The sequence below is a fragment of the Armatimonadota bacterium genome (assembly GCA_016223145.1).
Lineage (GTDB): Bacteria > Armatimonadota > Fimbriimonadia > Fimbriimonadales > Fimbriimonadaceae > Nitrosymbiomonas.
In genome coordinates, this window is record JACRPN010000009.1 from 57,392 (window position 1) to 115,062 (window position 57,671).

General features: G+C 61.7%; 48 protein-coding genes, 1 tRNA gene and 1 riboswitch (2 of these 50 running past the window's edge). Of the genes, 18 read left to right on the forward strand and 31 right to left on the reverse strand.

What is annotated here, in order from left to right; all coding sequences use genetic code 11:
* Both polA and HZC36_07390 read right to left on the reverse strand, forming a co-directional pair.
* Positions 1-1,978, reverse strand: partial view of a DNA polymerase I gene (polA, locus tag HZC36_07385; protein MBI5706797.1) — the 5' portion only. Its footprint begins 242 nt before the window's first position; 1,978 of the gene's 2,220 nt are visible here — the first part of the coding sequence; the start codon lies at positions 1,976-1,978; its stop codon lies off the left edge, out of view.
* A gap of 335 nt (positions 1,979-2,313) precedes the next feature.
* The gene (locus HZC36_07390; GenBank protein MBI5706798.1) at positions 2,314-4,026 is read right to left on the reverse strand and encodes an FAD-dependent oxidoreductase; all 1,713 of its coding nucleotides are present in this window, start codon (positions 4,024-4,026) and stop codon (positions 2,314-2,316) included.
* A gap of 253 nt (positions 4,027-4,279) precedes the next feature.
* Here HZC36_07390 and HZC36_07395 point away from each other — a divergent pair, with 253 nt between their 5' ends.
* Complete coding sequence (locus HZC36_07395) at positions 4,280-4,615, forward strand: TfoX/Sxy family protein (protein MBI5706799.1); 336 nt, start codon at positions 4,280-4,282, stop codon at positions 4,613-4,615.
* Positions 4,616-4,621: 6 nt separating this feature from the next.
* Here HZC36_07395 and HZC36_07400 read toward each other — a convergent pair whose 3' ends face one another.
* From HZC36_07400 to HZC36_07410, 3 genes are all read right to left on the reverse strand, one after another.
* Positions 4,622-5,317 carry a 7-carboxy-7-deazaguanine synthase QueE gene (locus HZC36_07400; protein MBI5706800.1) on the reverse strand — a complete coding sequence of 232 codons (696 nt, stop codon included), beginning with the start codon at positions 5,315-5,317 and terminating at the stop codon, positions 4,622-4,624.
* 1 nt (position 5,318) lies between these two features.
* Positions 5,319-6,014 carry a 7-cyano-7-deazaguanine synthase QueC gene (queC, locus tag HZC36_07405; protein ID MBI5706801.1) on the reverse strand — a complete coding sequence of 232 codons (696 nt, stop codon included), beginning with the start codon at positions 6,012-6,014 and terminating at the stop codon, positions 5,319-5,321.
* Between the two features lie 356 nt (positions 6,015-6,370).
* Positions 6,371-7,345, reverse strand: coding sequence for a DUF3187 family protein (locus HZC36_07410; protein MBI5706802.1), 975 nt, complete (start codon positions 7,343-7,345; stop codon positions 6,371-6,373).
* A gap of 50 nt (positions 7,346-7,395) precedes the next feature.
* Here HZC36_07410 and HZC36_07415 point away from each other — a divergent pair, with 50 nt between their 5' ends.
* The 4 genes from HZC36_07415 (at position 7,396) to HZC36_07430 (ending at position 13,973) form a co-directional block, all read left to right on the forward strand.
* Complete coding sequence (locus tag HZC36_07415; protein MBI5706803.1) at positions 7,396-7,665, forward strand: AbrB/MazE/SpoVT family DNA-binding domain-containing protein; 270 nt, start codon at positions 7,396-7,398, stop codon at positions 7,663-7,665.
* Positions 7,662-8,972 (forward strand): TolC family protein, encoded by a 1,311-nt coding sequence (locus tag HZC36_07420; protein MBI5706804.1) that lies wholly within the window; start codon positions 7,662-7,664, stop codon positions 8,970-8,972. The genes HZC36_07415 and HZC36_07420 overlap by 4 nt, the downstream gene beginning before the upstream one ends.
* Complete coding sequence (locus tag HZC36_07425) at positions 8,969-10,447, forward strand: efflux RND transporter periplasmic adaptor subunit (GenBank protein MBI5706805.1); 1,479 nt, start codon at positions 8,969-8,971, stop codon at positions 10,445-10,447. The genes HZC36_07420 and HZC36_07425 overlap by 4 nt, the downstream gene beginning before the upstream one ends.
* Before the next feature lie 85 nt (positions 10,448-10,532).
* Positions 10,533-13,973: an efflux RND transporter permease subunit gene (locus tag HZC36_07430; GenBank protein ID MBI5706806.1), complete on the forward strand. Its 3,441-nt coding sequence runs from the start codon at positions 10,533-10,535 to the stop codon at positions 13,971-13,973.
* Between the two features lie 173 nt (positions 13,974-14,146).
* Here the strand turns inward: HZC36_07430 and HZC36_07435 are convergent, their stop codons facing one another.
* The 8 genes from HZC36_07435 to HZC36_07470 form a co-directional block, all read right to left on the reverse strand.
* Positions 14,147-15,046, reverse strand: coding sequence for a carbohydrate ABC transporter permease (locus HZC36_07435; protein MBI5706807.1), 900 nt, complete (start codon positions 15,044-15,046; stop codon positions 14,147-14,149).
* The gene (locus HZC36_07440) at positions 15,036-16,394 is read right to left on the reverse strand and encodes an ABC transporter substrate-binding protein (GenBank protein ID MBI5706808.1); all 1,359 of its coding nucleotides are present in this window, start codon (positions 16,392-16,394) and stop codon (positions 15,036-15,038) included. The genes HZC36_07435 and HZC36_07440 overlap by 11 nt, the downstream gene beginning before the upstream one ends.
* Positions 16,395-16,501: 107 nt before the next feature.
* Complete coding sequence (locus tag HZC36_07445; GenBank protein ID MBI5706809.1) at positions 16,502-17,395, reverse strand: sugar ABC transporter permease; 894 nt, start codon at positions 17,393-17,395, stop codon at positions 16,502-16,504.
* A 114-nt stretch (positions 17,396-17,509) separates the two neighbouring features.
* Positions 17,510-17,911, reverse strand: a complete 402-nt coding sequence (locus HZC36_07450) for a hypothetical protein (GenBank protein ID MBI5706810.1) — start codon at positions 17,909-17,911, stop codon at positions 17,510-17,512.
* A 118-nt stretch (positions 17,912-18,029) separates the two neighbouring features.
* Positions 18,030-19,766, reverse strand: a complete 1,737-nt coding sequence (locus HZC36_07455) for an alpha-L-fucosidase (protein ID MBI5706811.1) — start codon at positions 19,764-19,766, stop codon at positions 18,030-18,032.
* 176 nt (positions 19,767-19,942) lie between these two features.
* The gene (locus HZC36_07460; protein MBI5706812.1) at positions 19,943-21,010 is read right to left on the reverse strand and encodes an NADH-dependent flavin oxidoreductase; all 1,068 of its coding nucleotides are present in this window, start codon (positions 21,008-21,010) and stop codon (positions 19,943-19,945) included.
* A gap of 280 nt (positions 21,011-21,290) precedes the next feature.
* Positions 21,291-21,376 (reverse strand) — tRNA-Leu (locus HZC36_07465).
* A 23-nt stretch (positions 21,377-21,399) separates the two neighbouring features.
* Complete coding sequence (locus HZC36_07470) at positions 21,400-23,514, reverse strand: bifunctional rhamnulose-1-phosphate aldolase/short-chain dehydrogenase (protein MBI5706813.1); 2,115 nt, start codon at positions 23,512-23,514, stop codon at positions 21,400-21,402.
* Between the two features lie 270 nt (positions 23,515-23,784).
* A riboswitch (cobalamin riboswitch) is annotated at positions 23,785-24,012 on the forward strand.
* A 228-nt stretch (positions 24,013-24,240) separates the two neighbouring features.
* Here HZC36_07470 and HZC36_07475 point away from each other — a divergent pair.
* Positions 24,241-25,035, forward strand: coding sequence for a prepilin-type N-terminal cleavage/methylation domain-containing protein (locus tag HZC36_07475; GenBank protein MBI5706814.1), 795 nt, complete (start codon positions 24,241-24,243; stop codon positions 25,033-25,035).
* A 444-nt stretch (positions 25,036-25,479) separates the two neighbouring features.
* A complete protein-coding gene (locus tag HZC36_07480; GenBank protein ID MBI5706815.1) occupies positions 25,480-26,064 on the forward strand; it encodes a hypothetical protein in 585 nt (194 codons plus the stop codon).
* Positions 26,065-26,128: 64 nt separating this feature from the next.
* On the opposite strand, the gene HZC36_07485 is transcribed toward HZC36_07480, so the two are convergent.
* Both HZC36_07485 and HZC36_07490 read right to left on the reverse strand, forming a co-directional pair.
* A complete protein-coding gene (locus tag HZC36_07485) occupies positions 26,129-27,211 on the reverse strand; it encodes a hypothetical protein (protein ID MBI5706816.1) in 1,083 nt (360 codons plus the stop codon).
* Between the two features lie 155 nt (positions 27,212-27,366).
* Positions 27,367-28,629: an OFA family MFS transporter gene (locus tag HZC36_07490; GenBank protein MBI5706817.1), complete on the reverse strand. Its 1,263-nt coding sequence runs from the start codon at positions 28,627-28,629 to the stop codon at positions 27,367-27,369.
* A gap of 353 nt (positions 28,630-28,982) precedes the next feature.
* On the opposite strand from HZC36_07490, the gene HZC36_07495 reads away from it, so the two are divergent.
* Entirely contained in the window at positions 28,983-31,433 is a 2,451-nt protein-coding gene (locus HZC36_07495) for a glycoside hydrolase family 2 (GenBank protein ID MBI5706818.1), read from the forward strand.
* A 7-nt stretch (positions 31,434-31,440) separates the two neighbouring features.
* Here HZC36_07495 and HZC36_07500 read toward each other — a convergent pair whose 3' ends face one another.
* The 5 genes from HZC36_07500 to HZC36_07520 are packed head-to-tail and all read right to left on the reverse strand — an operon-like array spanning position 31,441 to position 35,030.
* Positions 31,441-32,289, reverse strand: coding sequence for a bifunctional 5,10-methylenetetrahydrofolate dehydrogenase/5,10-methenyltetrahydrofolate cyclohydrolase (locus HZC36_07500; GenBank protein ID MBI5706819.1), 849 nt, complete (start codon positions 32,287-32,289; stop codon positions 31,441-31,443).
* A 15-nt stretch (positions 32,290-32,304) separates the two neighbouring features.
* A complete protein-coding gene (nusB, locus tag HZC36_07505; protein MBI5706820.1) occupies positions 32,305-32,856 on the reverse strand; it encodes a transcription antitermination factor NusB in 552 nt (183 codons plus the stop codon).
* Positions 32,846-34,207, reverse strand: coding sequence for an acetyl-CoA carboxylase biotin carboxylase subunit (locus HZC36_07510; GenBank protein ID MBI5706821.1), 1,362 nt, complete (start codon positions 34,205-34,207; stop codon positions 32,846-32,848). Before HZC36_07510 ends, nusB begins: the two co-directional genes overlap by 11 nt.
* 41 nt (positions 34,208-34,248) lie before the next feature.
* A complete protein-coding gene (locus HZC36_07515) occupies positions 34,249-34,617 on the reverse strand; it encodes a prepilin-type N-terminal cleavage/methylation domain-containing protein (GenBank protein MBI5706822.1) in 369 nt (122 codons plus the stop codon).
* Positions 34,614-35,030 carry a hypothetical protein gene (locus HZC36_07520; protein ID MBI5706823.1) on the reverse strand — a complete coding sequence of 139 codons (417 nt, stop codon included), beginning with the start codon at positions 35,028-35,030 and terminating at the stop codon, positions 34,614-34,616. The genes HZC36_07515 and HZC36_07520 overlap by 4 nt, the downstream gene beginning before the upstream one ends.
* A gap of 146 nt (positions 35,031-35,176) precedes the next feature.
* Here HZC36_07520 and HZC36_07525 point away from each other — a divergent pair, with 146 nt between their 5' ends.
* The 3 genes from HZC36_07525 (at position 35,177) to HZC36_07535 (ending at position 37,384) form a co-directional block, all read left to right on the forward strand.
* A complete protein-coding gene (locus HZC36_07525; GenBank protein ID MBI5706824.1) occupies positions 35,177-35,737 on the forward strand; it encodes a hypothetical protein in 561 nt (186 codons plus the stop codon).
* A 61-nt stretch (positions 35,738-35,798) separates the two neighbouring features.
* Entirely contained in the window at positions 35,799-36,680 is an 882-nt protein-coding gene (locus tag HZC36_07530; protein ID MBI5706825.1) for an HDOD domain-containing protein, read from the forward strand.
* 62 nt (positions 36,681-36,742) lie between these two features.
* Positions 36,743-37,384, forward strand: a complete 642-nt coding sequence (locus tag HZC36_07535; GenBank protein MBI5706826.1) for a hypothetical protein — start codon at positions 36,743-36,745, stop codon at positions 37,382-37,384.
* A 9-nt stretch (positions 37,385-37,393) separates the two neighbouring features.
* Here HZC36_07535 and HZC36_07540 read toward each other — a convergent pair whose 3' ends face one another.
* Positions 37,394-38,029, reverse strand: coding sequence for an O-methyltransferase (locus HZC36_07540; protein ID MBI5706827.1), 636 nt, complete (start codon positions 38,027-38,029; stop codon positions 37,394-37,396).
* Positions 38,030-38,142: 113 nt separating this feature from the next.
* On the opposite strand from HZC36_07540, the gene HZC36_07545 reads away from it, so the two are divergent.
* The 3 genes from HZC36_07545 (at position 38,143) to HZC36_07555 (ending at position 40,303) form a co-directional block, all read left to right on the forward strand.
* The gene (locus HZC36_07545) at positions 38,143-38,913 is read left to right on the forward strand and encodes a hypothetical protein (protein MBI5706828.1); all 771 of its coding nucleotides are present in this window, start codon (positions 38,143-38,145) and stop codon (positions 38,911-38,913) included.
* Positions 38,914-39,096: 183 nt separating this feature from the next.
* A complete protein-coding gene (locus HZC36_07550) occupies positions 39,097-39,441 on the forward strand; it encodes a heavy metal-binding domain-containing protein (GenBank protein MBI5706829.1) in 345 nt (114 codons plus the stop codon).
* A gap of 106 nt (positions 39,442-39,547) precedes the next feature.
* The gene (locus tag HZC36_07555) at positions 39,548-40,303 is read left to right on the forward strand and encodes a hypothetical protein (GenBank protein ID MBI5706830.1); all 756 of its coding nucleotides are present in this window, start codon (positions 39,548-39,550) and stop codon (positions 40,301-40,303) included.
* Positions 40,304-40,632: 329 nt separating this feature from the next.
* On the opposite strand, the gene HZC36_07560 is transcribed toward HZC36_07555, so the two are convergent.
* The 4 genes from HZC36_07560 to HZC36_07575 form a co-directional block, all read right to left on the reverse strand.
* Entirely contained in the window at positions 40,633-41,493 is an 861-nt protein-coding gene (locus HZC36_07560) for a tetratricopeptide repeat protein (GenBank protein MBI5706831.1), read from the reverse strand.
* Between the two features lie 42 nt (positions 41,494-41,535).
* Positions 41,536-42,978: an FAD-binding oxidoreductase gene (locus HZC36_07565; protein MBI5706832.1), complete on the reverse strand. Its 1,443-nt coding sequence runs from the start codon at positions 42,976-42,978 to the stop codon at positions 41,536-41,538.
* Positions 42,975-43,700: an SDR family NAD(P)-dependent oxidoreductase gene (locus tag HZC36_07570; protein ID MBI5706833.1), complete on the reverse strand. Its 726-nt coding sequence runs from the start codon at positions 43,698-43,700 to the stop codon at positions 42,975-42,977. Before HZC36_07570 ends, HZC36_07565 begins: the two co-directional genes overlap by 4 nt.
* Before the next feature lie 193 nt (positions 43,701-43,893).
* A complete protein-coding gene (locus HZC36_07575; protein ID MBI5706834.1) occupies positions 43,894-44,787 on the reverse strand; it encodes a decaprenyl-phosphate phosphoribosyltransferase in 894 nt (297 codons plus the stop codon).
* 402 nt (positions 44,788-45,189) lie between these two features.
* Between HZC36_07575 and HZC36_07580 the strand changes: the two genes are divergently transcribed.
* Positions 45,190-45,822 carry an exopolysaccharide biosynthesis polyprenyl glycosylphosphotransferase gene (locus tag HZC36_07580; GenBank protein MBI5706835.1) on the forward strand — a complete coding sequence of 211 codons (633 nt, stop codon included), beginning with the start codon at positions 45,190-45,192 and terminating at the stop codon, positions 45,820-45,822.
* Positions 45,823-45,899: 77 nt separating this feature from the next.
* The gene (locus HZC36_07585) at positions 45,900-46,667 is read left to right on the forward strand and encodes a WecB/TagA/CpsF family glycosyltransferase (GenBank protein MBI5706836.1); all 768 of its coding nucleotides are present in this window, start codon (positions 45,900-45,902) and stop codon (positions 46,665-46,667) included.
* A gap of 61 nt (positions 46,668-46,728) precedes the next feature.
* Here the strand turns inward: HZC36_07585 and HZC36_07590 are convergent, their stop codons facing one another.
* The 5 genes from HZC36_07590 to HZC36_07610 all read right to left on the reverse strand — a co-directional run bounded on the left by HZC36_07590 (position 46,729) and on the right by HZC36_07610 (position 54,608).
* Positions 46,729-47,712: an NAD(P)-dependent oxidoreductase gene (locus tag HZC36_07590; protein ID MBI5706837.1), complete on the reverse strand. Its 984-nt coding sequence runs from the start codon at positions 47,710-47,712 to the stop codon at positions 46,729-46,731.
* Positions 47,697-49,052 (reverse strand): nucleotide sugar dehydrogenase, encoded by a 1,356-nt coding sequence (locus tag HZC36_07595; GenBank protein ID MBI5706838.1) that lies wholly within the window; start codon positions 49,050-49,052, stop codon positions 47,697-47,699. Before HZC36_07595 ends, HZC36_07590 begins: the two co-directional genes overlap by 16 nt.
* Positions 49,053-49,201: 149 nt before the next feature.
* Entirely contained in the window at positions 49,202-50,119 is a 918-nt protein-coding gene (locus HZC36_07600; protein MBI5706839.1) for an NAD-dependent epimerase/dehydratase family protein, read from the reverse strand.
* Positions 50,120-50,177: 58 nt separating this feature from the next.
* A complete protein-coding gene (locus tag HZC36_07605; protein MBI5706840.1) occupies positions 50,178-52,286 on the reverse strand; it encodes a right-handed parallel beta-helix repeat-containing protein in 2,109 nt (702 codons plus the stop codon).
* 198 nt (positions 52,287-52,484) lie between these two features.
* On the reverse strand, positions 52,485-54,608 hold the full coding sequence (locus HZC36_07610) for a right-handed parallel beta-helix repeat-containing protein (GenBank protein ID MBI5706841.1): 2,124 nt from the start codon (positions 54,606-54,608) through the stop codon (positions 52,485-52,487).
* 205 nt (positions 54,609-54,813) lie between these two features.
* Between HZC36_07610 and HZC36_07615 the strand changes: the two genes are divergently transcribed.
* Complete coding sequence (locus HZC36_07615) at positions 54,814-56,103, forward strand: UDP-glucose/GDP-mannose dehydrogenase family protein (protein MBI5706842.1); 1,290 nt, start codon at positions 54,814-54,816, stop codon at positions 56,101-56,103.
* A 192-nt stretch (positions 56,104-56,295) separates the two neighbouring features.
* Positions 56,296-57,648, forward strand: a complete 1,353-nt coding sequence (locus tag HZC36_07620; protein ID MBI5706843.1) for a nucleotide sugar dehydrogenase — start codon at positions 56,296-56,298, stop codon at positions 57,646-57,648.
* Between the two features lie 11 nt (positions 57,649-57,659).
* Here HZC36_07620 and HZC36_07625 read toward each other — a convergent pair whose 3' ends face one another.
* A protein-coding gene (locus tag HZC36_07625; protein MBI5706844.1) for a glycosyltransferase crosses the window boundary here: on the reverse strand, positions 57,660-57,671 show its 3' portion. 1,113 nt of this gene lie beyond the right edge of the window; the window shows 12 of its 1,125 coding nt (coding positions 1,114-1,125); its start codon lies off the right edge, out of view; its stop codon occupies positions 57,660-57,662.

The following is a 57,671-nucleotide window of genomic DNA, read 5'->3' on the forward strand; positions in this document are numbered from 1 at the left end:
TTCCTTGCATGGGGGCGTTCATCGCCTGACGCTCGGCGCCAAGCCGTTCGTTGCGGTTCGCCGCATGAATCTCCGGGAAGTAGCGCCTGCGCCCACAGAGCGTGGTCGTGAACCCTTTCGAGCGCGCCTCGGCGACGATCCCATCCATAAACGCCTTCACACTCGGGAACCTGGAGTAGTAGTTCTCGATCAGCGTTCGCGCCTCGGTGACGGAGAAGTCGCCGCCCAATTGGTTCGCCAGGCCAAAGTCGGTGACGCCATAGAGCACCGCATAGTTGAGCAGCTTCGCGTAGCCCCTTTGGGTCTTGGAGACTTCTTCTCGTCCGGCATCGAACATCACCGAAGCGGTGACGGTGTGCACGTCCTCGCCGGTTTCAAACGCCCGCAGGAGATTCGGATCCTTGCAGTAATGGGCCAGAATTCTTAGCTCGATCTGGGAGTAGTCGAGGGAAACCAACGAAGTGCCTGCTGCCGCCACGAACGCCTTCCTGATCTCGCGCCCGAGGTCCGTCCGGATGGGGATGTTCTGGAGGTTGGGGTCGTTGGAGCTCAGTCGACCAGTGGCGGCAACGGCCTGCGCGTAGGTGGTGTGGATTCTCCCGTCCTGAGCGATCATTCTCGGTAGCGAATCGGCATACGTCGACCTCAGCTTGGAGAGCTCCCTCCAGTTCAGAATCTCCTTGGCGATCGGGTGGTCGATGAACTGGAGGATTTCCGCCCCCGTTGCATATCCCGTTTTCGTCTTCTTTTGTCCAGGAATCTTGAGCTTTTCAAAGAGAACTTCGCCCAACTGTTTTGGGGAGCCGATGTTAAACTCCTCCCCCGCCAGTTCATAGACCCGTGCCGCCGATGCCGCGATCTGGACCTGAAGGCTTCCGGAGAAGTTCTCCAGGAACGGCCTGCTCACCTGGATGCCGAAACTCTCCATTTCAGCAAGAATAGGGGTCAAAGGTTGCTCAATATCGAACAGGACCTTCTCCTGGCTTTCCTTTCGGAGCTGCGACTCCATCGTCGCCCGAAGCCGGTAGAGTGCCACGGCCATCTCCTCAGGTTTGGTTGGTGGGGTCAGGTCGAGGTAGCCCTGCACCAGGTCGCGCAACGCATACGACGACCGCCCGGACTGAAGCACGTACCCCGCAAGCATCGTGTCAAATCCGACCGGTTGGAGGCCAGTCCGAGCCTTCTTGATGAGCGGTTTGGCGTCGTGAACAACCGCTTGGCCGGGCACAGCGCCGAGGAACTCCAGCGCCAAGGGCTCAGGGACACGCGCGACCTCCGCGTCCAACCCGATGAACGCTTCTGCAGCGCCTTCCTCGAACATGCTGGCCTGGGCTGAGGTTGACCCCAAGAACAACGAGTACGGCCGGCCCCCGATCCAGGTCTCCAGGTCTTCCAGGCTCTTTGCGGATCGGTGCGTCGCTTCGATCGCCTCGGAGACGACTTCCACGGGGATGGGTTCGATAGACCCGCCTTCGATGTACGGCGCCAGGACCTGCGGCAAGCGCTTCACGTGGCTGCGCAGCTCGTAATACTCGAGGAACGCCCGCGCCTTCTGAACCTGTTCTTCGGTCACGGCGAACGGCTCGAATCCATAGGCGACCTCCGCCGTGCGGCAGATGGTGGCAAGCCACTTCGACTTCTTGAGCTGCTCGATCACGCCCGGCGCTTCAAGCTTCTTGAGATATTTCGGCTCGGCCTCTTGCAGGCGCTCGATCAGGCTCTCGACCGACCCAAACTGCTGAATCAGGGCCGTCGCACCCTTCTCGCCAATCCCGGGTACGCCGGGGATGTTGTCGCTGGTGTCGCCGACAATGGCCTTCCAATCGGGAAGCTGCTCGGGGGTCACGCCATAGCGGTCCCGCACGGCCGTTGGGTCGTAAGTCACCGTGTCGGTCACCCCAACCCGCGTGGTGAGCACGTGAACACGTTCGTCGACGAGCTGGAGCTGGTCCAGGCCCGATGATGTCGTCGGCCTCATAGCCGGTCACCTCCAGGCAAGGCAGTCCAAGTGCCGCGATGAGATCCCGCGACTCATGAAGCTGCACGACGAGTTCTTCTGGAGTCTCGCGGCGCGTGCCCTTGTACTCCGAATACTCCGCGTGGCGAAAGGTCTTGCCGTGGGCGTCTAGAGCGACGACCAAGGCGTCAGGCTTCAGGTTCTCGAGCACGTAGAAGAGCATGCTGGTGAACCCAAAGAGGGCGTTGGTGGGGCGTCCGTCGCTGGTGGAAAGGAACCGCGTGCCATAGAACGCCCGAAACAACAGGCTATAGCCATCCAGCAGGATCAATCGCCTTTCCGCCATGGGCGATACGTTACCTCCCAGCGGGACCGGGCGCGGGCAAAGAGGCCACGACGGCGGCACCCACGTTCATCTGGTTGGCTTGAATCCGCTGCCCGCCTGAGAAAGCCGGGGTCACGGCGCACTGGTTGACGAGATACAGGTTCTCGACTTTTGTCTGGGCGGCATCGGCCCGGCAATTCCACTTGTGGAGCCCACGCGATTCCTGGATGTACCGCTTCACGATCCGCCAGTTCTCAGGATCCCGCGCTGTAAGGTCGCGCAGATCCATCGGATAGTAGGTGTGGAATGGGCCCACTTCGTCGGTGTTGAACTCCGCGGCCGTGTAGGGCCGCAGGGTTTCGAAGAACGCCGAGGAGCGCCGCAGATAGAACTGCTCGGGCATCCGAACCACAAGGCTCCCGTTGCCGGTCATCTGCCGGAAATACTCCTCGATGGCGGGGATTTCGATCTTTCGAATCGGCCAAAGCTCGGGATCGTCTGCCAGGCTGTGCGAGTGCTGAAGCCGGGTTCGCTTCAACCTGTAGCCAAAATCGTTGAAGCAGGCGATGCCGGGCTGGATGCCGATGTTGAAACCGCTGGCCATGCGCCTGCTGTTCAGCCACTCCAGACCCTTGTCCTCCGGATGAACCAGTCCCCGGCAGAGCATCTTAAAATGGTACGCCTGCGAGAGGGCCACGTAGCCGATCTTGCAGTAGGCAGCCGACCGAAAGCTGTCGGTGGCGATCTGCTTTTCAAGGAGCGCCATCACGTGCGCCGCACGCTCATCTGCCAGCACCTGATCAACTCTCACTCCTTCCGAGGCCATGATCTCATCTGGGGTCAGGCCCACGTGGCTCTGGAGCATTTTCCAGTCCTCCGAGGTCAATCCCTTCACGTCGAACACCATGCCGCAAGCCAAAAACGGGGTTTCGACGGTGTAGCGCAGGCCGCACTTTTCAGCGATCCGGGACTCCACGTCGGTATCGATAAACGTGGAAGCCTCGATCTGGTCGCCCTCGCTGGTCAGAATGCTCTCGATCCGCTTCCCGCTCAATCGAACGTGAAGGCTGTCGAAGGAACCGGTCCGGATGAGGTCGATGCGCCCCGCGTATCGGCTCTCCAGGAACTGCCTCAGGCGCTCATCCGCGTTCACGGGGACCGACGTCCAGCCGATCATCGCAAGCGCCTCACGGAACAGGGCCTGCTGCTGCGGCGTGTGGGTCGTGGTGCCCATGTTGTCGAAGAACCGGAGGTTCGCGCCGGAAGCCGCCGAGACGCCGCCAAGGGGTCCCGCGAAAACCAGGGCCACATGGAAACCGCGATCAGCCGCGGCCATTGCCGTCGTGATGGAGGCCAGTTCGCCGCCGACCACGGCCACGTCATAGGACCGGAACACCCGAGCCATCACGTTCTCCGACCAGTGAAGCGGCACCAGAATGGCCTTGCCCCAGGATTCGACATAGCGGAAGAGCGTCGCTTGCGGGAACCGGGCCTTCACCCGATGGATGAATTCCACGGTCGAAATGAGCCTTTCTTGGCCCCTGTAGCCCCGTTCGCCAAGGTAGCGCCCGATGCGCTGGGCCTCATAGGTGAGGTCGCGTGCGCACACCTCGCTGCCGTTCTGGAAAATCTCGGGGTCGAGCGCCACATCGCTGATGCGGACCGCAACGTTGGGCTCGTATTCCTTCGCGCTGACCTGCGTCTCGATGGTCAGCAGGGCGCCGCCGCAGACAAGCGCAAGCACGAACGCCCCTACAGTAAGGCGCCAATAGGCTCTAGTTCTCGGATACGATGGTCTCACACTCGCTGGTCCAAACAAACCGCAAGGAACTAGTGTTCTTGCACCCGCTATTTGTACCTGTCTTGAAGCCGACCTTGGGGGGCCGTGGCCACACAAACCGGGAGGAAATGCTGGTAAAATTCCATTTCGTCCCGCAGCAACGGAGCGAGAGACTCCGAGGCGGCGAAGGCTGCATGCGGGGCTCGAGGGAGGGGTGATGGTTTACAGGCCCGTTCGCTACGAGCAGATCATGAAGGTCGCCGAGGCCTTTGATGTAAGGGCTCGCCGGATGTTTAACGGTATGGGAATCTATACCGGCGAGAAGATGTTTGCCTTCCTCTATGAGTCGGAAATCGGCCTCAAGCTCTCTCCAGAAGACCAGCAAACGGCGCTTGCCCTGGCCGGCGCAGGCCCCCTCCAGCCTGACCCTGCGATGGAACCGATGCGCGAGTACGTGAAGATGCCGATCGAAGTCCTCGACAACTTCGAGCAGTTCACCTATTGGGTCGAGCGGAGCACCACTTACGTTCGCAAGAAGAACGGCATGGCGTAAGCGGACTCAGGTCCCCCGGCGGTTCCCGTAGAGCTCCACGTGGAGCCTGGGCCCAAACCGAAATCCCTTCTCGACGCACACGGCAGCCACTGCCGCGCCCGCAGTTCGCAATTGGCCGGCCGTCGTCGCCTCCGGCATGAGCAGAATCCTTTCCTTGGCTACTGGGGGAAGCCCAGATAGGACTTGGCCGATCTCAGCCAAGTCTGCCTGAAGGCGTTCGGCTGACACAACGAACTTCAGTTGGCATTCGAATGCGTCCAGAAGTTGTCGCAATGGCTCCCTGTCGGACCGGGTCCGTTCGTGCCGTTCCGTCCATCCCATTCCGGCCTCAGGGCCCGGGGTCGAGTTGGAGAGTTTCGGGCTGATCGACATCAGGTCGCAGTGCAGGTTGCGATAAACGGTGCCGGCGGTCTCGATCGTAACCGTGAAACCACTGGTCCATAACTGCCGGCAGAGTTCCTCGATCGGCTCAAAGAGCATCGGCTCGCCACCGGTCAGCACCACATGCCCGAGCTCGGCCTCTTCCACGCGTCTGGTGATCTCTTCGACCGCCAAAACCTCTCCCTCAGGATTCCAACTGGCGTATTTGGTGTCGCACCAGGAGCACCTTAGGTTGCATCCAGAAACGCGCACGAAAGTTGAGGGCGTTCCCGCCCAGATGCCCTCTCCCTGGATGCTGCGAAAGATCTCGGCGATGCGCAGGCTACCCATGCGCAACCCTTGCCAGAGCCGGGTCGGACAGGCCAACCTCGGCAAAGGCCCTGGAGCGGATGAGACACGCGTCGCAGCGCCCACAAGCCCGCCCGTCGGGGGTGGGGTCATAGCAGGTGAAGGTCAGCGAGTAGTCCACTCCAAGCTCCAGCCCCAAACGGATAATGTCGGGCTTGGCGAGGGAGATCAGCGGCGCGCGGATGTGAAACTCTGCGCCTTCGACGCCAACCTTGGTCGCCACGTTGGCAAGCTGCTCAAAGGCCTGGATGAACTCGGGCCGGCAGTCTGGATAGCCGGAGTAGTCCACAGCGTTGACCCCCAGAAAGATGTCGCTTGCCCCGAGGCTTTCAGCGTAGGCCAAGGCCAGCGCCAGAAGCACGGTGTTGCGCGCCGGCACGTAGGTCGAAGGAATGCCTTGCTCGATCTCCTGGGACGCGCGCCCTTTCGGCACCGGGATGCGCTTGTCCGTCAGGGAAGAGCCCCCGAAAGCGTCGAGCGGCACGGAGATGACCTTGTGGTCCCTGGCGCCGAGCATGCGCACGACGTTCTTCGCGGCCCGGAGCTCCGTGTCGTGCCTCTGCCCATAGGAAACCGTGAGCGCGTGGCATTCGAATCCTTCGCGGAGGGCCACCGCTAGCGTGGTCGAGGAGTCCAGCCCGCCAGACAGCAGAACGACGGCGTGCTTCATAGCATGAAGGTACCCCGCTAGGGAAAGGAGCTTGGGATGAGGGGGATGAGACGGAGAAGGGGAGGAATGGTGAGTCTGTGAGTGGGTGAGCGGGTGAGAAAGTGCGCACGGAGGGCGGGGTTTACCCCGCCTTTTCAGGGTGAGCGGGCCTCAGCCCGCGCCCTGCACGCGCACACCACGCGGCTCAAGCCTGCGCAAGATGGTCCAGTGGGTTATGCCTTCGATGTTTGCCATGCGCAGGCTAAAGCCGCGGCTACTGGGCCAACTTGTCTTGCCAATGGCCATCTGCCTGCGGCCACGGATGCTAGCCTGTCCTGTCGGCGACCATTGCCCTTCCAGCCATCCCCATCACCGACTCATCTCAGAACCGTCCACCGGACCCCAATCGTGAAATCAGGACCGATGCTCGCACCCTCGGGCCAGCGGCTGTTGAAGAGGTCCTTGTCCTCGGTGAAAAACGCCTCGAACGTCTCCGTCTTTGACACGGCCCTCCGCAGGCCGAACGTCACAAGCCTGTGCGTGGCATCCGAACCGCCGACCCCCAGCTTGAGCGCGGAGGCTTCACCCTGCCACTGCACGATCCAGGTGTCCCTCGAATTGGCTTGGTAGGCGAGCCAGAGAGCCTCTTGATGGACGAGGCCGCGCGATTCTGGCAAAGCAGCGGCCTTTCCCTGAACGACCAGCCCAAGCTGCGCGCCGACACCCCACCTGGGACCCCACGCGCCGGCCGTCTGGACGCTGGCGCCGAGATCGAACGCGCCGCTGCCAAGGAGCCTGTCCGGGTCGCCGGTCGGCGCTTTCGCGGCGAGGGTGAAGGTCGAAGACGGGCCAAGCCTCTGCGTTATGCCGATGGAGAGGTCGCCGAGCCCCGAGGCCGACCCATACGACTCCCCGTTCGGGAGCTTGATGGAGCACTGGTTCTGAGGCGTCGCGTCCCTGAGAGCGCTGGTCCAATGCAGGACGTTTCTGTGCCACCAATCGATGATGGGGTCCATGAATCCCGGTCCACGCGAAACCAGCGGCAACTCGACAAACAGCTCTCGAATAGGACTTAGGCCCTGCCGGTATCCAACGCTGAGCCGCACCGTCTCGTAGTCCTCCGTGATCGTCCCGTCGTCGGCGTTCTTCTCAGAGCGCAGGTCATTGGCGATCGCGACGCCGAAACTCCAGGCCCGCTGGCCTTGGCCAAGGGTTGCGATCCTGGGCTGGAGGCGAAGGAACGACAGGGAGAGGGCTCGGTGATTTCGCGTTTCGATCGGGTCGAAACGCTGCGCAAACCCTTGAAACTGAAGGCCCGCAAGGCAAAGAGCGAGGGTAAGGGCACGACGCATGACGAGAAAGTACCCAGGACCCGCTGTAGGAGATGCTATACTCATCGGAAATGAATGAAAAGTATGAAAAGCACGGCGGGCTGTGTGGCGGGTTTGAATCCTGCTTTTACGGGACGTCCACTCTTGGTGAGCGCGGACAGGTCGTGATCCCTTCCGAGGCGCGTCACGAGCTGGGCCTTGAGGCCGGGGACAAGCTGCTGATCATGCGCCACCCGGTTCACAAGGGCTTGATGGTCTTCAAGCTGGAGGCCGTGCGTGAGTTCCTCGAGGACTTCGGCCGCGCGTTCACCGAACTCGAAAAACTGGAGGCGAATTCATGATTCCCATTTGGACTGGACTTGCGGCATTGGCAGCGGGGGTGGCGCAGAGCCCTACCCTCACCCTCGACGAAGCGATGAAGATCGCGGAAAAGACGGCGTTTGGGGTGAAGATCGCTGAGACCGACCTGGAGAAGTCCCATCAGCGCGTCCGAGAGGCCGAAGCCCAGCGCGGTTTCAAGCTCACCGCCGGCGCAACCTACACGCGTTTCGATAGGGCACTCACCTCGAATTTTGGGGGCGGCGATTCGGTGGTGGTACGAGCCATCGATTCGAAGAACGCCAACCTGGTTCTCAATGTCCCCCTTCTGTTCAGCAAAACGCTGGGTCTGGGGGTCGAGGGCGCCAAGCTGGCGGTGAGGGCGTCGCAGGCTTCGGTGGATGCTTCGAAGAACGAACTTCGGCTCAACGTGCGCCTTGCCTATTACCGCGCCGTCCAGGCCAAGTGGCAGAAGGGCGTCGCTGAGCAGGCTCTTCTGAACTCCAAGCAAAGGCTCGCCAATGCGGAGATCCGCGAGCGCGCCGGAGAGCTTGCCAAGATCGACGTGCTCCGATTCAAGACGGAAGTGGCCCAGCGCGAGGGCGATCTCATCGCCGCGAACAACGGTCTGGACCTTTCCAAAAACGCCCTGAACAACACCCTTGGCAGACCCGTCGAGACCCCCTTTGAGACCGAGGAGATCCCGGGCGTGAAGCCCGCCGTAGCTTCGGAGCTGGATTTGACGGCGCTTGCCCTCAAGAAGCGCCCCGATCTGGATGCGCTTAGGGTCACGACGGCCATTCAAGCCGTGCTCCGAAAGATCGAGAGCCACGGCACGGACCCTTCGCTCAGCCTTACCGTCACACACACGCGCAACATCGACGCCATCGGCTTTGGAAGCACCGATGCGCAGACCAACGGGGTGCTCGCGCTTTCCGTTCCCATCGTGGACGCTGGCCTGGCCAAAGCCCGAACACGCCAGGCCGCACAAGCGGAAGAAGCCGCTAAGATACGTGTCCAGCAGGCAGAGCTAGGCGTGGCGCTGGGGGTTCGGCAGGCGGTGACGAGCCTTTCGAACGCGCTGGCGCAACTGGAAACGGCAACCAACCAAGAGGCCCTTGCCGCGGAAACTTATCGCCTCGCCACCGTCCGCTATGAAGCTGGCGAAGGCATCCAGCTTGAGATCATCGACGCGCAGACCCAACTGACGGCGGCCCAGACCGGGCTCGTCGCCGCTCGCTACAACGTGCTCATCGCTTACGCCAATCTTCAGGCCGCCATCGGAATCGACGAAGTTCCCGCGGCTCCCCGTTCTGGAGGAACCCATTGAAAACGATCGCATCACTTAGCTTTGCCATCGCGCTCGCCCTGTGCTCTACCGGATGCGTGAATCGCGATGCCCAGCGGCAAGGCAAGCGCACGGAAGACCTGATTAAGGACCCGACGGTTTCGGTTACCGTGGAGCCCGTATCCGTTCAGTCCCTTTCGGAAACGCTGGAGATCACCGGCGAACTCGCGACTTCGAGCGACACCACCGTGGGATCGAAGGTGGCGGGCCGGCTGGTCAGCGTTTCGGTTCAGGACGGTAGCTCTGTGTCTGCCGGCCAGGTCGTGGCAGAGCTCGACGCCTCTCTTCAGAGGGCGCAAGTTCAGCAGGCGCAGCAGCAGGTGAACGGCGCTCGCTCAGCGCTGAACCAAGCGCTCACCAACGCCAGGATCGCGCCCCAGCGGTCGGCGGCGGCTGTGGCGACCGCAGAGGCCCAGCTTCGTTCGGCGAAGTCCCAGTTGGCCAAGGCCCGCAGTGGCGCGCGAACGGAAGAGATCAGCCAAGCTCAGGCGCAGGTCTCCTCGGCAAAGTCCTCGATGGAGACGGCAAAACGTGATCGCGATAGGGCCCGCACTCTCCATGAGCAGGGCGCCGTCAGCCAGCAGCGGGTCGATGCCGCTGAAAACGCCTATCAGGCCGCCCTCTCGAATTACGAGGCTGCCCTGGAAAACCTTCGCATGAAGCAGAACTGGACGCGGCCCGAGGACCTTTCCGCAGCCGAAGAAGCCGTTCGCCAGGCCGAAGAAGGGCTGCGCAGCGCCCAGGCCCAGAAGAGCTTGGACGCCCTGCTCAAAGACCAGGTGGACCAGGCTCGCGCCAACTTGAAGTCTGCGGAAGCATCGCTCTCAATCGCTCAGCAGAACCTTGCAGACACCCAGATTCGTGCGCCGTTTTCGGGCAAGGTCTTCGGCAAACCCGCTCAGCCCGGTTCGGTGCTGAACCCTGGTTCGCCGGTGTTTCGGCTCGTCGGCAAAGAGGGGCTCTTCTTTGAGGGGAGCGTTGCCGAGAAGAACGTCGGCCAGCTCAACCAGGGCGACACCGTCGCCGTCACGCTGGACGCCGTGGGCTCGGCGAGCATCACCGGACATATCGTCAGCGTCAGTGCCACCTCACAGGAGGTCGCACGCGTGTTCCGGGTGCGGGTCAGCATCGACGGAGCGCCCGACGCAGCCAAGCCGGGGATGTTCGCGAGGGGCATCGTAAGCCTCAAGACCATCGAGGGCGCTTCGGTGGTGCCCAGTTCGGCGGTCATCTCTGAGGGCGCCGACAGCTATGTCTTTACGGCTGAGAACAACGTCGCCAAGAAGGTCAAGGTGACGCTCGGGCTCAAGACCGACGGCATGGTCCAGGTTACCGGCGTTCCCTCGGGGACCAAGGTCGTCGTGGAAGGCGCCGTGGGCCTGACGGACGGCAAGAAGCTCAAGGTCCAAGAACCCGCCAAGGAGACGGCTTCGGGAAACGAGGCCTCGCTGCCTTGATTTCGTCTGAGTAACCTCGCTGTCCTTCGAAACGACCCCCAAGCCGTAACCGCAAGACGCTCGACCCAAACAACAGGATCCAACTATGGGACTCACCAAACTTGCTCTCAGCCGCCCGGTCTTTATGCTTATGCTGATGCTGCTGGCCATCTTGATGGGCTTCATCAGCTACTTCAGCATGAGGCAGGAGGAAAACCCAGACGTGAATCTGGGCGTCGTCAACATCACGACGATCTATCCGGGCGCCGGGCCAGACGAGATCAACACGCTCGTCACGCGCAAGGTCGAGGAGGCGGTCAGCAGCGTCGAGGGCCTTCGCGAGGTCACCAGCATCTCGCAAGAGGGCGTGTCGGCGGTCACCTGCCAGTTTGAAATCGGCACGAACATGGACCGAGCGCTGAACGATTCACGCGCAAAGGTGGACGCGATCCTGAACCAGCTTCCGCAAGCGGTCCAGAAGCCCACGATCAGCAAGTTCGACTTCAACGCAGCGCCCGTGCTCACGATGGTGCTGCGGTCCGACCGCTACAACAACCGCGACCTGCGAAACCTGGTCGAAGAGAAGCTAAAGGACCGGTTCGCACGGGTTCCGGGCGTGGCCCAGGTGGACGTGAACGGCGGCGAGGAGCGCGAGATCCAGGTTCAGGTGAAGAAGGACCGGCTGTTGGCGCTGGGCGTCGGCATTTCCGATGTGCTCCGTGCGATCCAGTCGGCGAACTTGAACGTGCCGAGCGGCCACATGCAAGCCGGCGACCAAGAGTTTGCAGTCCGAGTGCTCGGCGATTACAAGTCGGTCGAGGACATCGGCAAGACCACGCTTTCGATCCGCAGCCAGAAGATGCAGGGGGGACGCTCGACCTCGGTGCGGCTCAGCGACGTGGCGGAGATCAAGGACACGAGCGCGGAGCGGCGGGTCTGGAGCCGCTTGGACGGTTCAGATACCGTCGTCATGTCGATCTCAAAGACGCGCGACGGGAACGCCGTCGAGATCACCGATGGCGCGGAACAGGCCATCAAGGGGATCGAGTCGGAATACGGGATCCACTTCGTCAAGACCAACGAGAGTGCCGAGCGCATCAAGGAGTCGCTATTCGACCTGAACATGGCGCTGATCATCGGCATCCTGCTGGTGTCGGCGATCGTTTATGTTTTCCTTCACAACTTCCGCGGGATGCTGATCGTGGCGACGGCGATTCCCATCTGTCTGCTCACCTCGATCATCGCACTCAAGGCGCTGGGGTTCACCATCAACGTCATGTCGATGCTCGCGCTCTCGCTGGCCATCGGCGTGCTTGTGGACGACGCCATCGTCGTGCTCGAGAACATCTATCGCCACCTCAAGATGGGGGAGGACCCCGTCACGGCGGCGATCAATGGCCGAAGCGAGATCGGTTTGGCAGCCATCGCCATCACCATGGCCGACGTCGTGGTGTTCGTTCCGATCGCCACGATGGGCGGCATCATCGGGCAGTTCTTCAAGCCGCTCGGCGTGGCGTTCGTCTGCGCAACGCTGCTCTCGCTGCTCGTTTCCTTCACGATAACCCCGATGCTTGCCGCTCGGTGGTACCGAGAAGGCGAAGACGTCGAGCATCCTCAGGGCTGGTTCCATGCCGGCATCGAACGGATCTTCGTTCGGTTGCAGGACGCCTATCGCCACACGCTTGCTTGGGCTCTGGAACACCGCTGGTTTGTGTTCATCTCGGGCTTCGTCGTCTTGCTTGCGGCGTTCATGTTCATCGGCGGCAGCTTCGCGCCCGACATGGCGACGGCGATCCAGACCGGTATGGGGCCGTTCGTCTTCGCGGTCATCGTCGGCGTGATCGTGATGGCAGCCAACTTCTTCCGTGGCTACCGCAGCTTCAAATACATCCCCCAGGCGGCAGCGTTTGGCGCGGTATTCATCTTGGGATCGGTGATGGGGTTTGAATACGCGCAGTGGAAAGGCGAGGCCGTGTTCAAGTTCGCCTTCATGCCTCCTCAAGATGGCGGCAGCGTCGGCGTCAGCCTCGTGTTGCCTCCCGGATCGACCTTGGCCGAAACCGAGCAGAGCGTCAAGAAGGTCGAGAGCATCGTCAAGACCCATCCCGATGTGAAGTACGTGCTCTCCTATGTGGGCACGCGCGGCGCTGGCAACTTCGCCGGCGGAGACGCCGGAACGAACTACGGCCAGGTGAGCATTTCGCTCAACGACAAGGAATCCAAGCTGGAGAAGCTCCTGTTCTGGGTTCACCCCGAGGGCAAGCAGCGCAGTAAGGACGACACCGCGGTGGCAGCCGAGATTCAAGAGAGGCTGGGGCGAATTGCAGGTGTCCAGATGACCGTTTCGACCGGAGGCGGGCAGGGGTTCGGCGCGCCAATCCAGATGTCGTTCCGCTCAGACAATCGCGAAAGCCTCCTCAAAGCGGTCAAGGCGGTGGAACTGGGATTGCGTGAGGGCAAGATCAAGGGCGTTGTCAGCCCCGAGATCAGCGCGAAGCCCGGCAAGCCCGAAATCCGAGCGATCCCCGATCGTGCGAGACTTGCCGACGTGGGTCTGACCGCTGCGGACGTGGCTACCACGATGCGCGTGCTCTATGAGGGCGACAACACCAACAAGCTGCGGATTCTTGGAACGGAATACGACATTCGGGTGATGATGAGCATGGAGGACCGGAATACTCCGAACATCCTGACTCAGCTTCCCATGAGCTTCGTCGAAGGCCAGCCTGTGTATCTGGGCCAAGTGGCCACCTTGGAAAATGGTGTGGGTCTGGACAAGGTTCGGCGTCGCGATCGGACGGAGGAAGTCACTTTGAGCGCGAACCTGCTGCCGGGCTTTGCCGCAGGAACGGTTCAGCGCGAAATCGACCAGTGGATGGCCAAGGAAAAGCTGGTGCCGTCCGATGTCATGATCAAGCCGCTTGGCCAAGCCGACATTCAGGCTCGAGAGTCGGGCTACCTCCTCGGAGCGCTCGTGATCGCCTTCATCTTGGTCTTCATGTTGCTGGCTTCCTTGTTCAACAACCTGCTGTATCCGTTCATCATCCAGCTTGCCCAGCCTCAGGCGATGGTGGGTGCCTTGCTCGCGCTCGTCTTGACAGACAAGACCTTGAACATCGTGGGCATGGTGGGCATCATCTGTCTGGTCGGCCTGGTGGGCAAGAACGCAATCTTGGTGGTGGACTATACGAACACCCTTCGGGCCAGAGGCCGTTCGAGGAAGGAAGCGCTTTTGGAGGCGGGGCCGATTCGGTTGCGCCCGATCATGATGACGACGTTAGCCCTGCTCTTCGGCATGCTGCCGGTCGCGCTGGCGCTTGGGCGCGGATCGGAGTTCCGCGAGACAATTGGCATCACGATCATCGGCGGCATGATCTTGTCGTCGCTGTTGACGCTGCTGGTTATCCCGTGCTCCTACACGATCTTCGACGACATCTCTGAGGCGTTCAACCGCCGAAAGGGCAAGAAGTCCTCCGGCAAGCCGGATCGGACGATGGGAACGCGAGTGCTTGAGAGCGAGGGTGAGGGTGAGACGGTGAGTCGGTGAATGGGTGAGCGCGACTTCCGATGCCTCCGCCTCTTCTGAGGTGGAGGCCTTTCCATTCCTGAACTTCCAACACCTTCGCTTACAGTATAGAGGTTGCATTCGGCCCCCAGACATTCACCCAATAGCCTCCACCTCAGAAGAGGCGGAGGCATCTTCTGGTGGTCTTAGCCGGGTCACTTCCCGCCCGTCGTTGAGATGCCCTGAATGAAGGTCTTCTGCGCAAAGAAGAAGAGCACGATAATCGGGAGCGTGAAGATAGTGGCGGCTGCCATGAGCTGGGCATAGAACCCGCCGTAGTGCGAGACGAACTGCTGAAGTCCGTAGCCGAGCGTGTACTTTGCGGGGTCGTTGATGTAAAGCAGCGGGCCCAGAAAATCGTTCCACGTGCCGATGAACTGGAACAGCGCGCAGGTTGCCAGCGCCGGTTTGGATAACGGCAGGATCAACCGCCGGAAGATCGCCCACTCACCCGCTCCATCTACCCTTGCCGCCTCCGACATCTCATTCGGGATGGTCTTGTAAAACTGCGTCAGGAGAAACACGAAGTAAGCCGAGGCGGTGAAGGATGGCACGATCAGGGGAAGATAGCTGCCGTACCATCCCAGCGAGCGGAACATGCCGAACACCGGGATCATCGTGACCTGGCCCGGGAGCGCCATCGTGGCGATCATCACGGCGAAAAGTGCCTTCTGCCCGGCAAAGGGAATCTTGGCAAACCCGTAGGCCACCACCGCGCTGCTCGAAACCGCCCCCACAACGGTGCAAAGGCAGAGCAGCAGGGTGTTGCGCAGGTACATGAGAAACGGCATGTTCTGCAGGGCGGCGGGGTAGTTCTCGGTAACGAGCGGGGATGGGAAGAGGCTCTTTAGGCTGAGCTGGTTGTCGCCGAAGATCTGCGCGTTGCCCTTGAAAGAAGTAGCGACCATCCACACGAGGGGCAGCAGCGCGGGGAGCGAAAGGAGGACCAGCGCCAGGTAGATGCCGAGCTTCGAGGAGAGGGTGAGGCGGTGAGTGGGTGATGGGGATGAGTCGGTGAGTCGGTGAGGCGAGGAAGTGCGGCGGTTAGTCTTCATAGCCTAGCGCCCTCCTTTTGGACCGCTCTTCCAGGAACTTGTCTTCTAGCTCCTTCAAAGCTCTCTCGGGCGACTTTGCCCCGAGAACAGCCTGATCTTCGGCCCGCGTGATGAGGTCCATCAGAAACCGCAGGTTGGGGATTTCGGGCGGCGCTTTGCAGTTCGGGCTGGCCAGGATATCGAGAAACGCCTGGAACTGGGAATTCTCTTTGAGCCACTTTTGGAAGGTCGGCGAGTTCGCCACGGCCGGGGAATAGGGCAGCCACCCTCCCATGTTGTAGAACTTGGCCGCCCGGTCGGGGTTGTCGAGGCCCGTCCAGAACTTGAGGAACTCCCAAGCGCCCTCCTTGCTCTTGGCCGAAGCCGGCACGAGCATGTAGTTGCCGCCGACCATCCCGCCCAGCGGTGTGCCGCCCTCCTTGGGCGGAGGCAAGGGAATCACGCGGTATTCGAGGTCCGGTTTGAACTTACGAAGCTCCTCAACGCGCCACTGCCCATCGAACGTGACCGAGAGATCACCGTGCATAAACGCCCAACTGGCTGCGCCTTCGATATCGTTCAGGCCGGCCTGGAACCGGACCACGTTGTCGAATCCGACCTTCCGGCGGTAGTCCACGATCGCCCTGAGCGCCCGCACGTTTTGGGGGGTATTGAGCTCCACTCTTCCGTCCTCGTGGACGTAGAATCCGCCGCCGAAATAATGGCTGATGTAGCTTAGGTCGCTGATGAGAAAGCCGAGCCGTGTCAGATTGCCCTTTTTGTCGTAGCGGTTCAGCTTCAGGCCCATGTCCTCAAGCTCTTCGAGGGTCTCTGGGAACTGATCCGGGTCAAAGCCCGCTTCCCGGAGCTGCTTCAAGTTGACGTAAAGGGCTGCGAGGTCCGCGCCGATGGTGATGCCGTAGCAGTGGCCGCGGTACATCCCGATATCGCGAATCGAAGGGTAGCTCTCTTGGAAAAAGCGCTTGTGCTCTTCGGGGGTCATGAAGTCGTCGAGTCGCGCCAGGAGGTTGTTGGCAGCGAGGTTGGCAACCGAGCCGCTGCCCATCGACACGATGTCGGGTGGGTCTCCGCCGATAGCGCCGAGGAAGAGCTTGGCGTCTGAGCCGGTCCCGGGAATGCTGACCGGCACCACCTCATATTGCGACTGGCTCTCGTTGAAGGCGTCGACGATCTTGTTGACCTGCTTTTCCCAGTCGCCCTGCCAACGGTGCCAGAAGGTGACGAGCTTGCGATCCGGGTACTTGCGCGGCGTGGACGGGCTGACGCAGAAGACCACAGCGGCAAGTGCCGCCAGAAGACCCCAGATCAGGTAGCGACGAATGTCAATCCTCCTCAACGACTCACTCACTTTCACTGTCTCACTGACTCATCCCAATCACCTTCTCAGCAACTCACCGACTCACCAACTCACCAACTCATCCCCAAGAAGGCCAGGCAAGGATGCCTGCGCTCCGTTCATCCCCCATAATGCACCCACCGCTTTTGGGTTCGGAAAACGGCCGCCGTGAGGACCACGATAACGATGAACAGCATCCAGGCCATGGCGCTTGCATAGCCCATGTCCAGGTAGCGCCAGGCCCGGTTATAAAGATAGAGGCTGTAGAAGTAGGTGCTGTCCTCGGGGCCGCCGTTCGGCGTCATCACGTAGGCCTGGGTGAAGGTCTGGAACGCGCCGATGATGCCCATCACCAGGTTGAAGAAGATCACCGGCGTGAGCATGGGAAGGGTGATGTGGCGGAGCTTTCTCAGGCCGCTCGCCCCGTCGAGCGTGGCGGCCTCATAGAGGTGGACCGGGATATCCTTCAGCCCCGCCAGATAGATGATCATGCTGCCGCCAACCCCCCAAAGCGCCAGCATCACCAGACTGTAGAAGGCCCACGGCGCGGTGTTCAGCCAACTCGGACCGTGGATTCCGAAGACCGCCAGAAGCCGGTTGATCAGGCCGATGGTCGGGTTAAGCAGCCAGATGAAAAGCACCGAAGTGGCGACGACCGGCACGATGGAAGGCAGATAGAAGATCGTACGGAAGACGGCGATGCCTTTGACGTTCGCGTTTAGGAGCAGGGCCAATCCCACTCCGAATACGATCCCGAGGGGTACCGAAAGAGCCGCGAACTTAACTGTGACCAAGGCCGATTTCCAGAAGAGCTCGTCCTGGGTCAGCAGCATCCTGTAGTTCGCGAGGCCCACCCACTTAGGCTCGGATACGATGTTGTAGCGCGTGAACGATAGGTAGATGCTCTGCAAGAAGGGCCACGCAGTGAACGCAAGGAACCCTATCAGCCAGGGACTGATGAACAGATAGCCGACCAGGTTGTGCTTTGCCCTTGGGTTCTTTTGCCGAGCCATGGCCTAATGGCTATGTTATCGAATCCTCGCCCCCGACGGTGAGAAGACGAACAGAAAACGGGCTGTCAAGGCGGAGGGAGCCCGCGATGTCAGCCCGTGTTTCTACAAAGCGACTTACCAGTTCTTGGGGCCGGACTTGATCTTGCCGTCTGCCGAGTGGCAGTTCAGGCAGGCGCCCGCGGGCTTCTTACCAAACGCGTCGGCAGCAAGCCCAAACGGCTTGCCGTGGCGCTTGTGGATCGCGTCAGCAAGCTTGGGCGGCTTGGGGCCCTTCTTGTGGCACATGTTGCAGCTTGTGGGGACGATCTTCGTCATCCCCGAGACGTTGGGATGACCCTTCACCTTACCCATGACGGTGTTCAGGCTCTTGTCCTTCACATGGCAGCTCACGCAGCCATTCGGATATTTGTCCTGCTTCGGGGCGCGCTTGGCCTGTGCGCCAATGGAAAACGCAAAAAGGGCCGCGACTGCCATCCCAAGCGGGATCGCACGCGCGATTTTCGGTAGATTCATCATTGCCTCCCGCGGCCAAGATCCGAATGGACATTCGACCTTAGTGCCGCTCTATTTCGAGGATACCAACCTGAAAGTCCGATTCCAAGACCTTGACACTTTTGTCTTGAATACTTGGGGCTTATCTCCCCTGCTTTTCTGGACCGAAGACCTGGAACTCCCAAATCGTGGGCCCATCGGCTGCTTCCAGTATGTTCAGACGGATGAACCGTGCCCGGGTGTTGGGAAACGACGCCTTGAAGTCTTTGCCGATCTCCTTGCCGCTGAAGACTGGAACCCACTCGTCCCCCCGCTTCACCTCGATGGCGAACTTCTTTACCCGGCGAAGCTCGGGGAACGCCTCGTCGATGAACACCTTTGAGATCGCCCGTTCCCGGCCGAGGTCGACCTCCAGCCAGGCTGCCTTGGTGCCCGAATCGGTCGCCCAGCGCGTTCCCGGATCATCGTCCAAGGCGCTTTGGGGTCCATATTGCATTTCGGTCTTGTAGACGTTCGAGGCCGAACACCTTGCGTGGTAGGCGAGCGACCCGGACCACGAACCGGGATCGATTGGCTTGATGCTTGAGGCCGGCCCATCGAGCGTTAGCTTGAAGAGGGCGCTATCGGCTCGCCTGAGGGTTGCCGGGGCGTCGATTGTGAGCCCATCCGTGGTTTGCGTCAGCCTCGCCCCCAGGCCGGTCAGGCACTTCCAGCTCTTGACCTTCAAGGGCAAGGCGCCTAGCTTCAGCGGACCATCGGGCCAGCGAAGCACGTGCAGATAGACCGTGTTGCCCTTGCGCGTCGAAGCTCCCCAGGGGGCGGGCTTGTAGGGGCCGCCGCGCGTGCCGAAAATGGACTCGCCATATTTGGCAAGCCACTTGCCGACCCCCTTCAGCACTTCGACCTGGCGGGGCTCGATGCGCCCGTCCGGCATCGGCCCGACGTTCAGCAGGAGGTTGCCGTCGCCCCCGGCGCACCGGGCCAGGATGCCGACAACGTCCTTGACGGTCTTGATGTGATCGTTTGGCTTCCAGGACCACTGCGTTCCGAGGGTCATGCAGGTCTCCCAGGGCTGCTTGTCGTTGTAGACGCCGATCACTTGCTCGGGGGTCAAGTAGTCCGCATTTTCGCCGGTGTACTTGTCTGCGGTTGGCCCTCCGAAGAAGCACTCGAGCCGGTTGTTGATGATGATGTTCGGCTGAGCGCCTCGGACCAACCTGTAGGTGTTCGCTTGGTCCCAGGGCACCTCCATACCGTCCCAATCGAACCAGAGCAGGTCGAGCCGCCCGTAGTTCGTCGTCAGTTCCCTTAGCTGCCCCTGCATCCGCTTGATGAAGACGTCGTTCGTGGCGGCACGGCAGTCCGGGTCTTTCCAGTCCATCGGCGAGAAATACCATCCAAGGCGCAGGTTGGCCTTGTGGACGGCGTCGGCCAGTTCGCCGCAGACGTCGCGCTTGAACGGGGTGTTGGCGATGGTGTAATCGATGGTCTTGCTGGGCCAGAGGAGGAAGCCGTCGCAGTGCTTGGCCGTGAGCACCACATACTTGGTCCCCGCCGCCTTGGCGATGGAGGCCCACTCCTTCGCGTTGAACTGGACCGGGTTGAAGCGCTTGTAGAGGTTGTCGTATTCCTCGGCAGGGATCGGGCCGCGATTGGGGCTGCGCGGGTTGGTCTGCGCACGCGACCAGGAGATCTCGGTGCCCTTCAGGCTCACGGGTCCCCAGTGGATGAACAGGCCAAAGCGGCCCTCGAGGAACCACTTCATGCGCTCGGCCTTTTTTGCGGCGGTTTCTTTGGGCATGGAGAGAGCTCCGATGTTCGGTTCGAGAGCCGGGAACAGGCTAAGGCTCGATAGAATGACGGTCGCAGCGGACACCATGAGGTTACGATATCTGGCCCGAACCTGCAATTCCCGGTTTGAAAGAACACTTCGGTGTACGGATTTGTTGGGATAGGCGCGCGAGTTTGGAGAAACGGAGAGACGGTGAGTGGGTGAGTGGGTGGGTGGGAGAGATTGTGAGAGGGCGAGGGGCCGTATGGGAACTCGCCAACGAACTAGTCGGATCGCTCAATCTTGAACCAACTTGGCGACGCGTGCATCCTCGACGCCAAACCGGCAGGCAGGGTGAGTTCCGTTGCAGCGTCCGTTTCGGGCGCCTCCCAACGAAGGCTTCGCTCTGCCTTGGCCAGCCTCGGCCACTCGGGATTCAGCAGCGCCATACGCCCCACGGCCACTGAGTGTGCGCCAAGGGAAAGCGCGGCATCCCGGTCGGCCCAAGTCGTGACAGCCCCCGCGACCACCAGCGGCACGCGCCCATCCAGATGCTGCACCAGAAGGCTTGTAATCGACGGCGCCGAGGGATCGTGGATCGGCGGCTGAGCGTAGTGCTTGAGCGAGGCGTGCACGTAGTCGAGGCCGAGCGGAGCCAGACGATCGAGCAGGCCGAACGTGTCGGCAAGCCGAAGGCCGGGCGTCTCAGGCTCTTCGGGCGAGAAGCGATAGCCGACGACGAGGCGGCCGCCAACGGCATCGAGGACGGCACGTGTGACCTCTTCAGAGAACCTCAAGCGGTCTTGGCCGTAGGCGTCCTCTCGGCGGTTCGAGTGCGGGCTCACGAACTGTTGAAGCAGGTAGGTGTTCGCTCCGTGGATCTCCACGCCGTCAAAACCGGCATCTTCCGCGAACTTTGCAGCTTGGGCAAACGCCTGAACGATCTCCTGGATCTCGTGAATCTCGAGGGAGCGAGGGGTTTCCGCCCCTTTGCGCTCGGCGGCGACCGCCGACGCTGAAACCGGTCCGCCGCAAAGCGAGCTTGGTGCCTGCCGGCCGCCGTGATGGATTTGGAGGATGGCTCTCGATCCGCCCCGATGGATCGCCTCGGCGGCCAATCGAATGGAGGGCACGAACTCCGGCCCCGTGATCAGCCACTGTCCTGGAAACGCCCATCCGGATGGGTGTACGCAGCACGCTCCGGTGACGATCCAGTCGAACCCACCCCGGGCGCGAAGTTCGAGATAAGGGACTTCGTCGGGGCTGATGTGCCCGTCCGGCCGGCTCGCAAAGGTGACCATGGGAGCCATCAGGAGTTGAGGCTCTTCCGCGGGAAACATGCCTTGTGGCATATAGGATCATTGTGTCGGATGCCAGAGATGGGACGCAGGATTCCCAATGGTTCCGGAGGCTGCGGACCCGCCCCACGGGATACAACGCATATCCGACTCACCTCTTCCCCCTCGCTCTCTCACGCACTCACGGCCTCGTCCACGCAACGCCAGGCAAGGATGCCTGCTCTCCGTTCACCATCTCACGCCACTCACCGTCTCACCGACTCACCCTCACGCACCCTCATGCAGCACTTTGTGAGATGGGAGAACGCAAATGAAGTGGAGCCAGGAAAGATCCTGGTGCCGGGGGCGGGAATCGAACCCGCATGAGGTTGCCCCCAACGGTTTTTGAGACCGCCGCGTCTACCGTTCCGCCACCCCGGCATGGACCCGAAAGGATACCCCGATTACCTGAGGAAGCCTTCCTTCACGCCGCCGTCCACCGTGATCGTGCAACCGGTTGTCCGGCTCGATCGAGCCTCCGAGAGCAGCCAGCAGGTGGCCTCGGCGCAGTCGTCCGCCGAGACGATCACACCGAGCAATGACCGCTTGCGATAGTGCTCCGGGAGCTCCTCGACCGAGATGCCCAGCGTCTTGGCGGTCTGCTGCTTCCAGGCGTCGTTCCAGATGCCCGAACCGATGAGCACCGCGTCAGGATTCACCGCGTTGCAGCGGATGCCGTGCTTGGCGAGGTCGCCTGCGGTGGTGCGCATGAGGTGCAGTTCGAACGCCTTTGCAGCCGAATACACCGCCGCGTTGCCGCCGACCGCCACGCCGTTCTTGCTGGCGATGACCACCAGGCTCCCGCCCGTGCCCTGCTGGATCATGGTCTGGGTCGCCGCGCGCATCGCCAGGAAGTAGCCCTTCATCAGAAGCTCGGCCTGGAAGTCGTAATCGGCGTCGGTGGTGTCGGCCACCGTTCCGCGCCGCGCGTTGCCGGCGCTGACGGTGCAAAGGTCCACGCCGCCGAATTTGAGGATGGCCTCTTCAAAGGCGGCCGACACGTCAGACAAGTCGGTCACGTCAGCCCGAACGGCTACAACAGAGCCCTTGTTCGCCGCCACGGCTTCGATTTCGGGCACGGCCTCGGCGAGCTTCTCCTCATTGATGTCGAGGATCACCACGCAAGCGCCGCCCTTGGCGAGCTTCTTGGCCGTGGCCAGACCGATGCCCTGGGCGCCGCCCGTGATGACCGCAATCTGGCGGCTGAACTCGCTTTCCGGGGGCTGACGCTTCAGCTTCGCTTCTTCGAGCAGCCAGTATTCGATGTCGAACGCCTCCTGTTCCGGCAGCGCCACGTATTTGCCGACCGTCTCCGCTCCGCGCATGACTTCGATGGCATTGCGATAAAACTGCCCGGTGACCTTGGCCTCCTGGGGGTTCTTCCCGAAAGAGATCATGCCCACACCCGGCACCAGCACGACGCTCGGGTTCGGGTTTCGCATCGCTGGAGAGTTGGGGCGTTTGCAGCGCTCGTAATAGGCGGCGTAGTTCTCGCGAAAGGTGGCGAGCTCCTTGTCCAGATAGTCCGACAGGTCTGACCTGTCCGACTTGTCGGACGAGGGTAGTGAGGACAGGACCAACGGCCGAATCTTGGTGCGCAGGAAGTGGTCCGGGCAGCTCGTACCCAGCGCCGCCAGAGCGTCCATCTTGGACCGCGCCATGAAATCGAGCGCCGCTTCGCTGCGGTCGACGCAGGCGATCAGGCGCTTGCCCTCGAAGGCGACCTTGCCGCGAAGGGTGGGCAAGAGGTTGAGCAAAGTGGTCCTGGCGTCCTCATCGGAGAGCTTCGGCCGGACGACTTGCCCAAAAGCGTGTGTGCTCGTCGTCTTTGAATTGATGTATTCCTGGGCCTTGTTGATCATATCGATCGTCAGCGCATAGCAGGACTTCCAGTCGTCCGCCCAACAGATGAAGCCGTGCGACGCCATGAGCGCGCCCTTGATGCCTGGGTTTTCGGCGATCAGGTCGCGGAGCATGAGGCCGAGGTCGAAGCCTGGCCGCTTCCAGGGCAAGTAGCCCATATCGCTGCCCCAAATCTCGGAGCAAAGCTGCTTGGCATTCTCGGAAGCCGCGATGGCAATCACCGCGTCGGCGTGCATGTGCGAAACGGCCTGGAACGGCACATACGAGTGCAGCGGCGTGTCGATGCTGCACGCGACCGGGTTCAGGTTGAAGTTGCAGTGGTTGTAGAGGGCGACAACCTGATCCTCGTGGAGCCCTTCCTGTTTGACCTTGGCCTCCAAAGCGAGCAACCGGCCCTGGTAGAGGCTGGCGAAATTGCCTCGCTTCGCTGAGCCGAGGTCTCCTCCCGAGCCTTTGACCCAAAGCACTTCGGTGGATTCACCGCTGAGCGGATCGGGCTGGAATATCTTGGAGCTGGTGTTGCCTCCGCCGAAGTTCGTGACCCGCAGGTCGGAGCCAAGGAGGTTGGAGGCGTAGATAAGCTGATCGACCGGATCGGTGGGGGCTTTGGCGTCATCCCAGAGGTTCGGCACGTGGGCGCTGAGTACGGATGCCATGCCTTAGTTGTATCCGTTTTGAGGGTTCCGTCGCTGACTGGATGGCCGGCTGAGTCGATGAACCGGTGAGTCGGTGAAACGGAGAGAAGGAGAATCCGGGAGAGCCCCTCCCTTGGTTTTGCGAAGCGAAACTGAGGGAGGGGTTGGAGAGGGAGACAAAGAGGGCTCTCCTGAAACTCAGGCGTCATTTGGGCTGTTGCCAACGCCCCGGCTCACCGCCTCACCCACTCACCCCCTCCCCGCCGCGCCACAACTAGCGTATGCTGGAGACGCAACTCATGCGCCTCGGCTCCCGCTTGTCGGGGGAACCGTGGGGGAAGTCCGGTGAGATTCCGGCGCTGTGCCGCAGCGGTAATTCGATTGCGGATTGGCGATTGCAGACTGCGGATCGAAGGCTTCTCACTTGAACCCAAGTGAAGCGTCCCAGAATCCGCAATCCGCGATCCGAAATCCGAAATCCGACGAGCCCGAATGCCCACTCGAAGCGCCTGTGTGCGGACCCTTCGAGCCAAAGGGGACGGGCACGCCGCCGGGCGAACCCCAACTCCAGAGCCGGGAGTCCCATATTGAGTGCGCGAAGCCTGCTTCGCGCTATGGATCAGGCGAGCTTGCTCGCCGCGCGGGGTTGGGAGCCAGGAAGAACGGCTCTCGCCGAAAAGCGCGAAGCAAACTTCGCGCACTCAATACGGGACCCGACCTCGGACGGAAAACGGTAAGCAAGCGGCCATGCAGTTCTCGCGGAATCCGAAGGTTTATCCACCTGTTTGGAGGAAAACCTTGAAGAAACGCGCCTTTACACTCATCGAGCTTCTCGTCGTCATCGCGATCATCGCGATCCTCGCCGCCATCCTCTTCCCGGTCTTTGCCCGCGCCAAAGAGGCCGCCAAGAAGATCTCCTGCCTCAGCAACATCATGCAGCTTGGGCTGGCGACGCTCATGTACACCCCCGATTACGACGGCGTGTATCCCATCGCCATGTATGGACTACCCGGCGGGGAGATTCAGACCTGGTTCGGCCGCCAAGCCGCCTCCGGATCATGGAGCAAGGAGAGTGGGCTCCTGCAGCCTTACATCAAGTCCGGCGCGCTGCAGAAGTGCCCCAGTTCGAACCTGCGCCCTCGGTTCGGCGATGGCAACGGCTATGGCTACAACTACGGCTATCTGGGCTCCGACGTGAACATCACGTTCGACTGGTCGAACTGGCCCAACCTCACCAACCCCGCCTCGGAGACCTCGCTCTCGACGCCCGCAACCAAATGCGCCTTTGCCGATTCAGGGTTCTTGAACCCAAGTTGGTACGGCGGCGACGACCAAATGTACGAAACCGGGTTCATCGACCCGCCGATGTTCTGGTACGGCAACCCGAGCGTGGACTTCCGGCATGTGGACCCTCACAAGCGCATCGACGCCTCAACGCAGACGGTCACACACTTTGGCCGGGCGAACTTCCTGTGGGCCGACGGCCACGCCACGGCTCTCGCACCGGGTCAGGTGACGGACGCGATGTTCACGAGGGATTGAAGCGAATGGAGGCTCGCCTCCACAAAACGGTTTCTTGCCAGGTCCGTTTACATTCATAGGAGTGGCGGGATGAAAGCCTATAGAAGTTGCATTTTCTGTGTAGTAATTTCCGTCTGGTCATTTGCGGTGTCCCAAACCCGTGACATCCGGCCCGAGGATCCTGCTGAGAGCCTAAAATCGATTCAGGTTAGTAGCCTCATCGAGAGAGCCCGTGTTAAGGTTCGTGACAATCAAGTTGAGGCCGCTACCGCACTCTATCAGCAGGCTGCTTCGATTCAAGCTACGATGATCGGTTTCAAGTCCGGAGCGTGGTGGGAGCTGGGAAGGCTTTACGCCTCGAAAGGACGGACCGAACTTGCGCTTGAGGCGTACGCCAAGGTCTTTCGGTGGGATGGATCGAAGTGGGACATAGTCCCAGGTGCGGGCGATCACATAATTGTGGCCATGGAATACGCCATCTTACTCGCGAAAGCCGGCCGCGAGGAGGATGCGAAGGCTATGTACTATTATGGCCTGCGTAACTTGAACCCCGGGCAGACTCGATCTGTCGAGCCCTCCCCGTTCCTCATGGTCTTCGATCCCGAGCCTGAAGGCGCAGTGTGGGAATACACCCGAGAGCGGCTAGAGGCTGCGGCGTTGGTCGTGCAGGCGATGTGTGGGGGGACGATGGTCCTTGCTACCCGCAAGCAGATCTTGCCAGAAGAACTTGCGATCAAGGCAAACCGACTTGCTCCCGAGTGGTATTACCCCTTGCTTTTCAAGGCAGCTCGTTCCTGGCTAGCCAATTGGGCGCCAGCATTGCTTGGTGAAGCGGAATCACTTGCAAAGCCGGGCTTGGAGAGCCAACTGGTCGCCCGCTATCGTCAGGAGCTTGCCGAGCACAAGGCCTACATCGAGGCGGAAGAGATGTTCGGGGCCAAAGACACACGGCCCATGCGGGAAGGTAATGATCGCCGAGCGCGGATGCGGTGCCTGAAGCCCAATGAACAAGTGCTCAAGAGGCTATCGGTCCAGTTTCCAGGCAAGTAGGCATTCTTCGAAACTCCCTTTCTGAGACTTTGGCTGCGGGAAATCCCTCGCCAGCACATTCGGCTTAATGCCAATGTCCTGCTCTCCCCAGGAACCTCTCCGCCTCTTCACGCGAGCATGACTCTTCGATCGTGAGCCACACACCCTCGGGTTTCAACTCCTTCATGACGGCTCTGGCGTCGTCCAGGTCCTCGCAGATCACCTGGATGCTCTTGCCGGCGGCTTGAGCCTTCTGATACACCCACAGCCACCGCGAGGCGGGGCCATTGCCCGCGCCCCACACCCACTGCAGCGCATCAACCCGTGGGCACTCCAGCACCAGGTCCAGGTGCTGCAGGGCGGAAGGCCCGTCCAAGTGGAAGATGGACCGGTCGCAGTGGGCGACTTCTTCGAGGACCGAGGGCCAGATCGCCTCCTCGAACATCGGCCGAGAGATCAGCGCCGAAAAATCGCAGTTAGGCACGAGCATGCGCCCCCAATGGGGGCAATGCAACCAGGTGATCGTGGGTTGCCCAGCCTGGATTAGGCGCTGCACCAAGTCTTCGTAGGCTGCCAGAAAGGCTGGGGTCAGCACGTCGCAAGCTGTCCGCACCGCGCCGGGATCGTCCACCATCTCCAGACAGAGCTCCTGCGGATCGCGCAGCGCGGCCAGAAGGTCGCCGTTCGAATGGAAGTCCGTGTAGCCGGTGAGCCACTTGCCTCGGCCCCGCTCCAGCGAGCGATCCGTGAGCTCGCGAATCTTCGTCCAATACGGGTTGTCGAAGTCAGGTGCGATCCCAATCAGGTCTCGGCACGAGGCTGAAATGGGGTGCGACCAAGTGGTGTCCTCGCCAAACTCGAGTTCCGCGCCAAAGAGCGTGGCGAGAACTTCCGGGCCGAGTTCGGGTTGAAACACAGGCAGCGAGTCGCCCACCCACTCGCGCTGCTGAAAGATCGCTTCTGCGACGTCGATGCGGTGCTCGACGTCCCACCAGCGGTCCTTGTGGGTGGCGTGATGCTTCTGTGGAAGGACGTAAGGCTCCTCGCGAACCACCGACAGCGTGACCGGGGGACGGTCGAGCACCTCGCCCCGCCACCATGCCTCGAACCGTTCGACGATTCTTCCTGCATCGGGGCGGTATTCCAGTTCGAGGTTTGGTGTGTTCAAGGCGTCTCAGGCTACCTCGGCGCCCAGGGTTGCGTCGGCCCTGGCGACCCCCTCACCCGATTCACTTCGTTCACCGCCTCTCCCCGTGGGGGCGAGGTGGGTCTGGACCTCGGACGCCAGACCCCAGACCCCAGACCCCAGACCCCAGACCCGTCCTACCCCGCCGGTTCTGACTTGGGGGCCTTTAGCGCCAGCGTCAGGAGGGCGGCCGCGATCAGGAGCGCAATCGAGCAGGTGTAGGCGAAGCTGAAGCTCTTTGTCGCGTCATAGACGGCTCCAGCGACCAGGGACAGCGAGAACCCGCCCACGCCCCAGGCCGTGAAGACCAGGCCGTAATTCACGCCGAAGTGCTTCAGACCATAGAAGTCCTTGGTCAGCGATGGAAACAAGGAGAGATTGGCCCCATAGTTGGCGCCGATCCCAGCCGAGAGCGCCACGAGCGCCGCCGTCGAAGCCAGCGACGAGCCTTTCGAGGCCATCGAGAGCGCGTAGATCAGGCCGGCCTGAACCAGGAAGCAGATCACGAGCTGCGCCTTGCGGCCGAACTTGTCCGAGAAGAGGCCTGCAGCCACCCTTCCGCTGCCATTGCCGATGGCGAGTACCGCCACCAGCAGGAACCCGAGCGCCAGCCCAGCCTGAACCTCGACGACCTTCGCCAATTTGGAGATGATCATCAGGCCCGCTCCCGCGCCGCAGGCATAAAGGAACCAGAGCAGATAGAACTGCCACGTTCTGAGCATTTCCTTCGAGGTGTAGTCCCGAACGACCGCCTTGGCGGCCGCTACCGGTGTGGCCGACGGGGGCACATAGCCAGCCGGAGGCGGCGTCAGGAGCCGGGCCAGCGAGACCACTACGATCAGGAAGGCGATGCCCAGGATGAGAGCGGTGGTCGAAACGCCGTAGCTGCCGATGAGCCAGTTGGCGAGCGGCGCCACATAGACGCTCGCGAATCCGAAACCGGCAACCACGATCCCGGCGATCACCCCGGTACGGGCGGCGGGGAACCACTTGACGGCGGGCGGCGTGGCGGCGGCATAGCCGAAGCCGAACCCCGACCCGGCGAGCACGCCGAACCCGAAGATATAGCCGAGCGTTGTGGTGGTCAGGCTGCAGACGATGAACCCGGCACCGACCAAAATGCCGCCGATGGTTGCGGCGAGCCTGGGGCCGAGCCTATCCTGAAGGCTCCCGGCGGGAACCATGACGAGCGAAAAGACAAGGCACGCAATGGAATAGGGAAGCGATTTGCCGGCTTCGGTCCAGCCCCATTCGGCAGGAATCGCCTTGCTGACGACGCTCCAGGAATAGAGTACGCCAAGCGCGAGGTTGATTCCCATGCCGGCAAGGGCGACGGTCCAGCCTGGGTTGCGGGTGGTAATTTGGGCATGTGTTTCGAGATTCGGTGTGGCAGCTGCCATAGATCGGTCCTCCGAACCGGCCTTAGGCAAGTGCCGCGGCCCCGCAAGTGCGTCCGTCAGTTGTGGCCTTTGGGGTAGGCGCAAGTTCGCGATGGGCGTTTCAGCCCTCGCGCGGAAGATTCGCGGGTCCAACGCTGCTCCGCCAGGATTGAGATGTGCGGTTGGGACTCCCTCGTTGGAGCCTTTGCAGCGTTTCCGGCCGGGAGTTCCCGGCCACACAGCTTTTGAGCTTTCATGGTCACCTCGCACGGGGCGCGGTTCATTTTCAGTTTGGCATCAAGGGAACCTAAAATGCAGGACCGGCAACCTTGCGTGGCGAACCAGGAAACGTGATCTGTCTGCTTGCTACGAGCATGTTCCTTACCCTGCCTGCACCCGATAGCCGCCCAGCCGATCTCGCCGAGCCACAGTGGTCCCAGAAGAAGGCGCCGATTATGACTCGCTGGGCCAAGGAGGTCTCGCCCCAAAACGCCCTGCCCGAGTACCCCCGGCCGCAGATGGTCCGCAAGGACTGGCTGAACCTGAACGGGCTGTGGGATTTGGAGATCCTAAAGGGACAGAGGGACAAGGGGACCAAGGGACAGGGGACGCCCAGCTATTCCGGCAAGATTCTCGTTCCTTACCCCGTTGAGTCGGCCCTCTCGGGGGTCATGCAGCGGGTGGAGCCAAACGACCTCCTGGTGTACCGCAGAACGTTCCGGGTCCCTGAAAAGTGGAAGGGCAAACGGACCTTGCTGCATTTCGGCGCGGTGGATTTTGATGCCACGGTGCTGGTGAACGGCAAGGTGGTGGGCACCCACCGAGGCGGCTACGACGGGTTCACGTTTGATGTGACCGACTTCCTGAAATCCGGAAAGCCCCTCCCTCGTCTTTCGCGCTCCGGCGCGGAAAATGAGGGAGGGGTTGGGGTGGGAGACAATGAGCTTGAAGTCCGAGTCTGGGACCCTTCTGAGACGGGCACGCAGCCTCACGGCAAGCAGTACCTCAGGAACGAGGGGATCTGGTACACCCCGACGTCGGGCATCTGGCAGACGGTCTGGCTGGAGCCGGTTGGGCAGACATTTGTTGCGACCCAGAGGGTCTCCTCCACTAGCAATTCGGTAGAAATCGAACTCACCTACGGCGGCAAGAGAATGCCGCTCCCAGACGTGCAGCTCTTCATTTCGGCTCCCAAGGCCACAGCAGATTGGAGCAAAGCCCCGCCAAACTCCGCGACAAGTTCTTATACCGGTCAATCCGACATCGCTTCTTCGGATTCCGCCCGTCTGTCGTTCAACCAGAGCGACCCGATACTTTGGAGCCCTGAAAGGCCCATCCTCTATCGTTACAGAATAGAGCTTTGGAATCGGTCCGTGCTGGGACCCAAAGACGTGCGTCGCGTATTGTTGGACACGTTTGAGGGCTACTTCGCCTTCCGCTCCGTCACTCTCGGCAAAGACGCAAACGGGCGCACCCGTTTTCTCCTGAACGGCAAGCCTTGCTTCATGGTCGGGCCGCTCGACCAGGGCTTCTGGCCGGACGGGCTCTACACCGCCCCCTCCGACGCAGCGCTGAAGTACGACCTCGAAATCACCAAGAGACTCGGCTTCAATTTCATCCGAAAGCACGTGAAGGTCGAGCCCGACCGATGGTACTACCACTGCGACAAGATGGGCATTCTGGTCTTTCAAGACATGCCTTCCGGCGACAAATACATCGGCGGTAACGACCCCGATATCGCCCGAACCCCGGAGTCGGCGCGGCAGTTCGAGACCGAGCTCAAGGCGATGATCGAGGAACGCGGCAATCACCCCTGCATCGTCGGCTGGGTGCCTTACAACGAGGGCTGGGGCCAGTGGGACACGCCGCGCATCGCGAGCTGGATCAAGAAGCTGGACCCCACGCGGCTCGTGGACTCTGCGAGCGGCTGGACCGATCGAGGTGTCGGCGACATGCACGACATTCACGTCTATCCGGGCCCCGGCGCCCCTCGCCCCGAGCCCAAGCGGGCAGCGTTTCTTGGCGAGTTTGGCGGGCTGGGGCTTCCCGTGCCCGGGCACATGTGGAAGGCCACGGGCTGGGGCTACCGCACCTATACGAACAAGGAAGAACTCACGGCGGGGCTGGAGACTTTGTTTGCGAACCTCCGGCTGATGCAGGACGGTGGGCTTTCCGGCGCGGTTTACACCCAAACCACCGACGTCGAAACCGAGTTGAACGGCCTAATGACCTATGACCGCGAGCTGATCAAGCCGGATGCCGATCGCGTCGCCAAGGCCGTCAAGAAGCTCTTTCTGCCGCCGCCGAAGGTGTCGGTGCTCGTTCCCACGAGCGAGGCGAGAGCTCAGGAGTGGGCTTACACCACCAGTAGGTCCGACCTGTCCGACCCGTCAGACACGTCCGACTTGGCCTGGGCCAAACCCGCTTTCAACGATAGCTCGTGGAAGAAGGGCAAAGGCGGCTTCGGGACCGAGATAACCCCTGGCGCGATCGTCGGGACCGTCTGGAACACCCCAGCCGTCTGGATGAGGCGCACCATCGAAATCAAGGCGCCGGCTCCGCCACCCTCGGGCAAGCCAGCAGGAAAGGAGGCTCGCGTCAGGCCGTTCCGAAACCCGCACCTTCGCATCCACCACGACGAGGACGCCGAGGTGTATCTGGACGGCAAACTGATCGCGAAGCTGTCGGGCTACACCACGGGCTACGTGCTGGCGCCAATTCCTGGGGTTGACCTTACGCCCGGCAAGCATGTGCTGGCGGTCAAGTGCCTTCAGACCGGTGGCGGGCAGTTCATCGACGTCGGCATCGTGGACGTGTTGGACTAAGCTCGCGTCAGCGAAGCTCGGCGGCTGAAACGGCGTTGCTGAGGAGGCTGGCGACCGTCATCGGCCCGACACCGCCGGGCACCGGTGTGATCCACGACGCGCGCCCGGCCGCGCCTTCAAACTCCACGTCGCCCACGTCGTGGCTCCGGCCCTCGACCTTGTTGTAGCCCGCATCGACGACCACTGCGCCGGGTTTCACCCAGTCGCCCTTCACAAATTCAGGGCGGCCGACGGCGGCGACCAGGATGTCGGCGGTCCGGCAGAGGTCTGGAAGGTTCTTGGTCTTGCTGTGGGCCACCGTGACGGTCGCGTTCTTCTGCAAGAGCATCAGAGCGGCGGGTTTGCCCAGGATGACGCTTCGGCCGATGACGACGGCGTTCTTGCCCGCGCACTCGATGCCGTAATGGTCCAGCATCGTCATGATGCCGAGGGGCGTGGCACAGCGAAAACCGGGCAGATCGGCGACCAGCCGGCCAAGAGATGCCGGCGTGATGCCGTCCACGTCCTTCTCCGGGCCAAGGGTTAGGAGCGCTTCCTTTTCGTCCAGGTGGGCGGGAAGCGGGTGCTGGATGAGTACGCCGTGCACCGCCGGGTTCTCATTCAGTTCATGGATCGTCTCGATGAACTGCGCCTGGCTCCAGGTGGCGTCTACGGAGGTGCTGTTCGACACGATCCCCGCCTTGGCGCACCATGCGCGCTTCATCTTGACATAGGCCAAGCTCGCCTCATCCTGCGCGGCCACCAGCACGTCGAGTCGGGGCTGAATGCCGCGCGCCAACAGCTTGTCGACTCGCTTTTTCACGTCTTCGCGGACGAGGGTCGAGAGAGCTTTGCCGTCGAGAATCCGGGCGTTCATGGTCGCGCTTTCCATTCAGGGGGCATCCTTGCGGAGGGGCTTCATCGCGCCGCTGGCCTCCAGGGCTTCCCACTCACCGCTACCCTGTTCTACGAGTTCCTCGGGGACATGCTCGTCGGTTTCAGGCGCGGGTTCTTCGGTCTCTTGTGTGGCAGCGCGCGGGAAGTCGGCCATCACCCGGGCAAGAACTCCATTGACGAACTTGCCGCTTTCGGCGGTGCTGTATTTCTTGGCAAGCTCCACAGCCTCATTCAGCACCACGACCGGTGGCACTTCGGGCACGTGAAGAAGCTCATAGACCCCGACTCGAAGGATCGTTCTGTCCACAGCGGCCAGACGGTCGTAGTCCCAGCCGGTCAGACGCGTTTCGATCACGTCACGGATCGCTGAGGACTCTGTTGCGACGCCGCGCACAAGTCGCTCGGCGTATTCGACGAGTTCGGCGTCCATCTCCGACTCCTCTCGAATCTGCTGGATCGCATCGTCGGCGCGGACCCGCGCGATGCCCATTTGATACAGGGCGCGAAGCGCTGCGACCCGCGCGGGCCTTCGGCTCTTAACCGGCATAGGCCCCTTCATTCAAGAACGAGGGCACAAAGGCGGTGGACAGGTTGCCGGAGACATAGTCCGGGTGCGCGACCAGCCGCTGAAGGAAGCCGATGTTGGTGGCGATGCCGTCCACGTGGAACTCGTAGAGGGCCGATTGCAGCCGGCGCACGGCCTCAGCGCGGTCCTTTCCGCTGACGATCAGCTTGGCGAGCAGGGGGTCGTAGTAGGGGCTCACCGAGAGGCCCGCATAGCAGTGGGTCTCCATGCGGATGCCATGGCCGCCGGGATCGCGCCAGCCGGTGATGAGCCCGGTACTGGGGTGGAAGTCTTTATCGGGGTCCTGGGCCGTGATCCGCGCCTCAATGGCATGGCCCGTGAGTTTGATGTCGTCCTGCTTGAAGGGAAGCCGCTCGCCGGCCGCCACCTTGAGCATCGTCTGAACGATGTCGATGCCGGTCACTTCCTCGGTGACCGGATGCTCCACCTGAAGGCGCGTGTTCATCTCCAGGAAGTAAAAGTTGCCCCCCGCATCCACCAGAAACTCCACCGTGCCGGCGTTCTGATAGCCGACCGACCACGCCACTTTGACCGCTGCTTCACCCATCTTCCGGCGTAGCTGGTCGGGCAGGTCCGCGAAGGGCGCCTCTTCCAGGAGCTTCTGGTGCCGCAGGTTCTGAACAGAGCACTCGCGCTCGCCGAGGTGCACCATGTTCCCATGCGTGTCGCCGATGACCTGGATTTCGACGTGCCTCGGCTCGACCACACACTTTTCGACCAGCATCTCGCCGCTTCCGAAGCTGGCCAAGGCCTCGCCCGAGGCTTGGGGCCAGGCTGCGATGAGTTCGTCTGGGGTGTCCACCCGCCGAATGCCGCGCCCACCCCCTCCGGCGACGGCCTTGAGGAGCACCGGAAAGCCTATCTGCTCGGCGATTTTTAGGGCCTCCGTTTCGTTCGGGACCGCGCCCTCGCTTCCAGGGACCACGGGGCATCCCGATTCGATTGCGGCGTGTTTGGCGCGGGCTTTGTCGCCCATCGCCTCGATGGCTTTGACCGGCGGGCCGATGAACTTGACCCCCAGCGATTCGAGGGCCTCGGCAAAGGAAGACCGCTCGCTGAAATAGCCGTAGCCGGGATGGACCGCCTCCGCCTTGGAGATCTGGGTGGCCATCAGCACGTTGGCCAGGTTCAGATAACTTTCCGAGTTGGTGCCGGCGCCCACGCAGACCGACTCGTCGGCGAGCTTGACGTGGAGGCTCTCGGCGTCCGCCTGAGAGTAAATGGCGACGCTCTGCACACCCATCTCACGGCAGGCGCGGATGACCCTGCAGGCGATCTCTCCTCGATTGGCAATCAGGACTTTCTTGAACATGGGCTATCGGGATTTTGGAAAGCGACGCGCGGGGGTCAGGCTCAGAACTTCTCGTGTCCGGGGTGCTTACAGTGCACCTCGCCGGTCTGGGGATTGTAGTCGTAAGGCTCCTTGCCGAGCGGGCACTTGTAGAAGTCTTCGCCGAGGCGGGTCTCCTGGATCGTCGACGGATACGCCTCGCCGGCGGTCCAAGCGATCTGTAGCGACTGGCGGAGCTGATTGATGTTGCTCCGGCAGACCTCGTCCCGCGCTTTATAGATGGCTTGCCCGACCAAAGTCTGCCCTTTGCCGTCTGGGCGGGCGCTCTTGGTGGAGCTGCCCGTGCCGACGAAGTACACGCCGGCGAGAATGCAGATGATCACCAGCGCGATCATCGTCGCTACAAGCGTCTGTCCTGCGTTTTTCTTCATGCTTCCACCTTCAGGAGGGCGATCGGCTGGCCGAATTGGACCGGGTCTCCGGCTCGAACCAGTATCTCCATGACCTCGCCGCCCTCGGGAGCGACCACGTCGTTGGCGATGCCGAGGGCTTGAACGGTCGCCACGATTTCACCCGCCTGGATCGTGCAGCCCTGGGAGAGGGAGTCGTTGGCGGATTGAAAAAACCCGACACACGGCGCCGAGATGGCCACTTCGCGCGGGCCGGCGTCGACCAAAGCTGATGCCTGGCCCTGAGCGCCGACAGCGGGTCGCGGAGCGGGCGCGCCGGGAACCAGCTTGGCTTTGAACTTGACGCCGTCGGCTTCGAGTTCGACCTCGCTGAAGCCGTGCTTGCGGGCCGTCGTCAGCGCCGCCACGATGGCGTCTCCCGCGTGATCCGTCATGCGCGACAGTGTACCGGGACCGGCACCTTGCCCTATCGCGGCCCGCGCAACCGGCAACGTTACCGGGTCGCCACTCTATTGCCGCGTGGAATGGCTTTCCTGGAGACCCGGCGGCGATTGCCGCGACGGGTTCCCCGGGGGCATTCATGAGGGGATTGAACGGACAAGGCGGACTCTTCGAGTACGCCGCCATTCGCCGGGCGGCAGAGCGGGCGTCTGCTTCGGCATCCGAGATCTACGCCGCCATCTTTGGGGGCGAGTGGGAGCTGAGCTTTAGCTCCGCGAAGGCAGTTGGCTCCGAGGAGCTTCCATGCCTTCTCGGGCGCGTAGCCTCAGAAGGGCCCTGCCTTTGCGCTATCATCGGCGGTGAACTTGAGGGACGGTGCGTGGTGTGGCCGCCTCAAGGCCTCAAAAACGCCCCGGAAATCCCCCTGTTGCGCTACGAACTGGTCGCCGAGGCCTTGTCGAACTGCTTCATCACGGCGCTTGCCGATCTCTCCCAAATCCCGTTCTGGGGATCCCAGATGCGCCTCAAGGAAGGCCCATGCTGCCTGCCCGAGGATTGGGCAGACCCCGCAGCGGCATGGAGCTTTGAGGCCGTCTTGAGCCACGGACCGCACCCCTATCGAATCAGCGTCGCGCTCCTGGCGCCCTCCTCCGACCTCTTCATGCTTCAGCAAGGCCTTTGCTTGGAAGCCGCCGCCTGACCAAAACTTCAGACGCTTTCTGAAGTTCTCTCAAAAACGCACCGAGAATCGGAGTGAGCGCATGAACACGACTGCACCGACCATCGAACGGCTTGTTGCCGACATTTCGGACTTGCCCACCATGCCGGCAGCCGCCCTGGCGGTCATTCGGGAAACGGACTCCGCCGTGGCCAACGCGAGGTCCATTTCGAAGTATTTGGTGCAGGACCAGTCCCTGGCGACGCGTGTCCTGCGGCTCTCTAACAGCGCCTACTATGGCCTCACGCGACAGGTCAGTGATATCAACGAGGCCGTGATCATCCTCGGGAACCGAACGGTCAGGAACCTGGCAGTGATCGCTTCCTCGTTCCCTTGGCTTTCCAGGTCGTTCCCCGGCTACGGCATTGGTCCCGCCGAAATGTGGAAGCACGCCTTTGGCACCGGTGTTGCCGCAAAGGTTGTCGCAAAGCTGAACGGCGAAGTGGACCCCGAGGCAGCGTTCACGGCCGGCCTCATCCACAATCTGGGCCTCGTCGCGCTGAGCGCACGGCTCGAGGGCAGAAGCGGCGTCTTGGTCACCCACGCCAAGCAATCCAAAGCCACCTTTAGTGAGATCGAGAGGGCCACATTCGGTTTTGACCACTGCGAAGTCGGTAGCTATCTTGCCGAACAATGGAACCTTCCCGCGGGCTTGACGGCTTGCATCCGCTTTCATCACGCTCCGAACGAGGCGACGGCCCACCAAAACTTGGTGGATTGTGTTCACGTTGGCGAGCAGTTGGTCTTCGCGATGGATCTTGGGATCCCAGAGCTTGGGATGCTGCATCCCTCGAGCCCAGACAGCCTTCGACGGTTGGGCATTCAGCCGGATGCCTACGAGCAGTTGGTCGAGGAGTGCGCCTCGGCCTTTGCCGATGCCGAGCATGCGTATGGCATCAGCGCAGGCCAGCAGCGCGCCGCTTAGCGACGCTTCACAATAGTCGCATCGACGCGCGCAGCATTCTGCCTCCAACCTCGAAATCCATCTTGGGGCCTTTCGGCTCGCGGGTCGTCGTCGTGGCCGGAACACCCAACGTATCGCATCATGAGTGCGAGGCGCTGCGCGCACGCTTGCTCCAAGCAGCGAGGGTGGTGGGTGAAGAAAGGCAACGCGCTGATGGCGGAAAGCTCTGGGATCGATTCGTGCGGCTCCCTGAGGAATCGCACGTGAGCCGCCTGGCGGGTTGGGCCCTGTCTCGGATGGCCCTGCTGCAGCTTCTTGAGGGCTGCATACCAGCCTCAACGAAGGAGCAGAGCATCCAAGCGAGCTTGGCACATACCCAGGGCGCAGGTGCGGCCGCAATTCTCCAGGCAGGTCTCCCGTTGCGGTTCGACGGCATTGGGATCGATATCGAACCCTCGTTGCGAGCAACATCAACGAAGCTGGACGCCCGGGTACGCCATCAAGAGGACCCGCCGAGCCTGGAGACATTGGACCTTTGGACGCTCAAAGAGGCATGCCACAAGGCCGACGGGCTTGAGGGCGACACGGCGTTCGCGGAGTATCGCGTCGGGCCGTTTGAGTCGAGGTCCCACATCGGGATCGACTCTCCAACCCGCCGATACGCGTCAAGGCTTTGGGAAATCGAGGGCTTTCGAGTCGCGGTCGCCTTGCGCAGGCACGGGTGAAGCCTTGAACTAGAGCTTCATCGCCACGATCAGCCCGTCCCGGATTGGAACGATCGACACGTCCCACGCCGGATCGTGGACCAGGAGCCGGGTCGCGGTGCGAATGCCCTCCGTCGCCTCGGACTTATCCGAAGGGTCGAAGATGCGCCCGGACCACAGCATGTTGTCCATGAGCAGTACGCCGCCTGGCCTCAGTTTCTCGGCGATCACGGGCAGGGAAGCCGGGTATCCGGCCTTGTCGATGTCGTTGAAGATGACGTCGAACGGACCCTCCGCCTTCTTGAGCGCTGCGACGGCCTCGCCCACGGTGTAGCGCACCATCTCGCTGTAGCCCAGGTTCGCCAGATGCTCGCGGGCCATCGCCGAGAGGTCCTTGTCCCAGACCACGTGGTCGACCGTTCCGCCGCCGTTCTCCTCGACCGCCTTGCAGAACCAGGCCGTGGAGTAGCCATAGCCCGAACCCAGCTCAAAGACCCTCTTGGCGCCCACCATACGCGCAACCTGGTAGCAGAAGTGGCCTGCGGCTGGGCCGATGATCGGAAAGCCGTGCTCCTGGGCATAGGCCTCCATGCGCTGCATCTCGGCGGGGCGGCCGGGAGTCATGGCGTCAAGATAGGGCTTGAGTTCCGGGCAATAGAGGTCCATCCGCCGGAATCTACCCTGAACCCACCGTGAACAATCGGCGCAATGAACCGTTTGAGCCACGTAAGTGTTCTAGTGTCTGATTGGACCTCACGGAGCGAATAGCAATGAAAATCATGCGAATTTTAGCGGCCGGCGTGTTGGCGTTGGCAATCTCGTCGATCTATGCCCAAGGCGGCGGCGCAGCCGGCGCCAGGGGCCAAGGCGGACCCGGAGGAGCGGGCGGTGCGCGAATGGGCGGACCCGGCGGCCAAGGCGGCATGCGCATGGGCGGCATGGGTCGCGCTGGCGGCGGACGCCTTCTTCTCAACGCCTCGGTTCAGAAAGAGCTCAAGATGACCAAAGCCCAGATCGACAAGGCTCAGAAGACCTTTGGTGAGGGCGCCGGCGGGGGAGCGGGGCGCGGACCCGGAGGCGGCGGACCTGGTGGCGGTGGAGCTGCCGGTGGTAGGGGCCAAGGCGGACCCGGAGGCGGCGGAATGACTGACGCTCAGCGCGAGCAGCGACGTCTCGACATGGAGAAGCAGATCAAGAGCGTGATCAATGCGACCCAGTTCGCGCGTTATCAGCAGATCACGTTGCAGATCGGGGGTGCAGGGGCGCTCACGCGGCCCGACATCGCCAAGCAGGTCGGCATCACCGACAAGCAGGTCAAGCAGATTCGCGACATCCAGCAGAAGCAGTTTGAGTCCATGCGCGGCCAGATGGGCGGGCCTGGCGGAGGCGGCAGGGGCCCCGGTGGCCCTCCGGCTGGAGGCGGCAACATGATGGCGCAGTTCCAGAAGATGCGCGAGGAAACCAACAAGAAGGTCATGGCGGTCCTCACGCCTCAGCAGAAGAAGAAATGGGAGTCCATGCTCGGATCCCCTTTCAAGCTGCAGATGTAGTTCTCGTCAACTGACCTCCAGAAAGGGCCGTGCGGATTCACCGCGCGGCCTTTTTCCAATTGGGATGGAGTTTTCTTGAGCTTGTTGGCGGCTCGGGTGGCTTGGCCCGCGCCGAAATGATCTCGAACCCCTCCGACAACATATTCGCAGGGAATTCTCCACCGGCGTCGAACAAGCAGAACCATGGCAGACATCCACCAATGGGTCACCACATCCAATGCGTTCGACGGCTATCGGGTTGTGCGGGGCTTTGGGGTCGTCCGAGGCATCACGGTCCGAAGCCGATCGGTCATCGGCAGCTTCGGCGCGGGAATCCAGACGCTCTTTGGAGGCAACATCACGCTCTACACGGAGCTCGCCGAAACGGCCCGCGCCGAGGCCTATGAGCTGATGATCCAGCATGCGGCCGCCATTGGCGCCAACGCGATCATCGCGATGCGGTACGACGCGAATGAGATTACGTCGGGCGTCACCGAGGTTATCGCCTACGGTACTGCCTGCTACATCGAGCCGATCCCTCAGCCCTGACATCCCATCCATCGGTGGGCGCGCCCTGGGACCAATGAACCCTCAAACCCAGGCGTCGTCTTGGCTTGATAGATCTCGCCCTGAGCTGGGCGACAAAGGAGATCGAATGATGAACACACGAACTTGGATGACGATTGGAGCGGTTGCCGTATCGCTCACGACCGCCCTGGCCCAAGGCGCAGGCACGACCAGCACCACTCAAGGCAACGATCAGAAGGGTGGCGCCCAGCAAAGGCAGCAGCGCCAACAGCGCCAAGGCTTTCAGGGACAGCTTCAGATGGCCGGACCAGGCCTTCTGCTCAACGAAGCCGTGCAGAAAGAACTCAAGATGACGCCTGAACAGGTCGAGAAAGCGAAGACGGCGTTTGGCGCCAACCGCCAACAAGCTAGGGGCGCAGCCCAAGGCCAGAGGCGCCAGGGTGCCGGGGGCGGTGCTGGACAAGACGTGCGCCAACTCCTCGGAAACCGTCAGCAGGAAGTCGAGAAGCAGGTCAAGGAGATCCTGGACGAAAAGCAGTTCGCCCGGTTCCAGCAACTGCAACTTCAGCAGCAGGGCGCTGCGGCGCTCGTGCGGCCGGACGTCGCCGACAGGGTCGGCCTGAGCCAGGAGCAGAAGGACAAGATCCGTCAGATCCAGCAAGAAAGCTTCGCCTCGCTGCGCGAGGCCATGCAAGCCGCGCGGACCGGCCAGGGCGCCGATCGTCAGGGCGCGATGGCCCAGATTCGCGAGAAGATGATGAAAGCCCGCGAAGAGTCGAATGCGAAGATCATCGGCATGCTCTCCGCCGAGCAGAAGAAGAAGTGGGACGACCTCCTCGGCCCGGCCTTCAACTTCGAGCAGATCAGGATCGGGAAGAAGTAGGGGATTTCCCCCTCACCCGGTTCGCTTCGCTCACCGGCCTCTCCCACGGGTGGAGAGGCGGTTTGTCTCTCACATGAGCAGAGGCGATCCCCCTCCCCTTGTCCCGATCTTCGGGATAGGGGGGGCGAAGATCCCGCGCCTCACGGGAGGGTAAGGGGGTGGAGGTTCCGGGCCCGAAATCCACCTCGCCCCTTGCTTCCGAGTCCCGACGGGTCGGGAAGGGAGAGGTCGGTGAACGAAGTGAACCGAGTGAGGGGTCACTTGCCCGATATGTTCCGAATGCCGGGTGAGAGGGGGGGCTTGGTGGTCAAGGAATATTGAGCCCGGCCCTACTTCGAGAGCCCCTCCATCCTCGCCAACCGCTCTTGCTCGTTGGCGACGAGCCACGGGTCCGCCGAGAGCAGCTCATAGGCCCGCGCGAAGTACGGTTTCGCCTCCTCCGCCCTGCATAGCGCCAACAGGCACTCGGCAATCTCCTCCTGGCCGTAGCCATCCTGCTGGCCGGCGATTTCCTGACTCAGGGCGCGCTGCTCTTCAAGGGCCTCCTCGATTCGTCCAAGCGAGCGCTTGCACCGCGCGACGCACCACTTGGCGATGCGCACCGGGTCGGGTTTGCCTTGCTCGATGCGGAAGGCCAGCGCCTCTTCAAACAGCGCAAGCGCTTCGTCGTAGCGGTTTTGCCCATGATAGGTCCAGCCCAGGTTGTTCAGGAGCGAACCCCGCCAGTTCCGCGCGGCGGGATCCTGCGCCGCTCGCGCCAATTCCAACGCTTTCAGGTTCCAATTGACGCTTTCCTCGCCCGAGGTCACGATCCCCATCATGTGTGCGGCATCCACGCCGAGGAACTCCTCGCCCGCGGCCTGCGCCACGAGGAACGCCTCCTGAAAGAGCGGGGATGCGGCCGCCGGGTCTCCCGAAGAGTTGAGCACCCGCCCCCGCTCCAGCAGGTACCGGACTTTAACCTTCGGGCTCAAGTCCACGTGCGGCCGTACTTCTTCCAGTGCGGCATGAGCCTCTTCGAACCGCCGCTGGAGGCCCAGGGCCCGCGCCACCTGGGTCTTGGCTTCCCAGGCATAGGCTTCCTCGCCTTTTGTCCGCGCCTGGGCTTCAGCCTCCACGAACCGGGCTTCGCTGGCTGCGGGATCGTTGAAGTCCCAGAGGTCAAGGAGTCGGGGAAGGGCAGGTTCCATTGGGAGACTCTTTTACCTGAACGCACTGTTTGCGGTGCGTAGCTATCGAGCCTTGCCACCAAGCCCAAGCCTCTCCGCCAATGCACTCGACAGAACCCCATCTGGGTCAAGTTCCGACTTGAAAGATCGCAGTGAGGCCAGAGCCTCGGCTCCCAGATACCTCTCCACATCCGAGGGACGCAGCGTCGAGTCCTTTGCCAGATAGAACCGCCCTTTCGACTCCAGCACCAGGTCGTTCATCCGGTGGCAGAGGTCCCAGAGCCGCTCCCGGTTCGCCTGCGTGACCTTGAAGTCCATCGCCAGCGAGTAGCCGTCTACCCCGTGCGAAAGCAAAAACGGATCCGGCCGGTGACGCTTCATGACCACCAGGAAACTCTCAAGCCTCGCCTCCCTCTGCATCTGAAGCTGCCGCCCGAACACGTAGCGTGCGTGCTCCTTCGGGACGAAGCTCTGGTACTGGATGAACCCATCCGGCAGGTAGGCCCAACGCCAGTTCGGCACGTAATCCAACAGAAACGAGAAGCCCACCAGAGTATCGCTATAGGGCTTGCCGTCGCCCACCTTTCGTCCGGCAAAGCTCTTGGCGGCGTTGATCAGCCGCATCCCAAAGCGCCGGTTGAACCAGCGCAGCTTGCGCCAGACCGCCGACTTGGGGAAGATGCCCATGACCGTGTCGGGCAGGTCCTGATGGCTTGGGCGCAGGGTCATGCGCGCACTCTCGGCCTTCGTGTACCAGGCCGCGTGGATGAGCCCCCGGCCCGCCGACTTGCCGTGCCCGAAGGCGTCGATCCAGCTCACCAAGTAGTCGGCTTCGGACTCGTATTGCTCGAACGCCGCGAACTGCTCCTCCCAGTTGGCGCAGCTCACGGGCAACACTTGCAGCTCGCCGCATTCGACCTTCTTCAGCTGGAGCTTCACCCGCACGATCGCGCCCAGCAGCCCTGCGCCCGAGATGGCCGCGAAGAACAGCGGGTCTGTGGGCGTCAGCGTGCGCAGCTTGCCATCGGGCGAAAGCAGATCTAACTCCAACACGTGCTCGCCGAGTGTGCCTTCCCTGAAGTTGTTCTTGCCGTGAATGTTCATGGCAAGCGCGCCGCCGAGGGTCGGGAACATGGTGCCGCTGACCACCGGGAGCCACCAGCCGTCTTCGAGCGTGTGGCGCCAGACCTCCTCGATCGTCACGCCGCCTTCTCCTTCAAAGATCCCGGTCTCGGGGTCCCATCCAAGGATGCGGTTCATCCGACAGAGGTCGATCAAGATGGATTCGGGAAGGTAGTTGGCATCGCCGTAGCTTCGGCCAGCGCCCCGAAGGCAGACTTTCCGGCCGGTGTCCCTCGCCAGGTTGAAAAGGGCGGCGATCTCCTCGGCCCGGGTTGGCCGGAACACAAACGCGTCGGCGCCGCCGAGCATCCCAAACCCTGCGACATGTTCGACTCGGTCGGGCGTGACGCCCAGACCCATCCCCATCGGAGCCTCGACCTTCACAGTTTCAACCTCCGGAAGATGAAGCTCGGAATGCGCTTGATGATCGCGAAGATCAGCCAATGCTTGAAGCTCAAGTAGTGCTCCCCTGTCCGAGAGGCTTTCCTCAGAATGATCTCTGCCGCTTTGCGCGTGGGCATGAGAGAAGAGGCAGGCAGATGGTCGGTCATCTCGGAGGCTGTGGGTCCGGGCTTGACGGTCACCACCGTCACCCCTTGCCTTGCCAATCGGTTTCTGAGGGCCTCCATATAGGTGGCGACAGCGGCTTTACTGGTGTTATAGACCGGCTGGCCGCTGCGCCCCCGGTCGCCGGCGACGCTTCCGAGCGCGACCATCGTGCCGCGTTTGGCGCCTTCGAAGCGGATGGCGGCCTGATTCATCCAGGCGATGCAGCCGAGCAGGTTCACGTCGACGATCTCGCGGTCCTTGGCGAAGGCGTATTCGTGCGCGCCGACATCAGGCATGACCCCAGCGGCGTAGATGATGAGATCCAGCCCGCCAAGCTGTTTGGTGGCCTCCTGAAAGAGATCCGGCACGGCGTCGGTGTCGTGGACGTCGTGGACAAAAGTGATGACGCGGTCAGGGAGTTCGGCGCGAAGTTTCTCGAGGCGGTCTTCCCTACGTGCAATGGCGGCGACCTTGCAGCCGCGTTCGGCCAGCAGGCGCGTCAGCGCCTCCCCGATCCCTGAGGACGCTCCCACCACGATCGCCGTGTTCCAGTTCATCGGCCCGTTATCTGTAGCCGCAGGTTCCGTGCCTGCGCACTCCTTCCGTCCTCGCAATCCCGTAGGGCTCCTGTAGCCGCAGGTTCCGTGCCTGCGCACGAGTCCCTTGTACCCCTGCCAAAGCCTGCGGCTACCCTTAACTACCCCTATCAAAACGATACGCAGGCAAGGAACCTGCGGCTACAGATTCACCTTACCGGTCCAGCAGCGGCACCTGCACGCCGCTGAGCGCAAAGACCGCCGACGCCACAAAGAGCACAACGCTCGCAAGGACGTGCGGGTCCCTCAGCAGGATGTCCGCCGGCTCGCCGCCCTCCTCCTTCGTGAAAACGAGCAAAAGGTAGCGGGCGATTCCATAGGCCACAAAGAGCGTGCTCAGGATCAGGGCAGGGAACTTACGGGCGGTCTCGCTCTCGATGGCGTAAATGCCATAGCAAAGGGTGCTGGCGGTCGCCGTGGCGATGACCAGCGCATCGAGTGCTCCCTTCGAATAGCCTCCCAGACTCTCACGACTCGCGAGCTTGGAGTCGCCCTGCAGCAAGAACTCGTGCCGTCGCTTGGCAAAGCCCAGCATGAGCGCCAGGGAACCGGTACAGAAGAGCAGCCAGCCCGAAATCGGCACCCAGATCGCCGCCGCGCCGAGCACGGCGCGAAACACGAACCCGGTGCTGATCAGGAACACGTCCGCGACCGGCACGGCCTTGAACGCGGCGTTGTAGAGCGACTGAAGCAGGAGGTAAGCGCAGAGGATGGAGAGGCTCGAGGTGTTCAGCAAGAAGCCTCCCATCGCGAGGCCGCCCACCAGACAGATCGCGGCGATGATCCAGGCGGATCCGGTCGTAAGGGCGCCTGAGGCCAAAGGGCGGTTCTTGCGCTCCGGGTGTTCGCGGTCGCGGTTGACGTCCAGGATGTCGTTGACGGCGTACGTCCCCGAGCTCACCAGGCACATCGCGCCAAAGGCGATGATCGCCAGGCGCACGGCCTCAGGGTCGCGGAACTTGCCGGCAAAGAGGAAGGCGGCGAACACGAGCAGGTTCTTGGTCCACTGCCTGACGCGCAGCAGCCTGATCACCGGCCCGAGTCGCATAGCTGGATTATGGACGTTCCTGGAACTCATGACGCGCCTCGCGTGGTCCTTAAAGTTAACCGGGCCACGATGAGCCCTAGCCCTTGAAACGAGAGCTGAAATCAACTTGGAATCAGCATTCTTGCTGGTTAATGGAGCAGAGATGTGGCAGTCGCGGCAGAAAACCTATGCGCTTCGCCCCAGCTAGCCACCCGGCAAATAGACCGTTTCCCGTTTTGAGGCTGGAATAGGTACAAAACGTGTTATCATGGAGCAGCAAGGATGCAGCCTGGCGCTTGCCGCGAGCACGGGTGTTTTGGCTATTAAGGATGCGGCGAAATAAGGAGAGTTCTGTTGATCAGCGAGGGTCTCACCGAGAAGAGAAGCCTTGACCTTGGCAAGAAGCAGGAGCGCGACACCGTTTTGAGCCTGCCGAACGTTCCCATCAAGGTCATTCATTACCGCAAGCGAAAGCGTGGCCTGGACGTATTGGGCTCGCTTCTACTGCTTGTCCTATTTTCGCCACTCATGGCGATCATCGCCCTTTTGGTCAAGCTCTCCAGCCCAGGACCTGTCCTTTACGCCTCGACCCGCGTCGGCCGCGGCGGCAAACCGTTTGCCTTCCTCAAGTTCCGATCCATGTACACGGACGCCGATCGCAGGCTCGCCGAGCTCAAAACGAGCAACGAGAAAGACGGCCCCATCTTCAAGATGAAGAACGACCCGCGCATCACGCCGGTCGGCCGCTTCCTGCGCAAGTACAGCCTCGACGAGCTTCCCCAGCTTTTCAACGTTTTCAAGGGCGACATGAGCCTCGTCGGCCCCCGCCCGCCGATTCCTCACGAGGTCATTCAGTACGACGAGTATTGCCAGGAGCGCCTGAGCGTTCGCCCGGGGCTCACCTGCTATTGGCAAATCCAGGGCCGCAGCAATCTGAGCTTCGACGAGTGGATGGAGCTGGACCACAAGTACCTTCGCGAGATGGGGCTTTGGACGGACCTGATGATTCTCATCAAGACGCCACTCGCAGTCCTCAAAGGCGACGGCGCGTACTAGGGCTGGCCTGAACACGGGCCTGTTTGAACCCGACAATGGTATTACCGCTGCGCATGCAGCCAGGTACCCTCGAACTCATGGCAGCCGTTTCCCATCCAGGCCGGGCCTTCCCGGAGGGCACCGTCATGGGCTTTCCCGTGGCGGCATGCACCCGCGAACAGATGGCCGAGCAGGTCTGTAAGTGGGCTGTAGAAGGAACCCCCCGATCGGTGTTCGCCTCCGCCGTACACTTCGCCATGGAGGCGCGCGACCATGCCAAGTACCTGGAGATCGCCAAGCGCGCCGATGCCATCGTGCCTGATGGCGTACCGCTGGTCTGGGCGCTCCGCAAGCAGGGTTTTACCGAGCAGCCGAGGGTCGCAGGGCCGGATCTCTTGCCGGCGGTCTGCGAAGCCGCTGCCAAGCACGGCATTCCCGTCGGCTTCTATGGGGGCACCGAAGAGATGGTCGAGACGTTGGCCAAGAACATGGCGAAGAGCTATCCGAAGCTGAAGGTGGCCTATGTGGTCTCTCCTCCCTTCCGAAAGCTGACCGAGGACGAGGACAGGCAGGTCCGCGCCGACATCGTGGCCTCCGGAGCCAAGATCCTGTTTGTCGGCTTGGGCTGTCCGACTCAAGAGGCCTGGATCGACGAGCATCGCGACCTGCCGGTGGTCAAACTCGGTCTTGGAGCGGCTTTTGCCTTTCACGCCGGAATGCTCAAGCGCGCGCCAAAGTGGATGCAGAAGACGGGCACCGAATGGGTGTACCGGCTCGTGATGGAGCCCCGGCGGCTTTTTATGCGCTACTTCCGGCACAACCCCCGGTTCCTGGTGTCCCTCCTGCTGCGCAAGGGCGTTCGGTAGTCTCCGAACAAAGAACGAGCCGCCCGACCTATGCCGAACGGCTCGTCCACTCACGCCCCAATTACTTCAGCGAATCTTCCGCAGCCAAGCCTGCATTGGCCCGATACCACGGGATCGTCTTGGCGAGGCCCTCGGCGAGACCGTATTTCGGCGTGTAGCCCAAACCTGCGACCTTGGCGATGTCGGGGCAGCGGCGCGGCGTGGCTCCCGGTGGCTCCTCGCCGGGGAAGATTTGAGGTTCCCTTCCAAACTGCCGCACCACCTCTTCGGCGACTTCGCGGATGGTGGCCTCCTCTTGGGTGCCCACGTGATAGATGTTCAGGTGCTTGCCCTTGGTGAACGCCAAATAGCAGCCCTCGGTGAAGTCGTCGATGTAGCAAAAAGCGCGCGTCTGGCTCCCGTCGCCCTGAATCGGGAAGGGAAGCGAACCGCTCGGATGGGTCTTGATGGCGTCCTCGGCCCTCAGCACGAACTGAGGCACCACATGCTCCCAACCCATGTCGGGCCCATAGGCGTTATGCGGGCGCACCACCACCACGTTGTCAAAGCATTCGCGTCCGTAGTTGATCGCCAGTAATTCGGAGATCAGCTTCCCGCCCCCATAGGAGTAGCGGGGGTTCAGGGGATCGGGGATGAAGAACGGCGCGGATTCGTCGGTCGGCACGCTCGGAGGCGTCTGGTAGACCTCTGAAGAGGACATCAGCCAGTAGTTCGGAACGCCGTGCTTGATCGCGCTGTCGAGCGTGTGAATGGCGCCCTTGACCCCAACTTCGAGCACCAGCTTCGGCTTTTTGTAGAAGAACTCTGTGCCGTTGACGAAGGCGAGGTGAGCCACCGCATCCACGCCGGCCGTGGCTTTGTCGACGGAGTCGGGATCGCGAATATCGCCGACGATGAACTCGATGTCGCTCATCACGTCTTCGAGCCGCCGCGCGCGTCCCCGAGAATTGTTGTCAAAGACGCGGACCTTGTGGCCGTCGCGCAAGAAACGCTTGACGAGCGCTGCGCCAATGAAGCCACTGCCTCCCGTTACGAGGACATGCATGGCTTCTTCTCCTTGGCCGTCCAAGCGTTCACGGACCCAAGCCGAACGTAACGAATGCCCTCCGGTGTGTCGCCGGCCTTGAGCTGCAGCACGTTCCAGCAATCGTAGATCACGGCAGGGCGGGCCATCGTCGCCATCAGGCGATCGAGGTCCAGCCACTCGTACTTGGCGTTGTTGTTTGCGATGACGACGGCGTGGGCGTTCTCAAAAGCTTGGTCGATCGTGGCGGCTGTGAGGCCCAACTCCTCGATCGCGCCGTGCGCCACCGCGAAGTCTTGGCCCACAATCTCTGCGCCCGGAAACGTCTTGCGCATGGCGTCGGCGAGGAGCGTCGCTGGGGTGCCGCGAAGGTCGTCGGTCTCAGGACGTCCCTTGAAGGCCAGGCCGCAGAGCGCGATCTTGGGCTTGCCGGAAACGCCTTTCATGAGGTCGCCGAGCGATGCGGCCACCCATCCGGGAAGCTCCTCGTTGAGGCGCCGTCCGGTGCAGATGAGCTCCGGCTTGAAGCCGAAGTCCTTCATGGCGTGCTCCAGGATGTGCGGGTCCTTTTCCAGACACGGCCCGCCGACGAAGCCTGGCAGCGCGATGTTGGTGCGGGTGTATCCCAGCTTTCCAGAGGCGATCACCTCGTGGGCGTCGAGGCCCGCCGCCTCGCAAAGAAGCGCCACTTCATTGCCAAAAGCGAAGAATAGATCACGATAGGAATTATCAAGAAGTTTTATCAATTCGGCAGTTTCCAGCGTCGAGACTCGCACCGTGGTGGGGGTCATGTGCTGGAAGACTGCGGCCGCTCGCCAAGCTGCCTCAGGGTCGAGGCCACCCACGATCTGCGGCAATGACCGAAGTTCCGCCAATGCGTTGCCTTCGATGGTTCGTTCTGGACAATACGCAAGTTGGTAGGGTTTACCAGATCGCTCCAATATCGGCTGGACGACCTTTCGCGTCGTGCCCAGTCGGACCGTCGAGCGCAAAACCACGAGGCTATTCGGCTGCATCGCCCCGGCAACTTCCGTCGCCGCGCGCTCGACCATGTCCATCCTGGGGCTGTGCTCGCTGTTGAGCGGGGTCCCAACGGTCAGGATAAACAGGGAGCAGCCCTTGACGCTTTCAGCCGAGATGTGCTGAACGAAGCGGAGGTTTCCCGCCTCGAATTGCCGCTTGAGCCTCGAGGTCAAGCCCACTTCGTAAAAGTGTGCGTGGCCCGATTCGAGCTTCTTGATCGTGTCTGGGTTGATTTCGACGCCAACTACTTTGAATCCACATTCCGCCATAACGACGGCAAGGGTTAACCGAACAAATCCCATGCCGAGGATGCAGAATTCCTGATCCTGCGCAACCATCACTGAATTCAATTATGGCAAGACTGCGTTGGTTCCCCAGACCCGCGGGAACCCAATCCGCACCCGAAAAACGGAGGGCGGCAGGTTCATCGAGCCTTCGTGCCTGCCCTTTTCGAAATGCGCCCGGATTCCATGAACAGAAGTATGGTTTAGCTTTCGCGATGCTCCAGATACCAGGCAAGAGTCTTGCGAAGACCATCCTCAAGGCGGGTTTCCGCTTGGAAACCCATGATCTCCGACGCACGCGTGCCATCGAGCGCTCGTCTCGGGGCGCCTCCGGGCTTGTCCACGTCCCACACCAGCCGTCCTTCATACCCAACGGTGCTGCAGATGGTCTCGGCAAGCTCCTTGATGGAAGTTTCGCGGCCCGAGCTCAGGTTAAAAACCTCTCCGTTCAGCCCGCGATCCGTCGCGAGCAGCACACCCTTGGCCGCGTCCTGAACATAGAGCAAGTCGCGGGTCTGCGACCCGTCTCCCCAAACGACGATCTCCTCTGCGCCGGCTTCTTTCGCTTCGAGGGCTCGCCGGAGAAGGGCGGGCACCACGTGGGATTTGGCCTCGTCGAAGTGGTCGCCGGGGCCATAGAGGTTGGTCGGGATGATGTAGGTGTAGGAGAGGCCATATTCGCGGCGCAGCCCCTCGGCGAGCGAGAGCAGCTCGCGCTTGGCAAGGCCATAGAAGGAGGTTACTTCTGATGGGAAACCTTCATAAATCTGGGACTCATTGGTAGGAACCGAGGCGTCCTCCGGGTACACGCAGATCGTGGAGACGATCACCACGTGCATTCCGCCGGCCCTGGCGGCGGCTTCCAGCACGTTGAGCCCCATTCGCAGGTTGTCGGCCGCCATGCGTCCGGGGTGGTCCTTGTTTAGCCCGATACCCCCGACAAAGCCCGCGGCATGGATGATCGTGTCGATCCGGTTCTGAGCGAGCCATTCTGCCAAACCTTCGAACCGGAGCAAGTTCAGTTCGGAGCTCGATGGCGCCAAGTGCGCTCTCTCTGCGGCCTGTCGAACGAGATGCCTTCCGAAGAACCCCGAAGCGCCAGTTATGAGGAGATTTCCCATGGTGGTATCGGGCCCGACATGGGCCCGATACCTATTCTGGCCAAACGCGCCGCCAGGACTAGTTGCCGCGGAGGTTCGGGACGCTCAGTCGATAGGAGTCAATCTGAAGTCCCATCGTGTTCAGGTTCACTGGTGTGAATCCGATTTGGGCCGCCGGTGTGCCGCTGAGGATCGAAAAATCCCAATGAAGCGGATCGCGCAGACAAGCCACCGTGTCTACCGCATTATTCGTCACCGAGTTCAGAGTCAGCGAGAAGGCATTGGCCGAATTGATGATGACGCCGCTGTCGAGCAGCACGTTGGTCGATACCAAGTTGCGCTTGGCGTAGCGAAGGTCCTCGGTCGGATAGAGGGGCAGCTTGGGGTATTTGGTCCACGGAGCCTTGGTGACGTCATAGGTGTACAGCCGGTTGTACACGATACCGCCCGGAAGGACCGAGGCTGCGGCCCAGAGCAGCCCGCGAGAGTCCAGCACCATCGAATAGGTGCATCGGAGCATCATGTTGTTCTTGATGACGTTGTCGTTTCCGCCACCATTCTGAACGCCGTTGTAGCAGTCGACCATCACGTTGCCAGTGATCGATGTACCGCTGACGAAGTCGTCCAAATACACGGCGGTGACTCGGTTTACGCTCGCGGAGAGGTCCTGAAGGGCCGGAAGCTTGCGGAACAGGTTGTCCCGCACGACGTTGCCTTGATAGGTTAGGTCGCGCCCAACGTAGACGGCGCCGGTGTCGCCGGTCTCCTTGCAGACGTCAAAGATCTCGTTGCGCTCGACGAGGTGGTCATTGCCGCTGAAGATGACGCCGTATTCCGGCTGATCGTAGATGGCGTTGTTCGCGATGCGCGCGCCGACGCCCTCGACCTGGATACCAGCATCTCCGGTCTGGACGAGCCGCCCGCCCCGGTAGATCTGGTTGTTGAGGATCTGGTTGTTGCTGCTCGTGAGCGTGGCTCGGCTTCCCCCTGAGAGGAAGATGCCGCCATAGCCGGTGTCCCGAATGTCGCAAGCCTGCACCTTTAGATCATTGCCGGTCATCGTGATGGCCCGGTGGCCCAGGTTCTGCATTGCGCAGTTCAGGAACTTGAGGTTCGAGCAGGTGTAGCCGACGATGCCTCCTGCCCGGCTGTTCTTGAAAACAAACCCCTCAAGCGTGATGTTCGAAGCTTGGACGAACTGAACGAAGACCCCTTCGAGCAGGGTCACTTCGGTGTTCTTCGGTGTCCCCGAGTCTTGCGACCAGAAGTACATCTTCCCACCTGCGCGGTCCACATAGTATTCGCCAGGCGCGTCCAGTTCCTCAGGAATGTTGACGAATCGATAGCGCATCTTCGCCTTGATGTTGTAAGGGGGTGCGCTTGCCAGCGTTACCACGCCCAAGGCCCTGTCATAGCCTGCAAGGGCGATCGTATGGTCGGCCCAGTGGTTGCCAAAGTAGCCCTGCACCCAAACGTCGGAGAGCGACCTCCACGAGGCGGGCCTTGCCGCGTCGCTCTGAAAGACCGCAGAACCCACCTTGGCGTTGACTTTTGCCCAGCCCGTGTTCGGCCAGGCGGCAAGCCGTGTCGGGGAGCCGTTCTGAACCAGCTCAAGAGGGGCGGGGCCCATGGTTTGCCAGGCGCCGCGCGGCTTAAGGGTGCCGGCATTCGGCACCCCGGCAGCTGAGAGGCTCAGCTCGTAGATGTAGGGCGCTGCGGCGGGACTGAAGCGGCTCATCATCCCCGGGTCGGACGCCTTTGCCCAGCCGGAAACCGGCATGCCCCCGTCGAAGACGGCCCCACGAGGTGTTTGGGAGCGAAAGATGATCGGTCCCGTGGAAGTCCCCGAGTCGGTGTTTCCGAGGGTCAGGGTTGAGGACATTGCGTAGCGCCCGGGCAAGAACTGTACGACTGCTCCCTGCGAGGAGAGCAAGTTCTGGGACCGCAGCAGCCTAAGGCGCGCCTTGGCGCCCTCAAAAGTTCGGAGGGGCCCGTTGGTGTTTGTGCTATTCGGGCTGGAGAGCGTCCCAGCCCAGGAGTCGTTGCCGTTGGTCGCGACATAGAGGGTCGTGGGCGCACCGAGGGCGCCGGCAGACAGTACGAAGGTCAGCAGTCCCAGAAGGACGCGGACGGGAGAGCGAAGCAGGGGTTTGGGGGTCCCCTTTCGGAAAGAACAGAACTGAATCATGGTCACCTTTGCCAAGCAAATGAGCGCTCGTCGCGAGGGCGCGCGACGGCAGCTGCAACGGTGCAGCAAAGCAAGAAGCCATCAGCCAGTCCATCCGATACGCCAGTGGAGATTGCTTGGCCCCGACGGCGTTGTCGAGGCCAAGCGCTTTGCGTTTTTTTGGCCAGGACCTGGTTGCAGGTTCTGTCCCAAAGAGGGTCAGGGCAATCCTTGGATGGACTGCGTTCGAAGGTCGGGCACGGTCAGGCGATAGCTGTCCGCGACCAGACCCATCGTCGAGGGAAGGATGTCGGTGAACGGAATCGTCGAGGCATTGGACCCATTGACGACCTTGAAGTCGTAGTTCGCCGGATTCATGAGCGCGGCCTTGCCGTCAGACACATTGCTCGCGACCGTGTTCGGCGACACCAGAAAGACGCTGTCTGAGACGATCTGGCCAGAGTCGATGTAGAGGTTGTACCGAAGCAGGTTGCGCTCCGGAACGCGCAGGTCGCTGGACAAATAGCCGGACAGAAAGGCGTATTTGGTCCAAGGCGGCGTGTTCAGATTGAACGCTTGCAGGCGCGTGTAAACCGTGCCGCCAGGTTGGACGGCAGCCGAGGCCCAAGTCATGCCACGTCCGTCGGCGACGATGCTCTCCGACGTGTCGATGAACATGTTGTTCGTGGCCTTGTTGTCCTTGCCGCCACCGATAAGGAGGCCCGACGAGCAGCGCACGAACGCGTTGCCCGTGACGGTAACGCCGCTCATAAAGTCGTCGAGATAGACCCCGACCACGCGGCAGATCTCGGAGTTGGCCTGCTTGGCGACGACATCCCGAATCAGGTTGTTTCGAACGATGTTGCCCTGCATGGTCATGTCGCGGCCGATGTAGATCGCGCCAGTGTCGCCCGTCTCCAGGCACACTCGAAAGATCTCGTTGTTCTCGATGACGATGTCATTCCCGGAGAAAAGAACCCCGTACTCGGGGATGTCGTAGATCGCGTTGTTTGCGACCCTGGTGCCCACGCCCAAAACCTGGATGCCCGCTTCGGAGCTTGGCACCAGTCGGCAAGTGTCATGAACCTGGTTATTGGTGATGACGTTGTTGTCGGGTGTCAACGTGGCGCGATCGCCGCCGGAGACGTAGATGCCTCCGTAACCGGTGTTGCGGATGTCGTTGGCGTGGATGAGGCACCCGTTGCCGATCATGTAGAGCGCGCGGTTGCCGAGGTTCTTGAACTCGCAGTTGACAACGTCGATGTCGTTGCTCGAATACGCCACGAGGCCGTGCCCTCGCCCGTTCTTGAATACAAACCCTTCAAACCTCATGTTGGATGCTGAGGCAAACTGCACGAGCGGGCCCTCTAGGAGGGTCACTTCGGTCTTGGCGGACCCGATCGGGCCGATGGGCCAGTAGTAGATTCGACTCAGGGTTCGATCGACGAAGTACTCGCCAGGTCGGTCGAGTTCCTCTAGGGCGTTGATAAGCCGATACCGCATGCCTTCCTTGATCCCGTAGCTGGGGCTAAGGGCGAGCGAGATCGCGCCGGTGGCTCGGTTGTAGGAGCTGATGGGAAAGGTGTAGTCAGCCCAGTTGTTGCCGAAGAAGCCCTGGCACCAGGTGTCGGAAAGGGACTGCCAGGCTCTTGAGCGCTGGGAGCCCGCTTTGAACGAATTGGAGCTTGTGGCCTGCCCGATGGTGGCCCAGCCATACTGCGGCCAGGAGGCGAGATTGGCTGGAGAGTCATCGACGAGCAACTCCAGCGGCGCGGGGGTCACCGACATCCAGGCGCCTCTTGCTTTAAGCGTCCCCAAGTTCGAGACTCCCTGTCCCGCGAGGTCGGCGCAGAGCACGCGCTTGGCGGCAGACGCCGGCAGACGCTTGAGAACGGTCTTGTCCTTGACCATGAACCAGGCGCTGATCGTCTTCCCCGCATCCAGGATCGCGCCGCGCGGGACGACCGACTTGTAGACGATCGGGGCGGCAGCCGTTCCGGAATCAGCGGCGCCAAAACCAAGCGTCGCAGACAGCTTGTAGGTGCCCGGCATCACGAGAACTTGGGCACCTTCTGCGGAAAGCGAGTTCGACTGCTTGAGCTGGCGGATGCGTGTCTTCGCGCCCTCGAGCGTGGCCTTAGGGCCGTCGGTCTGCTGCGCGTTTGGCGCGCTCAAGGAGCCCGACCAGGTGTCCTTGCCGTTAGGCGACACATAGATCGTTGTCGGCGTGGCCAGGCCAATCGCTGCCAATGCGCCGATCAGTGCCGTCAGTGCAGTCTTCGAGTTTGTGCGCCGGTGAGAGCCACCCCATCGCGGCACATGAGTTCGCAGTACCCAAGCCATGCTTTCTGTATTCCGTTGCAGGCTCAAATGGACGCCCGTACATATGCCATTCCAACGAAATGAAGGGGCCGTCTCAACGTGCCACCGTCGCACTCAACGTGCGAGCACGCCCCGGGGGCTGCCCGGCAAGACTGCCGGTATGCTACGCGAGCAAAGCTGGAGCGGCAGCCAGAGCGGGCTCGCGTCGGTATTCAGAAGGCGATCAATGAGAGTTGCGGTAGTTGGGGCGGGTTATGTGGGTCTAGTCACGGCGGTTGTGCTGGCGGATATGGGGAACGATGTCATTTGTGTGGACAACGACCCAGAGAAAGTCGCGAAGCTGAGGAACGGAGTTTCTCCCATCTTCGAGCCCGGGGTCGAGGAACTGCTGAAGCGCGGACTCGCCGAGGGGTTCCTTTCGATTTCCGATTCTGTCGAGGATGCGACGCGCAAGAGCGATATCGTATTCATCGCGGTCGGCACGCCTCCGGGCGTGGATGGCTATCCCGACCTCAGCGCCGTGCGCAGCGTGGCCGCCCAGATCGGCCGCAGCATCGACAAGAGGACCGTTGTCGTGAACAAGTCCACCGTCCCGGTGGGCAGCGGGAGCCTGGTGGAAGACGTGATCCTGGAGCAGGGCGCGGACGGGGGTCTGTTCGACGTCGTCAGCAACCCAGAATTCCTGCGGGAAGGCTCGGCGGTCAACGACACGCGCTTCCCGGATCGCATCGTCATTGGGGCAAAGTGCAAGGATGCGGCGGTCCGTCTGGTTGAGCTCTATGCCCCACTCGAAAAGCCCTTCATCGTCACCGATCTCGTCAGCGCCGAGATGATCAAGTACGCCAGCAACAGCTTTCTGGCGATGAAGATCAGCTATATCAATGCCATCAGCCGGCTTTGCGAGGCCTGCGGCGGCAACGTGGACGACGTCGCCCGTGGTATGGGAACCGATGCCCGGATCGGCCCACAGTTCTTAAACGCCGGCCTCGGCTGGGGTGGGAGCTGCTTCCCAAAGGACCTTCTTGGCCTTTACAAGATCGCCCAGCACCATGGTTACGACTTCCACCTCTTGAAGTCTGTGATGGACATCAACGAAGACCAAACCCTGCACGCGCTCGGCCGGCTGGAAGAGAAGCTCGGGACCTTCGAAGGGAAGACCATCGGCCTGATGGGGCTCTCATTCAAGCCCAACACCGACGACATCCGCGACGCGAAGTCGCTGGTCATTATCGACGAGGTGCTCAAGCGCGGCGGCCGCGTCCAGGCCTTTGATCCAATCGCCTCTTCTAAGGTCGAGAAGCTCTTTCCCGACGCGCACTATGTGAAGTCAGTCTTCGATGTGTCGAAAGACGCAGACGCGCTCATCCTCGTGACCGAGTGGAACGAGTTCCGCCAGATCGATCTGGCGCGGCTGGCGGCTCCAATGCGCAACAGAGTGCTCTTCGACGGCCGACGCATCTACAAGAAGGCTGCTGTCGAAAAGGCGGGCTTTGAGTACATGAGCGTCGGCAGTTGACGCGAGCCAGCGCCAGCGGTTTGATGGCCAACCCTATGAGAAGATGCCCCCAAAGCGGCCCTCTGGTATCAGCCGGTAATATTGCCTTAGTTCGCCAGAGCCTCGACCTGTTATCGCTGGTGAAAGCGCTCCGTCAGGCCGAGTATCAGATGGGTGCGTCGAGATCACGACGCCATCGCGGGGGAATCACCTATGCCTCGCGCAGGCCATCGTCAATGGCGCCTTGGAGTTCCAGAATTGAAACGACAGATTCTTGAGAGAATTAGCAACAAAACTGCAAAAATCGGCATAGTCGGCCTAGGGTATGTGGGCCTGCCGCTCGGGCTCCGCTACGTTGAATCCGGCTTTGAAGTCCTTGGTTTCGACATAGACCCGAAGAAGATCGAAGCTCTTGGCAAGGGCGAGAGCTATATCCGTCATATCGGGGAAGACAGAGTTCGAGACGCTGCGCAATCAGGCAAGTTGGCGGCAACCACCGACTTTTCGCGTATTGGCGAAGTTGACACGGTCATTTTGTGCGTCCCGACCCCCCTGGGCCAGCACCTAGAGCCCGACATGACGTACATCGTCAGCTCCCTAGATAGGGTCCAGCCTTTTCTGCGGCCGGGCCAAATGATGTCCTTGGAATCGACCACCTACCCGGGGACCACGAGGGAGCTTGTCGCGCCTTGTGCCGAAAGGGCCGGGTTGAAGATCGGCGAAGACATCTTCATCGTGTTCTCACCCGAGCGTGAAGACCCGGGCAACCAGAAGTTCTCGACAGGAAACACGCCCAAAGTGGTTGGCGGCATGACTCCGGCTTGTGTTGAAGTGGGTGTAGCAGTCTATGAGGCAGCCATCGACAAGGTGGTCCCGGTTTCGTCGCCCGACGTTGCCGAAATGACGAAGCTCCTCGAGAATATCTATCGCGCGGTAAACATCGGGTTGGTGAATGAACTCAAGATCTGCTGCGATCGGATGAACATCGACGTGTGGGAGGTCATCGATGCTGCCTCCTCGAAGCCGTTCGGCTTCACTCCCTTCTACCCGGGTCCCGGGCTTGGAGGCCACTGCATCCCGATCGACCCGTTCTATCTGACTTGGAAAGCGAAGGAATACAACTTCGAGACTCGATTCATCAGCTTGGCCGGCGAGATCAATCGAGCGATGCCCGAGTTCGTGATTGAAAAGGTGAAAGATGCATTGAACGCCCGCGAGAAGTCCGTGAGAGGCTCCAAGGTCCTTGTGCTTGGGCTTGCCTACAAGAAGAACATTGACGATGTTCGGGAGTCACCTTCCGTTGAACTGATGACGATGCTCCTGGACCTTGGCGCCAAGGTCTCCTACGCTGATCCGCTCATGCCGGAGACGCCAAAAATGCGAAGGTACGACTTGGGCCTGAAGAGCGTTGATGTGACACCGGAATCCGTAAAGGAGTTTGACGTTGTGTTGATTGCCACCGACCATGACATCTTTGACTACGCGATGATTCAGAAGTCGGCAAAGCTCATCATCGATACTCGTGGCCGGTACCGGGGCGAATTCCCCAACGTGGTCAAGGCCTAGGGGTGGGCCAATCAGCGCTTTGA

Coding starts and splice junctions, on each gene's coding strand:
- HZC36_07600 (MBI5706839.1), bottom strand. CDS start 50,119: ATGGGAAATCTCCTCATAACTGGCGCTTCGGGGTTCTTCGGAAGGCAT.
- HZC36_07510 (MBI5706821.1), bottom strand. CDS start 34,207: ATGTTCAAGAAAGTCCTGATTGCCAATCGAGGAGAGATCGCCTGCAGG.
- HZC36_07560 (MBI5706831.1), bottom strand. CDS start 41,493: ATGGAACCTGCCCTTCCCCGACTCCTTGACCTCTGGGACTTCAACGAT.
- HZC36_07555 (MBI5706830.1), top strand. CDS start 39,548: ATGATGAACACACGAACTTGGATGACGATTGGAGCGGTTGCCGTATCG.
- HZC36_07445 (MBI5706809.1), bottom strand. CDS start 17,395: ATGGCTCGGCAAAAGAACCCAAGGGCAAAGCACAACCTGGTCGGCTAT.
- nusB (MBI5706820.1), bottom strand. CDS start 32,856: ATGCCGGTTAAGAGCCGAAGGCCCGCGCGGGTCGCAGCGCTTCGCGCC.
- HZC36_07615 (MBI5706842.1), top strand. CDS start 54,814: ATGAGAGTTGCGGTAGTTGGGGCGGGTTATGTGGGTCTAGTCACGGCG.
- HZC36_07455 (MBI5706811.1), bottom strand. CDS start 19,766: ATGGTGTCCGCTGCGACCGTCATTCTATCGAGCCTTAGCCTGTTCCCG.
- HZC36_07595 (MBI5706838.1), bottom strand. CDS start 49,052: ATGGTTGCGCAGGATCAGGAATTCTGCATCCTCGGCATGGGATTTGTT.
- HZC36_07500 (MBI5706819.1), bottom strand. CDS start 32,289: ATGAACGCCCGGATTCTCGACGGCAAAGCTCTCTCGACCCTCGTCCGC.
- HZC36_07550 (MBI5706829.1), top strand. CDS start 39,097: ATGGCAGACATCCACCAATGGGTCACCACATCCAATGCGTTCGACGGC.
- HZC36_07590 (MBI5706837.1), bottom strand. CDS start 47,712: ATGCATGTCCTCGTAACGGGAGGCAGTGGCTTCATTGGCGCAGCGCTC.
- HZC36_07495 (MBI5706818.1), top strand. CDS start 28,983: ATGTTCCTTACCCTGCCTGCACCCGATAGCCGCCCAGCCGATCTCGCC.
- HZC36_07480 (MBI5706815.1), top strand. CDS start 25,480: ATGGAATACGCCATCTTACTCGCGAAAGCCGGCCGCGAGGAGGATGCG.
- HZC36_07470 (MBI5706813.1), bottom strand. CDS start 23,514: ATGGCATCCGTACTCAGCGCCCACGTGCCGAACCTCTGGGATGACGCC.
- HZC36_07435 (MBI5706807.1), bottom strand. CDS start 15,046: ATGAAGACTAACCGCCGCACTTCCTCGCCTCACCGACTCACCGACTCA.
- HZC36_07530 (MBI5706825.1), top strand. CDS start 35,799: ATGAACACGACTGCACCGACCATCGAACGGCTTGTTGCCGACATTTCG.
- HZC36_07415 (MBI5706803.1), top strand. CDS start 7,396: ATGAATGAAAAGTATGAAAAGCACGGCGGGCTGTGTGGCGGGTTTGAA.
- HZC36_07620 (MBI5706843.1), top strand. CDS start 56,296: ATGCCTCGCGCAGGCCATCGTCAATGGCGCCTTGGAGTTCCAGAATTG.
- HZC36_07545 (MBI5706828.1), top strand. CDS start 38,143: ATGCGAATTTTAGCGGCCGGCGTGTTGGCGTTGGCAATCTCGTCGATC.
- HZC36_07420 (MBI5706804.1), top strand. CDS start 7,662: ATGATTCCCATTTGGACTGGACTTGCGGCATTGGCAGCGGGGGTGGCG.
- HZC36_07540 (MBI5706827.1), bottom strand. CDS start 38,029: ATGGACCTCTATTGCCCGGAACTCAAGCCCTATCTTGACGCCATGACT.
- HZC36_07610 (MBI5706841.1), bottom strand. CDS start 54,608: ATGGCTTGGGTACTGCGAACTCATGTGCCGCGATGGGGTGGCTCTCAC.
- HZC36_07410 (MBI5706802.1), bottom strand. CDS start 7,345: ATGCGTCGTGCCCTTACCCTCGCTCTTTGCCTTGCGGGCCTTCAGTTT.
- HZC36_07520 (MBI5706823.1), bottom strand. CDS start 35,030: ATGACGGATCACGCGGGAGACGCCATCGTGGCGGCGCTGACGACGGCC.
- HZC36_07475 (MBI5706814.1), top strand. CDS start 24,241: ATGCAGTTCTCGCGGAATCCGAAGGTTTATCCACCTGTTTGGAGGAAA.
- HZC36_07605 (MBI5706840.1), bottom strand. CDS start 52,286: ATGATTCAGTTCTGTTCTTTCCGAAAGGGGACCCCCAAACCCCTGCTT.
- HZC36_07395 (MBI5706799.1), top strand. CDS start 4,280: ATGGTTTACAGGCCCGTTCGCTACGAGCAGATCATGAAGGTCGCCGAG.
- HZC36_07570 (MBI5706833.1), bottom strand. CDS start 43,700: ATGAACTGGAACACGGCGATCGTGGTGGGAGCGTCCTCAGGGATCGGG.
- HZC36_07585 (MBI5706836.1), top strand. CDS start 45,900: ATGGCAGCCGTTTCCCATCCAGGCCGGGCCTTCCCGGAGGGCACCGTC.
- HZC36_07515 (MBI5706822.1), bottom strand. CDS start 34,617: ATGAAGAAAAACGCAGGACAGACGCTTGTAGCGACGATGATCGCGCTG.
- HZC36_07460 (MBI5706812.1), bottom strand. CDS start 21,010: ATGCCACAAGGCATGTTTCCCGCGGAAGAGCCTCAACTCCTGATGGCT.
- queC (MBI5706801.1), bottom strand. CDS start 6,014: ATGAAGCACGCCGTCGTTCTGCTGTCTGGCGGGCTGGACTCCTCGACC.
- HZC36_07525 (MBI5706824.1), top strand. CDS start 35,177: ATGAGGGGATTGAACGGACAAGGCGGACTCTTCGAGTACGCCGCCATT.
- HZC36_07490 (MBI5706817.1), bottom strand. CDS start 28,629: ATGGCAGCTGCCACACCGAATCTCGAAACACATGCCCAAATTACCACC.
- HZC36_07450 (MBI5706810.1), bottom strand. CDS start 17,911: ATGATGAATCTACCGAAAATCGCGCGTGCGATCCCGCTTGGGATGGCA.
- HZC36_07575 (MBI5706834.1), bottom strand. CDS start 44,787: ATGCGACTCGGGCCGGTGATCAGGCTGCTGCGCGTCAGGCAGTGGACC.
- HZC36_07430 (MBI5706806.1), top strand. CDS start 10,533: ATGGGACTCACCAAACTTGCTCTCAGCCGCCCGGTCTTTATGCTTATG.